The 57671-nt window shown below is 38.4% G+C and carries 51 protein-coding genes and 1 pseudogene (2 of these 52 running past the window's edge); 26 read left to right on the top strand and 26 right to left on the bottom strand.

Going from position 1 to position 57671, the window contains the following annotated elements:
* The 9 genes and pseudogenes from QMA08_RS07240 to QMA08_RS07200 all read right to left on the bottom strand — a co-directional run.
* Window positions 1-12, bottom strand: the beginning of a protein-coding gene (locus QMA08_RS07240) for a DUF3450 domain-containing protein (RefSeq protein WP_004334751.1). It extends 741 nt beyond the left edge of the window; the window shows 12 of its 753 coding nt (coding positions 1-12); it begins with the start codon at window positions 10-12; its stop codon lies off the left edge, out of view.
* Between the two features lie 250 nt (window positions 13-262).
* On the bottom strand, window positions 263-877 hold the full coding sequence (locus QMA08_RS07235) for a DsbA family protein (protein ID WP_290174049.1): 615 nt from the start codon (window positions 875-877) through the stop codon (window positions 263-265).
* A gap of 13 nt (window positions 878-890) precedes the next feature.
* Window positions 891-1973: a GGDEF domain-containing protein gene (locus QMA08_RS07230; protein WP_290174048.1), complete on the bottom strand. Its 1083-nt coding sequence runs from the start codon at window positions 1971-1973 to the stop codon at window positions 891-893.
* A gap of 5 nt (window positions 1974-1978) precedes the next feature.
* On the bottom strand, window positions 1979-3868 hold the full coding sequence (locus tag QMA08_RS07225; protein WP_149603710.1) for a methyl-accepting chemotaxis protein: 1890 nt from the start codon (window positions 3866-3868) through the stop codon (window positions 1979-1981).
* Window positions 3869-4124: 256 nt separating this feature from the next.
* Window positions 4125-5381: a sugar MFS transporter gene (locus tag QMA08_RS07220; RefSeq protein ID WP_290174047.1), complete on the bottom strand. Its 1257-nt coding sequence runs from the start codon at window positions 5379-5381 to the stop codon at window positions 4125-4127.
* An 88-nt stretch (window positions 5382-5469) separates the two neighbouring features.
* A pseudogene (locus QMA08_RS07215) lies at window positions 5470-6360 on the bottom strand (transporter substrate-binding domain-containing protein).
* A 78-nt stretch (window positions 6361-6438) separates the two neighbouring features.
* Entirely contained in the window at window positions 6439-6951 is a 513-nt protein-coding gene (locus QMA08_RS07210; RefSeq protein ID WP_024595017.1) for an RNA methyltransferase, read from the bottom strand.
* Window positions 6951-7463, bottom strand: a complete 513-nt coding sequence (locus QMA08_RS07205; RefSeq protein ID WP_004334734.1) for a YcgN family cysteine cluster protein — start codon at window positions 7461-7463, stop codon at window positions 6951-6953. The genes QMA08_RS07210 and QMA08_RS07205 overlap by 1 nt, the downstream gene beginning before the upstream one ends.
* 97 nt (window positions 7464-7560) lie before the next feature.
* Window positions 7561-9402, bottom strand: coding sequence for a DUF885 domain-containing protein (locus QMA08_RS07200; RefSeq protein ID WP_290174046.1), 1842 nt, complete (start codon window positions 9400-9402; stop codon window positions 7561-7563).
* Between the two features lie 154 nt (window positions 9403-9556).
* Here QMA08_RS07200 and QMA08_RS07195 point away from each other — a divergent pair, with 154 nt between their 5' ends.
* Complete coding sequence (locus QMA08_RS07195; RefSeq protein ID WP_290174045.1) at window positions 9557-10834, top strand: amidohydrolase family protein; 1278 nt, start codon at window positions 9557-9559, stop codon at window positions 10832-10834.
* A gap of 219 nt (window positions 10835-11053) precedes the next feature.
* Window positions 11054-13474, top strand: coding sequence for a TonB-dependent receptor (locus QMA08_RS07190; RefSeq protein WP_182716652.1), 2421 nt, complete (start codon window positions 11054-11056; stop codon window positions 13472-13474).
* 128 nt (window positions 13475-13602) lie between these two features.
* Here QMA08_RS07190 and adhP read toward each other — a convergent pair whose 3' ends face one another.
* Window positions 13603-14613, bottom strand: coding sequence for an alcohol dehydrogenase AdhP (gene adhP, locus QMA08_RS07185; protein WP_039487721.1), 1011 nt, complete (start codon window positions 14611-14613; stop codon window positions 13603-13605).
* Between the two features lie 206 nt (window positions 14614-14819).
* Between adhP and QMA08_RS07180 the strand changes: the two genes are divergently transcribed.
* Entirely contained in the window at window positions 14820-15365 is a 546-nt protein-coding gene (locus QMA08_RS07180) for a MarR family transcriptional regulator (protein WP_024596846.1), read from the top strand.
* 40 nt (window positions 15366-15405) lie between these two features.
* Here QMA08_RS07180 and QMA08_RS07175 read toward each other — a convergent pair whose 3' ends face one another.
* Both QMA08_RS07175 and QMA08_RS07170 read right to left on the bottom strand, forming a co-directional pair.
* Window positions 15406-16422: a lytic murein transglycosylase gene (locus QMA08_RS07175; protein WP_182193884.1), complete on the bottom strand. Its 1017-nt coding sequence runs from the start codon at window positions 16420-16422 to the stop codon at window positions 15406-15408.
* Entirely contained in the window at window positions 16415-16702 is a 288-nt protein-coding gene (locus QMA08_RS07170) for a YcgL domain-containing protein (RefSeq protein ID WP_008134235.1), read from the bottom strand. The genes QMA08_RS07175 and QMA08_RS07170 overlap by 8 nt, the downstream gene beginning before the upstream one ends.
* 155 nt (window positions 16703-16857) lie before the next feature.
* On the opposite strand from QMA08_RS07170, the gene minC reads away from it, so the two are divergent.
* Genes minC through minE form a run of 3 tightly spaced genes read left to right on the top strand, consistent with a single transcriptional unit; the run spans window position 16858 to window position 18642 of the window.
* The gene (gene minC, locus QMA08_RS07165) at window positions 16858-17562 is read left to right on the top strand and encodes a septum site-determining protein MinC (RefSeq protein WP_024596847.1); all 705 of its coding nucleotides are present in this window, start codon (window positions 16858-16860) and stop codon (window positions 17560-17562) included.
* Between the two features lie 5 nt (window positions 17563-17567).
* Window positions 17568-18377: a septum site-determining protein MinD gene (gene minD, locus QMA08_RS07160; protein WP_004334708.1), complete on the top strand. Its 810-nt coding sequence runs from the start codon at window positions 17568-17570 to the stop codon at window positions 18375-18377.
* Window position 18378: 1 nt separating this feature from the next.
* Window positions 18379-18642, top strand: a complete 264-nt coding sequence (gene minE, locus QMA08_RS07155; RefSeq protein WP_004334706.1) for a cell division topological specificity factor MinE — start codon at window positions 18379-18381, stop codon at window positions 18640-18642.
* Between the two features lie 323 nt (window positions 18643-18965).
* Here minE and rnd read toward each other — a convergent pair whose 3' ends face one another.
* The 3 genes from rnd to QMA08_RS07140 form a co-directional block, all read right to left on the bottom strand.
* Window positions 18966-20096 (bottom strand): ribonuclease D, encoded by a 1131-nt coding sequence (gene rnd, locus QMA08_RS07150; protein WP_165723876.1) that lies wholly within the window; start codon window positions 20094-20096, stop codon window positions 18966-18968.
* 51 nt (window positions 20097-20147) lie between these two features.
* Window positions 20148-21800 carry a long-chain-fatty-acid--CoA ligase FadD gene (gene fadD / locus QMA08_RS07145; RefSeq protein ID WP_002960239.1) on the bottom strand — a complete coding sequence of 551 codons (1653 nt, stop codon included), beginning with the start codon at window positions 21798-21800 and terminating at the stop codon, window positions 20148-20150.
* Between the two features lie 115 nt (window positions 21801-21915).
* Entirely contained in the window at window positions 21916-22767 is an 852-nt protein-coding gene (locus QMA08_RS07140; protein ID WP_290174044.1) for an alpha/beta hydrolase, read from the bottom strand.
* 411 nt (window positions 22768-23178) lie between these two features.
* Here QMA08_RS07140 and QMA08_RS07135 point away from each other — a divergent pair, with 411 nt between their 5' ends.
* The gene (locus tag QMA08_RS07135; protein WP_039487709.1) at window positions 23179-24468 is read left to right on the top strand and encodes an alkaline phosphatase; all 1290 of its coding nucleotides are present in this window, start codon (window positions 23179-23181) and stop codon (window positions 24466-24468) included.
* Between the two features lie 95 nt (window positions 24469-24563).
* On the opposite strand, the gene QMA08_RS07130 is transcribed toward QMA08_RS07135, so the two are convergent.
* The 3 genes from QMA08_RS07130 to QMA08_RS07120 form a co-directional block, all read right to left on the bottom strand.
* Entirely contained in the window at window positions 24564-24893 is a 330-nt protein-coding gene (locus QMA08_RS07130; protein WP_193226942.1) for a hypothetical protein, read from the bottom strand.
* A gap of 68 nt (window positions 24894-24961) precedes the next feature.
* Window positions 24962-25663, bottom strand: coding sequence for a tRNA (adenosine(37)-N6)-threonylcarbamoyltransferase complex dimerization subunit type 1 TsaB (gene tsaB, locus QMA08_RS07125; protein WP_290174043.1), 702 nt, complete (start codon window positions 25661-25663; stop codon window positions 24962-24964).
* Window positions 25664-25672: 9 nt separating this feature from the next.
* Entirely contained in the window at window positions 25673-27589 is a 1917-nt protein-coding gene (locus QMA08_RS07120) for an ATP-dependent DNA helicase (RefSeq protein WP_290174042.1), read from the bottom strand.
* Window positions 27590-27920: 331 nt separating this feature from the next.
* Here QMA08_RS07120 and QMA08_RS07115 point away from each other — a divergent pair, with 331 nt between their 5' ends.
* Window positions 27921-29204, top strand: coding sequence for a sodium:proton antiporter (locus QMA08_RS07115; protein ID WP_024597348.1), 1284 nt, complete (start codon window positions 27921-27923; stop codon window positions 29202-29204).
* Between the two features lie 283 nt (window positions 29205-29487).
* Window positions 29488-31344 (top strand): cytochrome c/FTR1 family iron permease, encoded by a 1857-nt coding sequence (locus tag QMA08_RS07110; RefSeq protein WP_356782708.1) that lies wholly within the window; start codon window positions 29488-29490, stop codon window positions 31342-31344.
* A gap of 342 nt (window positions 31345-31686) precedes the next feature.
* On the opposite strand, the gene QMA08_RS07105 is transcribed toward QMA08_RS07110, so the two are convergent.
* Window positions 31687-31923 carry a hypothetical protein gene (locus QMA08_RS07105; RefSeq protein ID WP_290174040.1) on the bottom strand — a complete coding sequence of 79 codons (237 nt, stop codon included), beginning with the start codon at window positions 31921-31923 and terminating at the stop codon, window positions 31687-31689.
* A 419-nt stretch (window positions 31924-32342) separates the two neighbouring features.
* On the opposite strand from QMA08_RS07105, the gene hisG reads away from it, so the two are divergent.
* The 10 genes from hisG to QMA08_RS07055 all read left to right on the top strand — a co-directional run bounded on the left by hisG (window position 32343) and on the right by QMA08_RS07055 (window position 40264).
* On the top strand, window positions 32343-33242 hold the full coding sequence (gene hisG, locus QMA08_RS07100; RefSeq protein ID WP_002960257.1) for an ATP phosphoribosyltransferase: 900 nt from the start codon (window positions 32343-32345) through the stop codon (window positions 33240-33242).
* A gap of 5 nt (window positions 33243-33247) precedes the next feature.
* Window positions 33248-34549, top strand: coding sequence for a histidinol dehydrogenase (hisD, locus tag QMA08_RS07095; RefSeq protein WP_290174039.1), 1302 nt, complete (start codon window positions 33248-33250; stop codon window positions 34547-34549).
* Window positions 34539-35648, top strand: a complete 1110-nt coding sequence (gene hisC, locus QMA08_RS07090; RefSeq protein ID WP_290174038.1) for a histidinol-phosphate transaminase — start codon at window positions 34539-34541, stop codon at window positions 35646-35648. Before hisD ends, hisC begins: the two co-directional genes overlap by 11 nt.
* Complete coding sequence (gene hisB, locus QMA08_RS07085; protein WP_008138596.1) at window positions 35645-36706, top strand: bifunctional histidinol-phosphatase/imidazoleglycerol-phosphate dehydratase HisB; 1062 nt, start codon at window positions 35645-35647, stop codon at window positions 36704-36706. Before hisC ends, hisB begins: the two co-directional genes overlap by 4 nt.
* On the top strand, window positions 36703-37293 hold the full coding sequence (hisH, locus tag QMA08_RS07080; protein ID WP_002960265.1) for an imidazole glycerol phosphate synthase subunit HisH: 591 nt from the start codon (window positions 36703-36705) through the stop codon (window positions 37291-37293). Before hisB ends, hisH begins: the two co-directional genes overlap by 4 nt.
* A gap of 33 nt (window positions 37294-37326) precedes the next feature.
* On the top strand, window positions 37327-38061 hold the full coding sequence (locus QMA08_RS07075; RefSeq protein ID WP_010552951.1) for a 1-(5-phosphoribosyl)-5-[(5-phosphoribosylamino)methylideneamino] imidazole-4-carboxamide isomerase: 735 nt from the start codon (window positions 37327-37329) through the stop codon (window positions 38059-38061).
* On the top strand, window positions 38043-38822 hold the full coding sequence (hisF, locus tag QMA08_RS07070; RefSeq protein ID WP_002960269.1) for an imidazole glycerol phosphate synthase subunit HisF: 780 nt from the start codon (window positions 38043-38045) through the stop codon (window positions 38820-38822). Before QMA08_RS07075 ends, hisF begins: the two co-directional genes overlap by 19 nt.
* On the top strand, window positions 38813-39427 hold the full coding sequence (gene hisIE / locus QMA08_RS07065) for a bifunctional phosphoribosyl-AMP cyclohydrolase/phosphoribosyl-ATP diphosphatase HisIE (RefSeq protein ID WP_007376299.1): 615 nt from the start codon (window positions 38813-38815) through the stop codon (window positions 39425-39427). The genes hisF and hisIE overlap by 10 nt, the downstream gene beginning before the upstream one ends.
* 109 nt (window positions 39428-39536) lie before the next feature.
* Window positions 39537-40076, top strand: coding sequence for a hypothetical protein (locus QMA08_RS07060; RefSeq protein WP_290174037.1), 540 nt, complete (start codon window positions 39537-39539; stop codon window positions 40074-40076).
* A gap of 2 nt (window positions 40077-40078) precedes the next feature.
* Window positions 40079-40264, top strand: coding sequence for a DUF1289 domain-containing protein (locus QMA08_RS07055; protein WP_149603692.1), 186 nt, complete (start codon window positions 40079-40081; stop codon window positions 40262-40264).
* A gap of 52 nt (window positions 40265-40316) precedes the next feature.
* Here the strand turns inward: QMA08_RS07055 and QMA08_RS07050 are convergent, their stop codons facing one another.
* From QMA08_RS07050 to QMA08_RS07040, 3 genes are all read right to left on the bottom strand, one after another.
* Window positions 40317-41930: a M56 family metallopeptidase gene (locus QMA08_RS07050; protein WP_290174036.1), complete on the bottom strand. Its 1614-nt coding sequence runs from the start codon at window positions 41928-41930 to the stop codon at window positions 40317-40319.
* An 11-nt stretch (window positions 41931-41941) separates the two neighbouring features.
* Complete coding sequence (locus QMA08_RS07045) at window positions 41942-42322, bottom strand: BlaI/MecI/CopY family transcriptional regulator (RefSeq protein WP_004586391.1); 381 nt, start codon at window positions 42320-42322, stop codon at window positions 41942-41944.
* Between the two features lie 257 nt (window positions 42323-42579).
* Window positions 42580-43851 (bottom strand): aminotransferase class I/II-fold pyridoxal phosphate-dependent enzyme, encoded by a 1272-nt coding sequence (locus tag QMA08_RS07040; protein ID WP_290174035.1) that lies wholly within the window; start codon window positions 43849-43851, stop codon window positions 42580-42582.
* Between the two features lie 859 nt (window positions 43852-44710).
* Here QMA08_RS07040 and QMA08_RS07035 point away from each other — a divergent pair.
* From QMA08_RS07035 to QMA08_RS07025, 3 genes are all read left to right on the top strand, one after another.
* A complete protein-coding gene (locus tag QMA08_RS07035; RefSeq protein ID WP_149603689.1) occupies window positions 44711-45109 on the top strand; it encodes a hypothetical protein in 399 nt (132 codons plus the stop codon).
* Between the two features lie 198 nt (window positions 45110-45307).
* Complete coding sequence (locus tag QMA08_RS07030; protein WP_290174034.1) at window positions 45308-46549, top strand: hypothetical protein; 1242 nt, start codon at window positions 45308-45310, stop codon at window positions 46547-46549.
* 434 nt (window positions 46550-46983) lie between these two features.
* Window positions 46984-47160, top strand: coding sequence for a hypothetical protein (locus tag QMA08_RS07025; protein WP_165722958.1), 177 nt, complete (start codon window positions 46984-46986; stop codon window positions 47158-47160).
* A gap of 128 nt (window positions 47161-47288) precedes the next feature.
* Here the strand turns inward: QMA08_RS07025 and QMA08_RS07020 are convergent, their stop codons facing one another.
* Window positions 47289-47501 (bottom strand): S46 family peptidase, encoded by a 213-nt coding sequence (locus tag QMA08_RS07020; RefSeq protein ID WP_290174156.1) that lies wholly within the window; start codon window positions 47499-47501, stop codon window positions 47289-47291.
* 235 nt (window positions 47502-47736) lie between these two features.
* Between QMA08_RS07020 and QMA08_RS07015 the strand changes: the two genes are divergently transcribed.
* Both QMA08_RS07015 and map read left to right on the top strand, forming a co-directional pair.
* Window positions 47737-47943 carry a ParD-like family protein gene (locus QMA08_RS07015; protein ID WP_024596935.1) on the top strand — a complete coding sequence of 69 codons (207 nt, stop codon included), beginning with the start codon at window positions 47737-47739 and terminating at the stop codon, window positions 47941-47943.
* A complete protein-coding gene (gene map / locus QMA08_RS07010) occupies window positions 47936-48712 on the top strand; it encodes a type I methionyl aminopeptidase (RefSeq protein ID WP_290174033.1) in 777 nt (258 codons plus the stop codon). Before QMA08_RS07015 ends, map begins: the two co-directional genes overlap by 8 nt.
* 109 nt (window positions 48713-48821) lie before the next feature.
* Here the strand turns inward: map and QMA08_RS07005 are convergent, their stop codons facing one another.
* The 3 genes from QMA08_RS07005 to QMA08_RS06995 all read right to left on the bottom strand — a co-directional run bounded on the left by QMA08_RS07005 (window position 48822) and on the right by QMA08_RS06995 (window position 55149).
* The gene (locus QMA08_RS07005) at window positions 48822-50993 is read right to left on the bottom strand and encodes a S46 family peptidase (protein ID WP_290174032.1); all 2172 of its coding nucleotides are present in this window, start codon (window positions 50991-50993) and stop codon (window positions 48822-48824) included.
* 98 nt (window positions 50994-51091) lie between these two features.
* On the bottom strand, window positions 51092-53182 hold the full coding sequence (locus QMA08_RS07000; protein ID WP_290174031.1) for a bifunctional diguanylate cyclase/phosphodiesterase: 2091 nt from the start codon (window positions 53180-53182) through the stop codon (window positions 51092-51094).
* Between the two features lie 179 nt (window positions 53183-53361).
* A complete protein-coding gene (locus QMA08_RS06995; RefSeq protein ID WP_290174030.1) occupies window positions 53362-55149 on the bottom strand; it encodes a PDZ domain-containing protein in 1788 nt (595 codons plus the stop codon).
* 204 nt (window positions 55150-55353) lie between these two features.
* On the opposite strand from QMA08_RS06995, the gene QMA08_RS06990 reads away from it, so the two are divergent.
* Together QMA08_RS06990 and ppnN are read left to right on the top strand one after the other, a co-directional pair.
* Window positions 55354-56889 carry a GGDEF domain-containing protein gene (locus QMA08_RS06990; RefSeq protein ID WP_290174029.1) on the top strand — a complete coding sequence of 512 codons (1536 nt, stop codon included), beginning with the start codon at window positions 55354-55356 and terminating at the stop codon, window positions 56887-56889.
* A 62-nt stretch (window positions 56890-56951) separates the two neighbouring features.
* Window positions 56952-57671, top strand: the 5' portion of a protein-coding gene (gene ppnN / locus QMA08_RS06985; RefSeq protein ID WP_290174028.1) for a nucleotide 5'-monophosphate nucleosidase PpnN. 624 nt of this gene lie beyond the right edge of the window; only the first 720 of its 1344 coding nucleotides appear in the window; it begins with the start codon at window positions 56952-56954; its stop codon lies beyond the right edge, outside the window.

Here is a 57671-nt window from a genome sequence, read left to right as displayed (position 1 = left end):
AACGCCTTTCATCGCATACACCTTTACTCGTTAGTTAGCGGATTTGCTAGTTTGTTTTTTTAGGTCATAAACTTTGTTATATAAATAATTTATGACTTAATAATTCAATGAGCAGGAGTTTATAGATGAAACATGACAAGGATGTTGCGCAAAAAAGTCGCTTTTATGACAATGGTAACAATTAAGACTTACGAGGAGGTTTTAACGCGAATAAGGGGACTTGCTGGCCAAATACCCCTATTAAGAAGATGCAAGAAGGTGGTTAATCCAAAATTGAATTAATTTGATTAAGGCAATAGTGCCAATCGGTATAATTTATTTCGATAGGGTAAGCTTTATTATCTTTAATAAGCACTAGTGAGGGAAAACCTTGAATTGGTAAAGTGCGAACAAAGGATAACTCCGCTTTGAGCTCCTCATTAAGCTCGCTTGATGTTAGCTGCTCCGAAAACTCATCTTTATTTAAGCCAATTTTTTCAGCCAAACTAATTAATGTACTTTCATCAGACGGGTTTTGTGCGTTTAGGTAATAAGCGTGTTGAATAGCAGCCACCATTTGAGCTTCTTTATCCGCTTTACGCGCTATAAGTGCAGCTCTGCATGCGGGATACGTTGAACGCCTTGGCTGGCAGTTGCGCCAAAAATCATAATTAAATTGCGTACCTAACTGCGCTGAAATTTTATGCCAAGTTCCCTCAAGCATCTCTTTCATATTTTGTGGCATTGGGTCTTGGCTATCGGGTGCTAGGCCACCTACCTGATATTCAATTGCCACTTTACCAGCAAGCTCTAATTTTAGCTTAAGCCAGGTTGGTGAGTAACCCCAACACCAACTACACATTGGGTCATGAACATATATTAATTTACTTTGAGACATATTAATCCTTCAACTAGTTTGAGACGACTCTATTGCGACCAGCAGCCTTTGCACTATAAAGAGCTTCATCAGCTTGCTTTAATGAATCATCATAATCAGTTACTTTATTTACTTGGGAAATACCAATGCTACAGGTGATTGAAATACGCTGCTTGTCATCAGTAAATATAACATGCCCTGCCACGGCTTCTCGAAATTTGTTAGCAATTACAGAGGCTGCAGAGGCAGTGAGCTGCGGTAAAATAACAACAAATTCCTCACCGCCATAACGGGCCTTTAACGCAGTTGCCAAAAATTGAGACTCAAGAAGTTTGGTAAATTCTATCAATACCGTATCACCAAAATCGTGACCATGCGTATCGTTTAAAGATTTAAAATTATCTAAATCAATTAACAATATTGAAAAAGGTAAGTACTGCTCTGGGCGTGTTTGAGCAAGCTTTAAAAAATGAGAGGTAATAAAACGCCTATTTGCTATGCCAGTAAGGGGGTCAGTATAAGCATCTTGTTTTTGCTCTAGCGTAATATCGGCAATAGCCATGTGGCTTTTATGCCTAAAATACTCACCAATAAATGAGAATAAAAACACCATAGAAAAGGACGCTATAAAACGTGTTTTTTCTACGTTGCCATAGCTAACTTGACCAAAGTCAGGGCCGTATAAAATAACAATACAAGAAAACAGTAAGGTACAGCCTAACCAAGCACCTAATCTAACCCCTAAAGATGCAAACGTTACGACAGGATAAAACATTAGCCAATATAGCGCGGTATTATCTTTACCGCCGGTATAAACAAGTGCAACAAACATCATGCACACAATGCTCATACTTATTAATGCCACAACTTGCAGATTACCCGTTTTTATAAAATAGATAGAACAGCTTATATTTGTAATGTTAACGATAATTAATGAAGCGGTTAGTAGTGGCGAATAAAGCTTATAATTAAAAAACACTAATACTGCGATCACCACAATTGAAATCCCAATCATGGTAAATAAAGAAAACGCCTTGCGTTGCATGTCTGAGCTATAAACACTGTCGATATTTATTAGACTGAGCCAATTTGGTTTATTCACATTTTTTTTAGTCATTAATTTTATACTTTAAACTTTTGAACCATATTTTCTAAAGCACTAAACTGTTGTTTTAGTTTGGTACATTCGTCAAGCGTGTCATTTAAGTTGGCCTTGCCTTGTATACAAAGCGAATTAATTGTTTGAATATCTGTATCTAATAACTTAACAACTTGGTTTTGCTCATCTGTTGCAGTGGCCACAGAGTGATTTGCATCGTTAATTTGTTGAATCGCTTGTATAACATGGCTCATTAAATTGCCAACAGCATCGGCTTGTTGCACGCTTTTTTCACTGCCTTCAAGGCTTGTTTTCATAAGCTCTACCGCAAGGTTTGAGCCTTTTTGCAACTGGCTAACCGTGTCTTCAATCTCTTGCGTTGACTGTTGAGTGCGGTGCGCTAATTGGCGAACTTCATCTGCTACAACGGCAAAACCGCGTCCCGCCTCTCCTGCTCTAGCGGCCTCAATTGCGGCATTAAGTGCCAATAAATTCGTCTGCTCACTTACACCTTTAATAACTTCAAGCACTTGGCCAATACTGGCTGTATGCGTATTTAAACTGTTTATAGTTTGCTGAGCTTTTTCCATATTACCCGAGAGCTGGTGGATAGTTGCAACACTGTGGCTTAATGCTTCTTGGTTTTGTGTTGAATGTTCATCTGCATTTTTAGCAAGCTGCGATGCACTCTCTGCATTACTTGAAATATCCATTGATGTGGCAGAAAACTGGTTGATAGCTGCTGCAACGCTATCGGTTCGTTTACTTTGATCATCATACATAGACAGCGAAGAATGTGTTTGTGATACCAAGCTCTCAATTGCTGTATCTAATTGCTTTGTAGACTCTTTTACTTGTTCTATTGAATGCTGAATTTTTTCGATGAAAATATTAAATGAATAGCTTAAATCGCCAAATTCATCATCGTTTTCAACGGTTAAACGCCTTGTTAAATCGCCCTCACCTTGTGCTATATCTTTAATAGCATCGTTTAAACGATTCATTGGCTGCATTAAATAGCGTAATAAAAGCTGCATCATAATTATAATAGTGATAATTCCTATCACCATAAAAACAGCTGCGGTTTGGCCAAAATTAGAGACACTGGCATACGCTTTATCTTTGTCTATAACAACACCTAGGTACCAATCTACGTTTTCAATACCACTAATTTTTGTAAACGAAATAAGCTTAGACTCTCCGTTTATCTCGTACTGGGTAAACTCACTTTGTAAAGGCGTATTGGTGCCAAAGATGTCAGATGCATTTTTTAAGTTTAACTGAGCATTTGGATGGCTTAACACTTGGCCTTTGTTATCGAGTAAAAAACCATAACCGAGTCCTAAAAAGTCAATATCGTTGATAATTTTTGTCACGGTCTGCATATCAATATCGGCACCTGCAACGCCGCTAAACTGACCATTTTGGAGTATGGGTACTACCGCTGAAATTGTAAGCTCGTTAGTGGTTACATCAATATAAGGAGTTGTAAAAGCGGTATTTGATTTGTTTTCGACTAATTTATACCAAGGGCGAGAAGTCGCATCAAAATCTGGAGGTAAAACGACTGATTGATCGTTTAATATAAACGTGCCGCTGGATTTACCTATATACGTATTTTTAAAGCTTCCAGCAAGCTCTGCTGTATTTAATTGTGAAAGGGTGAGTGCTTTAGAATCATTAGCTTTATGGGTTTTAGCAATTGATATTACAATCGCCAACTTTGCATTTAACCAACTCGCTATATTTTGTGAAACAGATTCGGAATTTTGTTGCAATACCAAGCTTAACTGCTGCTCGGTTTGCTTGCGCATCGCAATGTAGTTATTAAAAGTAAATAACCCTAGCACCAAAACCAAAATTAAGGAGGCTGCAATAGTCACTTTGGAAGTAAATTTCAACGAGTTAAGCATATACATCCTTTTTATTATTTATCGTTATTAGCCTTACTGTTTTAGCAAAAATTTAGCTAAATGTCCTAGTAAAAGAGACTTACAGTTAGGTTATTGATTAAAAATAAGAATAAAGGATTGTAAAACAAAAGGCTTTTGTGGGTAACTGGCTAATATTAAAATAATAAATGACTAGATTTATTGCTTGTGGAACGTTCCCATTAAATGTAGCTTTATAAGTGACTGAATACGTATTCAGTCACTCTTGTATAGTCTGTTATTTCCACTTATCTGCTAAGCGAACAACATTCAAACCGTACCATGCAATAAATACATAACATAACATTGGAACAAAAAAGCTTAGCTGTATATTTACTGTATCAGCTATAAACCCTTGCAGTAATGGTACAAGCGCACCACCAACAATTGCTAAACATAACCAGCCAGAACCTTTGCTCGTCAATGATCCTAGTCGCTCGATTGCAACTGAAAATATAGTCGGGAACATAATTGAGTTAAATAAACCAATTGCCAATACTGAGTATAAAGCTACGTCACCTTGAGTAAAAATAGTGATCAGTAATAGCGCAATAATACTAAATGCATTAAACGCTATAGCTTTAGAAGGTGCTATCTTTTGTAATAATACAGAGCCAATAAAACGCCCTACCATTGCCCCGCCCCAGTAATAACTAATAAGTGCAGCCGCAGTATGCTCTTCAAGCCCTGCTATGTGCGCCTCACCAAAGTAGTTAACTAAAAAGCTGCCAATGGCAACTTCCCCGCCTACGTAGCAAAATATAGCAAGTACACCCATAGTTAAGTGCGGTGCTTGCATTAACGAACGAGATTCAATTGCTGTATTATTTTCCTCTTTGTGGGCTTCAATTTCTGGAAGCTTTATAAAGGCAAATACAATAGCGATAAGTAATAAAGCGCCAGCAAGCATTAGATAAGGCACTTTTACAGATTCAGCAGTTGCAGCCGATGCGGCTAAACTACCTGCTGTACCGAAAAATAATAAACCACCAACATAAGGCCCAACGGTAGTACCAAGCGCATTAAGTGCTTGTGCTAAATTTAGACGAGAAGAAGCTGTTTTTTCGCTGCCAAGAGCAGCAACATAAGGATTGGCAGAAACCTGAAGTACAGTTACACCAGCAGCAAGTACAAATAAAGCGCCTAAAAATAGCCAATATTCATGTACTACAACAGCAGGGTAAAACAACATACACCCCATTGAAGCCACAATTAAACCAGTTAAAATCCCTTTTTTGTAACCAAATTGCTTAACTAAAAGCCCCGCAGGAATAGAAACAATAAAGTAAGCTCCAAAAAAGCAAAACTGTACTAGCATCGCTTCAAAAAAGCTCAAATCAAATACGCCTTTTAAGCGTGGTATTAGTACATCGTTTAAAACAGTAATAAAACCCCATAAAAAAAATAGGGTCGTCATTGCAGTCAGTGGAAACAGATAATTTTTATTTGGCTGTTCGTTGACCGCGAATGATTGGTTTGTATTTATTTCACTCACGTCGTTTTCACTCCATTAACAAGTTGAAAACGATTTTACATGTTTAAATATAAATTAGTCAGCGCACTTATGGAACGTTCCAGTAACGTTATTCACATTGCGTGTTGGTCGCACTAATAATTCGGTCTATTTCGCCACTGTTATTAAACTGATAAAGCCCTTCGTTTATATCCTCTAATACTAAAAGCCAATTATGCGCACGCTTACTAATGGCAAAATATAACGAGTTATATTGCAAAGGAATGCTTTCTTGCTCAATGGAAGAAAGCAAAGACTGTTTTTCAGGTTTAGTTAAAGAGGAGTAAGCCACAGATGATTTCAAAGCTTGAGGGTCGCCTATAACCAAATCAACACGTTTAGCAGTCAGTAGCTTAACAAGCTGTAAATCATCAACAGAGGTGATAACTTCAAACTCGCCATTGTCCATCATTGCATCAAACTCTGGCGTATTTTGATACCCTCGAACAACACCAATCTTAAGCCCTTTGAGCGAGTTCAAGTTTCCTGTGAAATGGTCTATATCGCCTTTTCTTTTTAAAAAAGCAATTTTGCCACCTTTAAACGAATTAGATAAGCCGAGTAATTCTCGACGTGTTTTACCATCAACATAATCGGAGGGGGCTGTATCTTCTATAAAGTATTCAGGCATTAGTATGTCAGCCCTGCCTAGTTCTACATTTCGTACCGCTCTTGCCCAAGGCAAAAATTCAATATATACGCTCTAGCCCTTACTATTTAACAAGGCAATTGAAAATTGATAAACCCAGCCTTTATTACATACATTATTACCAATATAGGGAGGCCAATCGAGTGTGGCTAGATGAAGTGTTTGTTTGGAATTTTTAGCTTCATAGAGCACCCCTGATTTATGGGAATGCCCAGTTAAGGTGTGTTGAGTACCATTTTGAAAATACTCAACCGATGTTTCAGCAAAACTATTACTAGTTGTTAGCAATAATATAAAATAAAAGCAGCGCATTTTAGTATCTATTTGTGATTAATAGTGTTTTTAAGTTTAGCTACTACTATCACTTTTGCACAAATAAACCTTAACTAATCAGCTTTTTTGCCACCTCATTTTATTGTTTGTATCGCGAGAGCTAATAATAGTATCGTCACTACTCTCAACGCCACCTAATTTAGCCAAGCGGTCATACAAAACTACATTACAGGTTGCCGCTAAATTCATACAGCCAATAGTTGGAATATAAACAACCTCATCGCACCACTTTAAGACGTCTTTTGATACAGAACCATCTTCGGGCCCAAATACATAAAATGCATTTTCAGGATGTTTAAACTCAGGTAAAGGTGTTGCACCTTCAATAAGCTCAATAACCACAACCGTTGCGCCTTGTGGCTTTATTGCTTCTAAATTATCTGTTTCGGTTAAAGGAATACGCTCCACTACATTTTTTGTATCTGTATGGAATTTTTTGGCATTTAAGTAGCGATTGCCTGTAAAAAAAACTTGTTTAGCGTCATAACAGCCAGCTGCTCGCAATACACCACCAACATTAGTCGGGCTTTTAGGATTGATTAAACCAATTACGGCTTGTTGTTTACTCATTAATCTACGTCCTTTGTTGGCCATTCTGCAATGTACAAATCAAAGTCGTCGAGCTTTACATCGCAATCTTTTACTGTTTTGTCTTTTACAGAAATACCTAGCTCATGCATCTTTGTTTTATCACCATTATTTAATAACGGATGCCAAGAAGCCAAACCACGACCTTCATGTAAACGACGGTAACTGCAGCTTTGTGGCATAAAAAAGATGTCTTTAAGGTTTTCTTTTGTGAGTTTTACACAAGAAGGAACAAGCGTTTGGCGGTTTTCATATTCGCTACAACCACAGGTGTTGTTATCAAGATACTGACATACAATATTAGTAAATATTAATTGCTCACCTTCGCGTAACTGATCGGTGGCGGTAAATTCGTCTTCATCTTCGCTATCAATAAACGTATTTAAACAACATTTTCCGCATCCATCACAAATGGCTTCCCATTCGTTTTGACTCATGTCGCTTAAGCTTTTTTTAAGCCAAAATTGTGTATTTGCTAATTGTTGATCAAACATAGTTTACTCGTGCCCCCTAAAGAGCGCGCATTCTACCGTATTGCTGTAAATGGCGCAAAGCCAATACCCTTTCAAAGTACTGGCTTTGCGCTACAAATTAGCTTTGAGATTTAACCCAACGCTTAATTTTTTCCTCTAGAATTGGCATTGGCAATGCGCCATCAATTAATATTTGCGTGTGAAACGCTTTAATATCAAATTTATCACCCAGTTGTTTTTTAGAAAAATCACGTAATTCTTGAATTTTAAATTGCCCTAACTTGTAAGAAAGCGCTTGGCCTGGCCATGCTATATAGCGCTCTACTTCAGCAATTACATCACTTTTAGCCATAGATGAATTTGCAAGCATGTAATCTATACCTTGTTGACGCGTCCACCCTTTTGCATGAAAACCGGTATCAAGCACTAAACGCATTGCGCGTAATTGCTCATCCGATAAACGTCCATACCACATATAAGGGTCGGTAAATAAGCCTAGCTCTTTACCTAAGCTTTCTGCGTAAAGCGCCCAACCTTCTGCAAACACGGTATAACCACCAAATTTACGAAAATCAGGTAAGCCCTCAATTTCTTGCTGAAGTGCTATTTGAAAGTGATGACCCGGGGCTGCTTCGTGAATCGATAAAGTTTCGAGTAAAAATTTAGGCTGCGCTTTTAAGTTATAAGCATTGATATAAAAAATACCAGGACGAGAGCCATCAGGCGCCGGAGATGCATAGGATGCACCTGCTGCCGACTGCGCTCTGTATGCTTCAACTGCTTTTACAACGTAAGGTGCTTTGGGGGCTATGTTAAAAAGTAGAGGCAAACGCGCATCTATTTTTTTCTTAACGTTTTCATATGCCGCAATTAACTCCTCGGGCGTGTCGTAGTAAAATTCATCTGAATCACGTAAATGATCAAAAAATTCAGATAGCTCACCTTTAAAGCCTACGGTTTCTTTTACTTTTTTCATTTCGCTTAAAATGCGCGACACTTCACTTAAACCAATGTCATGAATTTCGTCTGCAGATAAGCTAAGCGTTGTGTTTTTCTTAATTTGGTATTCGTACCACGCTTTACCGTTTGGTAAGTCACTGTAACCTACGCTTTCTCGACTATTAGGAATATACTGATTAGCTAAAAAGTCGCTCATGCTTTTATAAGCCGGTACTAAGTGCTGCATAATCAATTGACGATACTGCGCTGTAATTTTTTGCTTTTGCTGTGCGCTAAACGATTCTGGTAATTTTTTAATTGGTCCCCAAAATAATGAATCTTCGGCATTTTTAACTACATGAGCTGCAAATTGTGGCTGTAATTTTTCAGCAAGTGGTTTTGGTAACGTAATACCTAGTTTAATGCCTTGCGCCATTGAACGCTCTACACTGGCAAGCCACTTTACAAAACCTTCGCTACGCGAGATAAAAGCGGTGTAATCTTCAACGGTATTGAACGGCTGAGCACTTTGACCTGAACCAAAACCTGCAAAGGTGTTATGCGCACCCGCCATTTGATTTATTGGTAGTAAATAATCAGGAAACTGCATGCCTTCTAATTTAAGTGCAAGGTCGCGCTCTAATATTTCAAAGCTTAAAAGCGATTGCCCTGTTAACTGTGCTTTATCTATAAAGTTTAATCGCTGTTGATATTTTTTATAAAAAGCGGCTTTTTTTGCTCTATTTTCTTCTGAAATCACAGGCGTGAATTGATTGTTAAACTCATTACGACCATTGTACGTTGCGCTGATGGGGCTATATGTGAGCGATTCATCGTAATACTGTGCAACAAGCACATCGAGTTGTTGCTCTGCTGAAAGCTCTGAAACAATACCTGCCGATGCGTTAACTGTGTTTAACTGCGTACTGGTATTAGTGTGTGTACTAAGCTCAGTATTCATACAGCCACTTAAAGCAAACATAACGCCACTGGCAACTAATGCTAATTTAATTGATTTCATGATAATCCTTTTTAATATCGTTTCTTAATTATGCGCATTAAAGCGTGCTTAATAAAGAAATTACGATAGATTGCATTCATCGTATTAAATTTGCACTTTTATCTGAACTTGTTACATTTCTATTAATTAAAATATGATTTAAAAGAAAAATAAAATGAAAAAACAACTACTCAGCACCTCTATTGCCTTACTTTGCTTAACCGCTTTTAATACCCATGCAGTTACATACCTATCGGCTAAAGCCATGGTTGATGTAGAAGATGGCAAGCTAATTAAATCCCCTTTAATTACTATTGATGATGGCGTAATTACAAACATTGAACAAAATAAAAAACCAACGCTGTCTAAAGATGATAAACATATTCAACTACCTGATTTAACCCTTATGCCAGGTTTAATGGATATGCATGTGCATCTAACGAGTGACCCTACGGTGCCGCGCAGTGAACGCTTGGGTCAATCAGTTCCTAGAATGGCGATTAAAGCGGCTCATTTTGCTAAAAAAACCTTAGAAGCTGGATTTACAACAGTACGTAATGTTGGCGCAGAAGGTTACAGCGTTATAGCGGTGCGTGACGGCATAAATGCGGGTGACATAGTTGGCCCACGCATTTGGGCTGCAGGCCCATCACTCGGCATTACTGGCGGGCACTGTGATAACAACCGATTACCTCCTGAGCTTAAATATACTTCAAGTGGCGTCGCAGACGGTCCATGGGCTGCGCGTATAAAAGTACGCGAAAATATTAAATACGGGGCAAATGCTATTAAGTTTTGCGCCACAGGTGGAGTATTTTCAAAAGGGACTAAAGTAGGTGCACAGCAGTATTCTTTTGAAGAAATGAAAGCCATCGTTGATGAAACCCATATGCGAGATTTACCTGTTGCAGCTCATGCACACGGTACAAGCGGGATTAAAACAGCCATTAAAGCAGGTGTTGATAGTATTGAACACGCCAGCTTTTTAGATGACGAGGCCATAGCGCTTGCCAAAGAGCATGGTACTTGGCTTTCTATGGATATTTATAATACCGAATATACGCTCACTTATGGCGAGCAAAACGGCGTAGACGAAGAAAACCTAAATAAAGAGCGCCAAGTGTCTAAAAGGCAACGTGATAGCTTTAGCCGTGCTGTAAAAGCGGGTGTTAAAATGGTGTTCGGTACCGATGCAGCAATTTACCCGCACGGAGATAATGCAAAACAGTTTAGCCGCATGGTTGAATTTGGTATGACAGAACTACAAGCCATTCAAGCATCAACTATTAATAGCGCTAAGTTATTAAAAATGGATACTCAATTAGGACAAATTAAAGCAGGCTTTGCAGCTGATATAATTGCGGTAAAAGCAAATCCTCTTAAAAGTATTAAAACCTTAGAGGCAGTACCTTTTGTAATGAAAGCAGGTGTTGTTTATAAAAACCAGTTGTAAATACACACTATTAAGGCTGAGTTTACTCAGCCTTAATAAAACTCTCAACCATATTGAATATGCCATAAAAGGGACACCGCCCCCCTTATCAGACTCGCTTTTGTCTATTAATTATCCGAACAGTTTTATTTAATCAAATAAAATGAACTTTCTATTCACTTTAAAAACAATAACCATTATCATTCGCGCAAATTCAATAACGCGAATAGTTATCACTCTATGAAAACGTTTAAGTACTCTCTTATTACTCTTGCTTGTTTAAATGCAAATATGGCATTTGCCCAAAATACACAAGTTGATGCTGATATTGAACGCATCAGCGTATACGAAAAGCAAAACCGCGTGGTGATGAGCTCTGGTCTTGCTACTAAATCAGACATGTCTTTAATGGAAACACCTGCACCGGTTGTAATTATTGACCGAGAACTGATTGAATCTCAAGGTGTAGATAGCTTACAAGATTTAGTTAGAAACGTAAGTGGCTTAACACAAGCAGGTAATAATTACGGTATTGGTGATAACTTAGTAATTCGTGGTTTAGATGCAAACTACACCTACGATGGTATGTATGGTGGTGCAGGCCTGGGTAATACATTTAACCCAACTCGTTCACTTACAAATGTTGAATCTGTTGAGGTTTTAAAAGGCCCTGCAACAGGTTTATATGGCATTGGTAGCGCAGGTGGCGTAATAAACCTAATTGAAAAAAAACCAGAGTTTGAAGAAAAACACAAAGTATCGGCTGAGCTTGGCCAGTGGGATAGCTATTCATTATCGTTTGATAGCACTAACGCTATAACAGATGATTTAGCTTATCGTGTTATGGCTAAAACAGCGTCAAGTGACGGATTTCGCGATTTAAAAGAAGATCGCGACGAAATTTATACCTCGCTTAAATACGTGCTTAATGACAGACAAAACATCATGCTTTCTGCAGCCTATATAAAAGATGAAATAGCGGTTGATTCTATTGGTCACCCTATTCGTATTTACAATGCAGAAACTGCAAACGGTTTAAGCGCGGGTGAAGTAACCGGTGCCGATTTAGTAAACGATCCAACAGGAAGCGGCGTACAGTTAAGTGATGCACAACGCGACCAACTTGCTAATTCATTATCAGCATCTGATGGCTTAACACCTTATAGCTTTGGCACAAATGGTATTATTTCACCAATGGCTGATGCTAACGAAGGTGAAGAGCTGCGTTTTAAATTAACGCATAACTATTACATTACTGACGATTTATTTTTAAACCAGCAGCTACAGTACCGTAACTACACATCAAGTTTTGCGCGCCAAACAGGGGCATATAACTACGTCTATTCAACACGCGATGGAATTATCAATAACGACCCTCGTGCTCCATTAGTTGAAGACGGTGTACTTTACCCGTATGCTGCACGCCGCCAAGAATACCGCCAAGTAGAAGCAGATGAAAAATCATGGCAGTACTTCTTAGATTTACGTTATGACTTTATGTTAGGCGACGTAGATAACGAATTACTAGTTAACGCCAACTACGAAGATAGAGATATTCGTTTTAAACAATTCTCAATATGGGATCAAGATTACGTACTCACAAACAATGATGGTGATGTAACGTACCAAGGTTCTTTGCCGTATATTTACGATATAAGAGAACCAAATTGGCCAACCGGTAACTTTGAAGATTACGATCCGCTTAAAACAAGTGACTACAATAAAAAAGTACAAGCATGGGGCTTAGGCATTCAACATGTTGGTTACATAACTGAAGAACTTACAACGCGTATTGGTGTGGCATATAACCGAATTGAACAAACTTACGAGCACTTTGGTGTTGATGAGCGTTACAGTTCTAGCCGTGCAGAGCCAACACCTGAAGCGAGTACATCAGATTCTGGCTTAACGTATAACCTGGGGGCAACGTATCAGCCATCTGAAGATTTATCTGTATTTGTAAATCATTCAAAAGGTCGTACAGCGTATAGTGTATTAGGCTCTGTGGCAGGTAATGAAGCTGACCGAGAAGATTCAGAGTCTATAAGTAACGACCTAGGCTTTAGATTTAAAGCATTTGATGACCAACTACTCGCATCTGTTGTTATATTTGAAAGCTCTCGTACTAATTTAGAATACGCAAACCCGCTTTATGACGCATTAACATCAGGCTCAGATGTACCTGAAAGCTATTATGATGGTAAAGAGCAAACAAAAGGTGTTGAGCTTGATTTAAATGCTTACTTGAACGATAAATGGAAAGTAAACGTAAATGGTATTTATCAAGATGCACGTGACAAAAGTAATCCTAACAGCAGTAGTTACGACACACGCCAAAAAGGTGTGCCTTACGTAACAGCAAGTACGTGGGTAACCTACTACGCAGATATGTTTAATTTACCTGAAGCTGTAAATATAAGTGGTGGTATTACATTTGTAGATAACAGAAGTACTAATTCAAGTTCATTCTCGATTCCTGATGGTTATGTACCAAGTTATACGACTTACGATACAGCTGTATCGTATACAACTGATAAATGGCATATGCAGTTAAACTTAAATAATTTGTTCAACAAAAAGTATTATTCAAAAGCGATGTTTTTAGGTGGTATGCCAGGGGAAGAGCGTAATGCAAAACTAAGTTTTAGTTACACTCTTTAACTTGTTAACCTGAACTTTGGATAATAAATCTATCTCAAGCAGAGCTCAGGTTAGTTAAATACTTAAAAAGCACGGTTATCTAATTTAGAAGCCGTGCTTTTTTGTGTTTTATAAACGCTTAATCTAAATTAAATAGTAACCACTATGCGACCGTTAATTTCACCTTTGAGCATATCATCAAAAATTTCGTTAATGTCCTCTAAACGCTTTTCTTCAATAATTGCTTTTACTTTACCTTGAGCGGCAAATTCCAAGCATTCTTGCAAATCTTTACGCGTACCAACAATAGAGCCCACTACTGACACACCATTAAGGACAGTATCAAAAATAGGAAGTGGCATATCCTCTGCAGGTAATCCCACTAATACGCATTTACCGCCACGGCGTACACTTTTATAGGCTTGTTCAAACCCCGCTTTAGACACCGCAGTACACACAACACCATGCGCGCCACCTACTTGTTCAAAAATAGCTTCGCTTGGAACCACCTCTTTAAAATCGAGGGTGATATCTGCGCCTAGCTCTTTAGCAAGCGCGAGTTTTTCTTTACCTGTATCAACAGCTATTACATTAAAACCCATTGCTTTAGCATATTGCACGGCCAAGTGCCCGAGACCACCCACACCAACAATAGCAACCCACTGCCCTGGTTTAGCACCAGATACTTTTAATGCTTTATAGGTTGTAACACCTGCACAAAATAATGGAGCAGCTTCAGAAAAGCCTAATCCCTCAGGTATTTTTACAACGTAATCACCGTGAGCCAAACAATATTCTGCATAACTACCATCAATAGAATAGCCAGTATTGTGCTGCGATAAACACAGTGTTTCTTTACCATCTAGGCAAAACTCACAGTGCCCACATGCACTATAGAGCCAAGGAATACCCACTCTATCGCCAACTTCTAAGTGCTTAATGTTGCTTCCGACTTTTTCGATAACACCGACACCTTCGTGCCCTGGTACTAATGGCATTTTTGGTTTTACTGGCCAATCCCCATGACAGGCATGTAAATCTGTATGGCAAACACCACAGGCCGCTATTTTTACTAAAACATCGTTTATTCCCACCTCAGGAATTGGTAGGTCTGTTATTTCTAATTTACCTTTGTATTGAGTATTAATTGCAGCTTTCATAGTCATTCCATCGTATGTGAAAAAAAATTAAAAATAAGGATTTATTTACGTATTGTTGTATACAACATATCCCAATATAGATGTATAAATATTAATCTAAATCATATTTTAGTCATTTAAATTAACCTATAAGCCTGCTAAGAACTTGCTATCCATAATGAGCGTGCTAGCATTTACTTTCTGAAATTACTGAAAGTTACTAAGCTATGAGTTTATCCGAAAAGAATTTTGCCTTTGTAATGCATTGTGGTGAGATGGGCAGCCGCTGGGGATTCAATCGTACGATCGGACAAATGTGTGGTTTGCTGATTATTACTAAAAACCCAATGACAGCTAATGAGATTGCAGATGCACTTAGTATTTCTCGCGGTAATGTAAGTATGGGCATTAAAGAGCTGCAATCGTGGCAGTTAATTAAAGTACAGCATATTCCTGGCGATCGTAAAGAGTACTACGCCCCTGCTGGCGATATTTGGGATATGGCAAATCGCGTATTTGAAGAACGTAAAAAACGCGAAATTGAGCCCACCTTAACGCTACTACGCGATAACTTATTAGACGAAGCCAGTAACGACGATGAACTTTACGCACAAAAACAAATGGGTGAGATTCACAACCTACTTGAAACCGTCACTAAATGGTCATCAGAACTACAGCGTTTAACGCCAGAGCAACTTAATAAGCTAATGAAGCTAGGTTCTGGAATTGGTAAAGTTATTGACCTAAAAGAAAAGATATTCAAAAAAGAATAAAGCCGCAATTGCGGCTTTATTTATAGGTATATTTTAAAAATTAGATTTTTGGATAACCAATTCTATCCGACAAGTAACCTACACTAGTAGCAAAGTAATACGAGCGATTCCAATGCATAAACACTTTGTAGTTATCGTACGCTAAGTACATACGGCCATTTATATCATCAGGCATAACCAGCGCAGCACGTACGTCTACATTAGGTAAATCAGAACCATCAGCTTTACGAACACCCAGTGCTTGCCAATCAGCTAATGAGCGCTCTGAGTCGTTCCAATATTCTAACCACTGCTTGCGAGTTTTTGTACCACGCACTAAAACGTATTTACTATCAAAGTTTTCAGGTAACTGAACTTGGCGACCCCACGTAAGAGAGTCGTTCCAGCCTTCTTGCTTTAGATAATTAGCAATTGAGGCAAAAGCATCTTCTTTTGTAGTCCAAATATCTTTACGACCATCGTTATTGTAATCAACCGCATAAGCATTAAAAGAGGTAGGCATGAATTGCGTTTGCCCCATTGCGCCTGCCCAAGAGCCCTTAAATTTATCAAGCGTTATGTGGCCCGACTTTAAAATATCCAGTGCAGCCCAAAGTTGGCGCTTATAAAGTGCTTCTCGGCGTCCATCAAAAGCAAGTGTCACTAATGATGAAATAACGTTATGACCGCCTTGAATTGTACCAAAGTTACTTTCAAGCCCCCAAAGCGCGACTATAAAGCGTGCTTGTACGCCAAACTCTTTCGCTACTTTTTCAAGTACCTCTTTGTTTTCTGCGTAAAGCTTACGTGCACGGTCAATTTTCCATTGTGGTACACGTTTTGGTAAATACGTTTCAAGGGTTTCTTTTACTTCTGGCTGGTTTTTGTCAGCCGAAACCACTTTTTCTTTATACGTTGCTGTTGCAAACGCATCGTCAATAAGTTTGGCTTCGTAACCTTTTGCGATAGCTTCTTGCTTTAAACTCGCTAAATAATCTTGAAATTCAGCCTGAGTTTTTGCCATAACAGGTGAGCTTAAACATACACCACATAATATAACGATAAGTTTTTTAATCACTATCAACTCCATTGTCTTTTCGTAATTGGCTTAGCAAATTTTGCTCAGGTGGTGGAATTTGTAAGTAGTAGCCTTTATCAGGATTTGATAACGCTGCTTTTACAGTTTCTAAATCTGCCCCACCCAAATGCTCACGTTTTGCTAAATTGATGATCATCACATAAACAGGTTGACCAAACATGGTCATCAAAGGTTCCGGAACTTTACTAAAATCATCTCTTTTTTCAACAAATAAGAACGTATCCGCTTTTTTCTTACTTTTATATACTGCAGTGAGCATTATGGCCCTATAAATTCTTGCTTAACAATGCCGCACACTATAACATGAGAGTAATAATAAGTTAGAAAAATTAGATTAGAAATTTCAATAAAGGCCCTATTCAGCCTACGTTTATCTAAAATTAATTTCTAATCAGACAAATCAATTGAGCGTGTATGTCGGACCAAATTTTTGAGTTAAAAGGGAATCTTTTTACGTTATCAGTTTTGCATCTTTATAGTACTGATATAAACCTTTTAGCAGAACAACTGTATGTAAAAATAGCCCAGGCCCCTAAGTTTTTTGAGGGGGCGCCTATTGTCGTTAATTTAATAGAAATTAAAAACAGTTCACTTGATTTTGTTCACTTAAAATCATTAATCGAGCGAATGAGTTTTAATGCGGTTGGTGTGTGTAATGGCTCAGATGAGCAACATACTCAAGCAAAGGCCGCTGGCTTATCTGTTTTAAATTATTCACAAGACGTTAAGAGCGAACCTGTTAAACAAGAGCCCAATACATCGATTGTAGAAAAAACGGTGCATTTACCGGCGCAAATTATCAGCGGTACAGTTCGCTCTGGACAACAAGTTTATGCAAAAGATAGAGATTTGATAGTACTTGGCGCAGTTAGTCATGGTGCGGAAGTCATTGCCGATGGGAATGTGCATATTTATGGCACGTTACGCGGTCGCGCTATTGCAGGCGCAAAAGGTTTTAAAGAAGCACACATTTTTTGCCAAAAACTTGAAGCCGAGCTGGTTTCAATAGATGGTAACTACTGGATCAGTGATTCGCTACAAGGTGAACATTGGGGAAATGCAGTGCAAATACAACAAAAAGACGAATCATTAGAAATTTCAGCTTTGGTTAAAGGATAAATCTCATGGCAAAAGTAATTGTCGTTACCTCAGGTAAAGGCGGTGTTGGTAAAACAACATCAAGTGCTGCAATTGGCACAGGCTTAGCGTTAAAAGGCTATAAAACAGTTATTATCGACTTTGATATTGGTTTACGTAACTTAGATTTAATTATGGGTTGTGAACGCCGCGTTGTTTATGACTTTGTAAATGTAATTAATGGTGAGGCAAACCTTAACCAAGCGCTTATTAAAGATAAACGTGTAGATAAATTATTTTTACTACCTGCTTCACAAACTCGTGATAAAGATGCTTTAACACGTGAAGGTGTTGAACGCGTACTAAATGAACTAAAAGAAGACTTTGATTACATAGTATGTGATTCACCAGCAGGTATTGAAGCTGGCGCTATGATGGCGATGTACTTTGCTGATGAAGCAATTGTTACAACAAACCCAGAAGTGTCGTCAGTTCGAGATTCAGATCGTATTTTAGGTATTTTACACAGCAAATCAAAACGTGCTGAAGAAGGCCTAGAAAATATTAAAGAACACTTACTATTAACACGCTATAACCCTGGTCGTGTTGAAAAAGGTGAAATGCTATCGGTAGAAGATGTGCAAGATATTCTGTCAATCCCATTATTAGGGGTTATTCCTGAATCGCAAGCGGTATTAAGTGCTTCAAACTCAGGCCAACCTGTTATATTGGATACAGAATCTGATGCAGGCCAAGCTTATTCTGATGCAATTAACCGCTTACTAGGTGAAACCGTCGATTTTCGCTTCTTAGACGTTGAGAAAAAAGGCTTATTTAAACGGATTTTTGGAGGTTAACGTGTCTTTACTTGACTACTTCCGCTCAGAAAAGAAAAACAGTGCGTCACTAGCAAAAGAGCGATTGCAGATCATTGTCGCGCACGAGCGTTCTCAACGAGGAACACCGGATTACTTACCACAATTAAAACAAGATATTTTAGATGTGATCCGTAAATACGTGAACGTAAGTACCGATGCAGTTCAGGTTCAGTTTGATCAAAACGAAGACGATTTAGCCGTACTTGAGCTAAACGTTACACTACCTGATGAAGAAAAGAAGTAATTGAAGAAAGGGCGCTTTATAAGCGCCCTCTTTATTTTCTTTTACTTTGTAATAACTTTCTAAATATCTACGTTTTAATCCCTTGCATGCAACTAAAACTTTTTCACTATGTAACACAAAAATTATAGATAATACCAATTCGCTTAATTAAGTGATCTATTTTGAGGATGGAAAAACGTGTTGATAGCTAGGCAAAAAAATCGCTATTTAGTTGTTCTAAATGAGATTTTTTTAACACAGGTAACGACACGTTTAGCGCCGCAAAATGATTAAGTATTATTGCGGATTGGTATATGTATTACACAGTAAAAAAATATCTAGTCTTAAGTATCCCATTCTTTTAAAGCGTCTTTAACATAGGTATAACGCCAAGAGCTTAATAAATCAGGTTTTATATGACTTTGTTTTTGCTCATTAGTTAACTTCCAATTCCAACTAATCAATTGATTAATTTGCTTTTTAGAGGCCATAACGTCTTCTGGTATATTGTGCTCTTTAGCGACTTTAGTGATCTTTTGTTTAATATCTTTGGCTACTTTCTTATAAGTAGGAAAATCAATTAAGCGCTTAAGTACTTCAGGATGCTCAGCATCTGGTACTGCTTTGGCAACTTCAATACACTTGATTATATCTACACCAGAGCGATTAACTTCAATAGCTTCAACTCCTGGAATTTGACGTAGAGCATTTAAACTTGAAGGACCACGTTTGGCAATTTCAGTCATGTTATGTTCTTTTAACACAAAATTTAGCGCTAAATTTTTCTTAATGGCTTTGTTTCTGCGCCATACAGCAAGTTCTTTTAAAACCGCGAGTTCGTGCGGTTTGAGTTGCCATGCATTTTTAATATCTTTATATAAAAGCTCGTCTGGTGTTTGAAATGCACGTTTTTTAGCTATCAGCTCACTCTCGTTTATTACAATGTCAAAGAACCCAGCGGCATTAATACGCTCTATAATCAGCTCGAAACACGGCAATAAATAAAAAGTATCTGCAGCAGCATAATCTAACTGTTTTTTAGTTAACGGACGTTGCAGCCAGTTGGTGCGTGACTCACTTTTATCTATTTCAATACCTTGCAACTCTTTTACCATAAGGGCAAAGCCCATACAGTTACCTTCCCCAAGTAACTGCAACGCAAATTGTGTATCAAAAAGTGGGGATGGAACAAAGCCTGCGTATTTTTGAAAAACCTCAATATCTTCTGAAGGAGAATGCAGTACTTTTAAAACACTAGGATCTTTTAGTATTTCCCAAAAATCGAATAATGAGAGCTCAGCTAACGGATCGATAAGCGCTAAATGCTCACCATCAAAAACTTGGATAAGTGCAACTTCTGGATACAAAGTGCGACGACGCATAAACTCAGTATCAATAGCTAAAATAGGCTTATTTTTTATTTGTTCAACAAAAGTGTTCAGTTGATTTTGGGTTTCGATCAATTGGTATTGCACTTAATCTCCTACAATAAAAAAGCCGACATATGTCGGCTTTTTTATAGGTTGCTAATCTTTCAAGGCTCTTCGGAGTATTTTACCTACGTTAGTTTTAGGTAACTCATCCCTAAACTCTACCAGTTTTGGGACCTTGTAATTAGTTAAATTATCACGACAGTGACTTATTATATCTTTTTCAGTTAAAGAAGGGTCTTTTTTAACAACAAAAACTTTAACTTGTTCACCACTTACATCGTGAGGAATACCAATAGCAGCAACTTCAAGCACACCTTCGTGCATAGCCACTACCTCTTCTATCTCATTAGGGAAAACATTAAAGCCAGATACAATGATCATGTCTTTTTTGCGATCTACAATAAAGAAGAAACCTTCATCGTCATAAGTTGCAATATCACCTGTTGCAAACCAGCCATCTTTTAAACATTCAGCTGTTGCATCTGGTCGCTTGTAATAGCCCACCATAACCTGCGGGCCTTTCACACACATTTCACCCGGTTCACCTTTAGCGGCTTCTTCACCGTTATCAAGTATTAGCTTAATTTCAGTATTAGGCGCAGGTAAACCAATAGAGCCGTTGTATGCTTCTAAATCATAAGGACTAATAGTTACTAATGGAGAACATTCTGTAAGGCCATAGCCTTCCATTAATTTTGAGCCAGTCACTTTTTGCCATTTTTCAGCAACAGGACGTTGCACGGCCATACCGCCACCAAGTGACATTTTTAAATGACTGAAATCAAGCTCAGCAAAACCTGGTGTGTTTAATAAACCATTGAATAACGTATTAACACCAGTAATAGCTGTAAATTTATGCTGACCTAGCTCTTTAACAAACCCAGGCATATCTCGTGGATTTGTGATTAATATATTTAAACCACCGTACTTCATAAACGTCAGGCAGTTAGCTGTTAAAGCAAATATATGATAAAGCGGTAAAGCAGTAACAACAACTTCTGTACCACGATTTAACACTTTGTCTAAACAGCCTGAAACTTGCTCAAGGTTACCAACCATATTGCCATGGCTCAGCATTGCCCCTTTTGATACACCTGTTGTACCACCGGTGTACTGTAAAAAAGCAAGATCGGACAAGCTCATTTCAGGACGTGTATATTTAGTTTCGTCTGCAGCTAAAACGTCTGAAAAGTTAATTGTGTTTGGTAAGTTGAACTTTGGCACCATTTTTTTAATGTGCTTCACAACAAAGTTAACTATGTGCTTTTTAAGCCCACCAACCATGTCGCCTACTTGCGTTACTACAATGTGTTTAACATCAGTGTGTGCAAGTGACTTTTCAAGTGTGTCAGCAAAGTTTGCTAAAATGAAAATAGCGGTAGTGTCAGAATCCTTTAGCTGATGCTCTAATTCACGCACAGTGTAAAGTGGGTTAACATTTACAACCACACAACCTGCACGTAAAATACCTAAAATGGTGACTGGCGTTTGTAGTAAGTTAGGCATCATTACGGCAACTTTGTCGCCTTTTTTAAGACCTAAATCATTTTGAATGTAGGAAGCAACTTTTTTTGTTGCTGTATCTATTTCGCTATAAGACAGCGTTTTACCCATATTAGTAAATGCAGGTAAATCGGTGTAGTCAGTAAAACTTTTTTCGAACACTTCGAGTAACGAGTTGTAATGCTCAGGATCGATTGTTTCAGGCATACCCTCTGGGTAGCGCTTAAGCCAGATTTTTTCCACTCTTAGCCCCTGTTTATAATTATATTTTTATTAACCTTAATCTAAGTAAGGCGCTTTAACAATTGAGCAAATACTCTAATGGAGGAATAATCCCACATTTTACGTAAACTTACAATTAACATGCACCATTTTGCAGCATAAAGTCTTGAATATGCTTAAAACAAAGTTCACTACTTTGCATATGACAGTGGTGCCCACCATCTACATTAATTACCTTTAAGCTATTGTAATAACTAATATACTTTGCCAGATTTTGTTTTACAAACGAATAACCTTCGTTACCTAAAATTAATTGACACGGTGCAATTAAATCTTTTATTGCACCAATACATTGCGCCTCATCAAACCTAAAACCTGAGTGATTTTTAAGCTTTGGATCAGTTGTTAATGTATAACCATCTAAAACCGATTTTATATTTCGCTGCATTAAAAGAGCAATAAGCTCACTATTCAAATCGGTTGTTTGAGCACGTGCTTCATAAATAAGCTCTTTCGATTTATAAACTCTCTGCTTCTTATTTTTTAAACGCGCTCTATTTAATACTGCACTTTTTAGCTGTTCACATACGCCTTCGCTAGGAGTTGTAACACACCCAATCCCCTCAATAAAGGTAACAGATTTTACATAATCACCAAAGCAACTAGCAAAAAGCCCTGCAACCATGGCTCCCATCGAATGCCCAACTAAATGAACTTTTTTAACACCAAGCGCATTAATAAGTTGGTACACATCATCAATATAATCAACAAAATAATAATGTGCATCATCACTTCGCCAAGATGATAAACCATGCCCAACAAAATCAATACAGTACCAAGTGTGCTTTGGCTTAGCTTTACTTAACATTGGCATAAAACTGTGGCAGTTATCTAACCAACCATGCAACGCTATTACTATTTCATCCCCAGAACCTACTTTTAAGCCATGAATATTCAAGTTATTGGTTTCAATATTAAATGGCTGCACGGCAAGTCCTTTATTAATTTAGAGCATCATTATTTATAGCATACAAGTTGTCAGACCACTAACCGAGAAAATAGTGCCAAATTCGCTATTTAATTATCTTGATGATCTAAAGAAAGCAAAAAATATAAAATAAAATTTAAACAATATCATAAGTTTAATTACAAAAAAAATAAGCTGATCTTTTTAAATATGTTTGCTTTGTATACCTTTTAAACAATTAAAAGGTGATAACATTATATGTAGTTAAGCTATAACCAGTATAATTTAAATAAATAGAACTAACAGCGTTAACTACAATTCTATTTATATAACCCCAAATTATAAATATCTTAGATATTCATTTATTTATCATACTATCTGTATACAATATCAGCGGCTATTAAATAAGGTACACTCATAAGGTACACAACCATGAAAAAACAGATCAGCTTATTAGCGCTTTTATGCACCGCTTCTGGTGCTTACGCAGAATCAGCACCTAAAAATGTAATTTATATGATTGGTGACGGCATGGGTCCGGCTTACACCACGGCTTATCGCTATTTTAAAGATGACCCTGCAACAAAAGAAGTAGAAGGCACGGTTTTTGACACTATTTTAAAGGGTATGGCTCGTACCTACCCTGATGACCATACTTATGTGACAGACAGCGCAGCAGGTGCTACAGCACTCAGTAGCGGTCATAAAAGTTACAATGGCGCAATTGCAGTAGATACAGACAAAAAGTCAGTTAAAACCATGCTTGAAATAGCAAAAGAGCGCGGTATGACAACAGCGCTTGTAGCAACTTCACAAATTAACCACGCAACTCCAGCAAGTTTTGCGGCGCATAATGAATCACGTAATAATTATAATGACATTGCCAATGACTACATCGACAATAAAATTGCGGGTAAATTACCGGTTGATTTAATGCTTGGTGGCGGTACTAAATACTTTATTCGTGATGACCGTAATTTAGTTGATGAATTTAAAGCCGCTGGTTATCAATATGGCGACGACATTAAAAACCTAGGGCAAATTACACAAATACCTGCAATTGGTTTATACGCATCTAAAGGCTTACCTTTTGCTTTAGATGAAAACCCAACTCGTCTTACTCAATTAACGTCTAAAGCACTTGGTTTATTAGATAATCAAAACAAAGAAGGCTTTTTTGTGATGATTGAAGGCAGCCAAATTGATTGGTGTGGTCACTCTAACGATATTGCCTGTGCAATGGCTGAGATGGATGATTTTGCTAAATCAATCGAAAAAGCAAAAGCGTATGTTGATAAAAACAAAGATACTATTTTAGTCATCACTGCAGATCACTCTACAGGAGGTTTAACCCTTGGCGCACATGGTCAGTACAAATGGGAAACTGATGTAGTAAAAGGTGTTAAAGCAACTGCTGGTAAATTAACTCAACTTTTACTGGATTCTGATGATTTAGAATCAGTATGGACTGCTAACACCAATATTGAATTTACAACTGAAAACCAAATAAAACTTGAGCAAGCTAAAAAAATGGGTGAAAAAGCGCTTAATTTAGCCGTTAAGAGTATTATTAGCGATGCAAGCTTTACTGGCTGGACAACAGGCGGACATACTGCTGTAGACGTGCAGGTATTTGCTTATGGTAAAGGCAGTGAGCAATTTATTGGTTCACAAAATAATACTGATATAGCAGATAAGCTGATTGGCTTTATTAAGCAGTAAGCTTTACGTACTTTTGAACACAAAAAGCCCGAACAAATGTTCGGGCTTTTTATTAAATTTTATAGCTGTATTTATCTAAAGCGCTTAAATAAGCGTTAAGCGTATATATCAACGCCTATTAAATTTTGTACTTCTGCTCTGCGTTCTAAATTAGCAAATTCAGTATAAGTAGAAATCGCTTTGCTTACTTGAGCTGTCGGTTGGTCGTAAATTGTTTGGCTGTATTCATTGCTTTTAGCACTGCTTTTAAACAGCTGATTAGCCAGTTCAACACCCTCAACACTGTTTTTTACGTAATCGGTATTTGTTTTTTTAGCAGCCGGCTGGTCTAATAAACTCTGTGGTTTATTAGTAACAACTTTAGTAGAGCTAACCCTACCCGGAATATCCCCGGTAAAAAAACCTGAACCAATAGGCAGCGTCATTACGCATCTCCAACCTTAATATTGCATAAAATTATGATTTAAAAACAACCAATTTGCAAATAATATGATTACTCACGTCCTGGTAGCTTTTTCCACGTTACCGTATCGCGCACATATTTAGGTTGAGCGTCACTCGCTTTTACAACGTCACCCGCTAAAAACGCGGCTTCAACATGCGCTAACATATAACGTGCATCAGGCAATGTAATATCAGTATTAATTGTCACGTTTTCAAAGCCATTAAGCGCATCAGGATAGGTTCTAAAGCCCGTGCCCACTGCTACAGATGGCTCAGTGGTTGCTATATACTCATTGTTTAGTAAATCAGGTTTTATAACGCATTCTTGGTTAACTAAAAGCATTAGATTATTTTGCGCTTGGTAATGTGCAAAGTATATCTCCCCCATACGCGCATCTATACTTGGATAAACACTCAGGCTGCCGTGTTGTTCAAACGTTTGTTGAGCCATAGTAGCCAGTGTAGACACACCAACAAGCGGCAAATTAGTTGAATACGCTAAACCTTGCGCTATAGCAACACTAATACGTACACCGGTGAAACTACCTGGCCCTTGGCCAAAACCGATTACGTCTAAATCTTTTAATTTACAGTTTGCTTTAGTTAACAGTTCATCCACAAGTGGAAGTATTTTTTGGCTGTGCTGCTGCGGACACTCTTCAAAATGATGAAACGTTTGGCCCTGGTAATGTAAAACAATTGAAAGTGCTTCAGTTGAAGCATCAAGGGCAAGGATATTACTTTTGATCATTTTAGTACTCTAATTAATTTGTTTTAAAAATGTATTGGCATCTTCTAAGCTTCGCGTGCGGCGCATCGGTGGTAAGCTTTTCAAAAATACTTGGCCATATTGGCGTGTAACTAAGCGATTATCGCATATTACAAGTACGCCTTTGTCTTTACTATCTCGAATTAAACGCCCTACACCTTGCTTTAGCGCAATAACAGCCTGCGGTAATTGTATGTGTGAAAAAGGGTCTTTTCCCTGCATTTGGCAATCTTGCATTTTAGCTTGTAGCAATGGATCGTCAGGGGCTGCAAATGGCAATTTGTCTATAATAACACAGCTTAACGTGCTGCCGCGTACATCAACACCTTCCCAAAAAGAAGCCGTGCCCAGTAATACCGCATTACCATGGCGAGTAAATTTCTCTAAAATTATACGCTTAGACATTTGCCCTTGCATATAAACTGGGTAGTCTATTTGTGTAGTTAGCCCTTCGGCCACTAAGTGCATCATTCGATAGCTAGTAAATAACACAAAACAACGCCCTTGCGCTGACTTTATAAGCTCAAGTGTTAATTTTACAATCGCATGCGGCATATTATCAGCGTGCGATTCGGGTAAGTAACGCGGTAAACACAGCAGCGCCTGATTAGGGTAATCAAATGGGCTATCTACCATCATGCTTTGTTTTGGCTTTAAACCTAGGCTTGCATTAAAATGCTCTAGTTTGTTATCAACCGAAAGTGTTGCAGAAGTGAATACAAATCCTGCGCCCGTGTCTTGCATCATTTGAGCAAACTTAGCTGATACATTCAATGGCGTTATATTAATTGTTAAATAACGGCGCGTTGTTTCATACCAATAACTAAAGCCGGTTTGGGCTGTATCAAAAACCCGCTCTAACTGACCTTTAAACGCAAGTGCACGTTCAAATGGATGCTCAATTTTGTCGCTTCTATCTAGGCAAAGTTTAAGTACTTGGTAAACAAAATCTAAATCACTGATCACACGATGGAGCGCCGCGCAAATTTGTTTATCGCTTAGTTTTTCTCGCCAATCGCCACGACTGCCATCAACACCAAATTGTAATCGTAAATCAGCAACGCTTGTCTCAAGCTTGTTTAAGCTTTTACCAAGTTGCAGCATATCGGGAATTTCAGCTCTATAAATAGCACGTAAATCATTAATTAAATCTACCAACTTTTTAGTGCTTACACTTTCACCAAAATAATCACTAGCAATTTCGCTTAACTGATGGGCTTCATCAAATATATATGCGTCGGCTTTTGGCATAAGTTCAGCAAAGCCACTTTCTTTTACAGCCATATCAGCAAAAAACAAATGGTGATTAATAACAACCACATCGGCATCGGCCGCATTTAAACGTGCTTTGCGTATATAACAGCTTTGAAAATCTGGACACTCTTTACCTAAACAATTATCGGCTGTTGAATTTACATAAGGCAGTACTTTGGCATCATCTTCTATACCTATACAATCGGCCAAATCGCCCGATTGTGTTTCGCTTGCAAACTTAGCTACCATAGCTAGTTGATGCATTACGTCAGAGTCGTCAGTAGGTACATGTGCAACATGTTGATTAAGTCGGTAGGTGCATAGGTAATTGGCGCGCCCTTTTAATAAGGCGGTTTTTTTTGAAGCACTTAAAGCTTTAACTAGTTGCGGTAAATCGCGGTGATAAAGCTGCTCTTGTAGAGCTTTAGAACCTGTTGATATTATCGTGCGCCCTTTTGACTTAAGTGCAGGGGCTAAGTATGCAAATGTTTTACCCGTACCCGTGCCTGCTTCAACAACTAATTGCGAACTGTTTTTTAATGCATCCGCAACAGCTACTGCCATATCAATTTGTGGTTGGCGGGGCGTATACCCATCTAAAGATAACGCTAAAGGCCCGGTTGCACTAAACAGCTGTTTGATAATACCAATCACTTTAAAATAAATAATAGCGGGATTTTACGTAAGCAAAGCATTAAGGGCAAGTAATTACAAAACCCACTTTTACTTTACGAATTAATACGCACTTTAATAGTGAGATTAATCATTCGATTTTACAATACACCGTGTATTTATAACGTGCATTTAATTTAATAATGACAATATTTACAAAGCCTAATTTTCTATTAACTCTTACTAAAAATAATCAGTATTAAAAGCTATATTTAGGCATAAAAACTGTGACTCTGAAATATTACAGGAGTACCATACGCGGGTTTATAATCCTCTTTTTCGTGTGTCGTTAAAAAAATAGTAAGGTTAGCCAATGAATGCTTGGTATCTCATTTGTTTTCTCTCTGCCATTGCAATTTTTATTGCTTTTGCAAACCAATATATCCTCAAAATGCAAACTACAATTGCCATTACTACAGGCTCAGTTGTTATTTCTTTATTATTGATTATTGCCGTTAAATTATTAGGCGATCAAAATGCGTTAGCCATGACCCAAATTGTTTCCAGTATTAACTTTAACGAGTTATTACTCAAAGGTATGCTCGGATTTTTACTTTATGCTGGCGCATTGGAAATTAACCTTATGGCGCTTCGTAAACAGCGCTGGGAAATAACCGCACTAGTGCTATTTTCTACTATTGCTTCCACTTTTATAGTCGGTTATTTAAGTTTTTATCTATTTGCCTTATTTGGCTTTGATGTACCGTTTATATACTGTTTATTATTTGGCGCGCTTATTAGCCCAACCGACCCTATTGCTGTACTTGCTATTATTAAACAAATGCGAGCGCCAGAAGGAATCTCAGTTCAAGTAGAAGGTGAGTCGCTATTTAACGACGGTATTGGTTTAGTAATATTTACGACCATTTTTTCGGTTGCCTTTTATGGCACCGATGCACAATTTGGCGATATAGCAGAACTCTTTTTTGTAGACGCCCTAGGCGGCATTGCGTTTGGTTTGGTTATCGCTTTGGTTGGCCACTTTTTAATTATTAACAGCCGCGATGTAAACATTCGCTTATTGATAACCTTAACTATTCCTACCGCAGGTTTTGCTGCTGCAAATATTTGGGAAATATCAGGCGCACTTGCCATGGTTACGAGTGGCATATTGATGGGTAACATTACTCGTACTAAAGCAACTGAGCGCACGGGGCCTGAAGACACTCGTTACGTAAAAGATTTTTGGCATGCAACCGATAGCTTTTTAAATGCCCTACTGTTTTTAATAATAGGTATGCTAATAGTGACGATGCCAATCACGCTTGGTGAAATTGGCTTAGGCTTACTGATGGTACCTGCAGTATTACTAGCACGCTTTATTAGCGTAGGCGCACCCTTTGTTATCTTTAAACGCTTTAGAAGTTACGATAAACACAGTGTTAAAATTTTAACCTGGGGTGGGCTACGCGGTGGCCTTGCTCTGGCAATGGCGGCAGCAATACCACGCGAGCAAGTTTTTGTAGGCGGCTCTGACCTACATAACCTAATCGTTATTGTTACCTACGTTGTGGTTATATTTTCTATTATTGTACAAGGCTTAACTATTTCGCCGCTTATTCAAAGCAGCATTAAGTCAGCTGAGCAAGCAAAGTAATAAATGCTTTGTGAGCAATCAACTCAGTAACCAAGTTATTATATAAATCACTTGGTTACTGTTACTCACGTGTTACAAAAACACTTTAAAGTTCTATAAATTGTTATCCTTTTTATTTATCTTCTTTGTTTAAATTAATCCGCTTGAAATGCAAATGAAAACAATTATAATTTTGGCTTTTCCTCTGTAGGGCTTTTCAATGTCCAAAAATAATTCTCACGTGTTTTTTAATTTGGTATCTCTGGGCAAACGACAATTTCATTGTTTTTTTGTGCTTTTTATAATGGCGATGGCAAGCTTTAATGTGTCGGCCTCTCCTAATGAGCAAACAAAAATAAAACAAATTGCACAGCTTGCAGAGTATGTAGGTGTAGATTACGTGGCAGCTGTTGGAAATGGTGAAATACTAGACCCCGACGAATATCAAGAAATGACAGAGTTTTCGCACGTCATTATTGAGCAAGCTGGACAGCTATCAAGCCAAACCAATGAGTTTGATACAGTAAAGGCACAAGCTAAAGCACTGCATACAGCTATTGCTAATAAAGCGAGTGTTGCCGATGTACGTGCAGCAAGCTCAGCGCTTCGTGAGTCGCTGCTTACTTTTATGCCACAACTATCGTTACCTACATCGCTGCTTCCGGTTGAGCAAACTAAAGCGCTTTTTGCTACTAACTGCTCAATGTGTCACGGCCCTAGTGGTCAAGGCGACGGTCCGCTTGCAAAAAATTTATCGCCAGAGCCTACCAACTTTACCGATGAAGAACGCGCAACTAACCGCTCATTAATGGGGTTATTTGACGCTGTAAGTAACGGCATTGACGACACGCCTATGGTTGCTTTTACCCAATTTAATGAACAACAACGATGGTCTTTAGCTTTTTATGTAGGTAGCTTGGCATTTAAAGATGTTCAAAAACCACAAAATGTAGAACAAAACATTACCGCTTCACAGATTGTAAACCTAAACCCTGCACAATTATCGGCAGGTCAAAGTGAAGCACAAGCACATTACGTTAAATGGCTTCGTGGTAATCCAGAGCAATTATTTAGCGCTAACAAAAATCCGATAACAGTTACTCGCACGCAATTACTTGCAGCGCAAGCCGCGCATGCTAAAGGCAATTACTCACAAGCAAGTGATTTATCAATTAGCGCATACTTAGATGGCTTTGAGCTTGTTGAAAACAACTTAAATGCCTACGACGAAACACTGCGTAAAAACATCGAAGTACAACTGATGAACCTGCGCCAAACATTCAAAAACGAAAAAGATACAGCCGTCGTTGCCGAAAAAGTAAGTGCAGCACTAACACAACTCGCTAAAGCAGATAGCATGCTAAACGAAACCAAGCTAACTGATGGCGCCCTACTTTCAGCGAGTTTAATAATATTACTGCGAGAAGGCTTAGAGGCACTCTTAGTTATAATTGCCCTTATGACTGTGCTTATTAAAACGAAACGTCAAGATGCGCTTAAATACGTACATATTGGCTGGGTAACAGCACTTATTGCCGGTGGCTTAACATGGGCTGCTGCGCAAACATTAATAGAAATAAGTGGTGCAAGTCGCGAAGTTATGGAAGGTGCTGGTGCATTGTTTGCCGCTGTAATTTTACTGTATGTTGGCGTATGGATGCACAGTAAAACAAGTGCGCAACAATGGCAAAAATATATAAAAGACAATATAGATAAGCGTCTTGAGTCGGGAACACTTTGGGGATTAGCGGGGCTTTCTTTTATTGCCGTATACCGTGAAGTATTCGAAACCGTATTGTTTTATCAGTCTTTATTAACGCAAAGCTCGCCTGCTCAATATTCATCTATTGCATCGGGTTTTGCGATAGCTATAGCAATACTGGCTATTATTACGTGGGTATTAATTAAGTACTCAATTAAATTACCGGTTGCTAAGTTTTTTGCAATTACCACTTACCTATTATTTGCACTCTCGTTTGTGCTTATGGGCAAAGCCGTTATTGCATTACAAGAGGCCGATATAATAGGTATTGCTTCGCTACCAATGAGCTTTGATATAGCATGGCTTGGTATTAAGTCGACATGGCAAGGTATTGTAGCTCAGGTATGTGTGTTCGCTATATTTAGCTTTTATATATTAAAAAGTAAAAGTCAGAACTAATTAGTTCAACAGAAAAAGGGAAGTCTATTTACTAGGGCGTGTTGACCTTCCGAGGTTGAATTTGCAGCAGTATGTTTGGTTTTCAGGCAAGGCAGAGCCTATGTAGTGTGGTTATTCCCCATAAATAGGCGATAACGCAGCATAAATACCAAACATACGCTGCCCTTTGGGTTCTTTCTAGGGACGATTAACTCTTTGTTGCTCGGTTTTTACTTAGCCCACTAGGTTACAAACCTCGCGCCGCGATTAAATCGCCCCTAGATTGAACAAATTTTAATCCTCAAAGATCAACACGCCCTAGGCTTCCCTTTTATAATTCTAGCAATATACAGTAACTGTAACCTATGCCCATGTATCTAAATGGGGGTTTTCGTCATCCTCTACGTTAGACTTTTTTTTACTATTTTGATCATCAAGCATATTGAACTTTTTCTTTTTTTGTAGCTCACGCCTTTTTTTATTCTCTAGCTCAACTTTTTCAGCGGCCGATCCACTTTGCACACCCGCAATATGAAAAGCACTTTTTGACTCAACTTCTAGTCTGGTTATTCTTCCTAAATAAGGAATCATGATATCCATACACACTTCCTTAGTTTACTGTTAAATTATCTAAACGCTTGGTTTGGCTAATAAACAAACAAATATATGCAAAAATTGCACTTTCCTTCTTAATATTATCGACAGTTATAAGATATGCTTTAATTAAGCTAAAAAAAACTTGCCATAATATGGCTGTTTATGTTTTTATGAATGCGAAATTTATTTAAACAGATAACAACTGAACGTTACTATAACAACGAGCAGTTAAATAGGATAAAAAATGCGCTTAAACCTGACAACAGTACATCATCACCACCATTCATCGGAATAACCTGTCAGGTCTTTCGCTGAGAGGTTATTCCTAAAAGGAACCTCTGGCGATTCAAAAAACATTGATTCATTTTCGCCCTGAGGTTCCCCTCGGGGTTTTTAGTTTTTAAATTAAAGGAAAATGAATAATGAGTAACACAAATCGTCTACGTATCGCCATCCAAAAAGGCGGCCGCCTATCTAAAGATTGTCAAGATCTGTTAAAACAGTTAGGTGTTAAGCTTAACCTTCGTGAACAACGCTTAATTGCACACTCAACTAATATGCCAATTGACGTACTACGTGTGCGCGATGACGATATTCCTGGTTTAGTAATGGACGGTGTATGTGATTTAGGTATTGTTGGCGAAAACGTACTAGTAGAAGTTCAAGCAGAACGTGAACGCCAAGGTGTTCCAAGCGAAGTAAACAAACTTTCAAAACTAGATTTTGGTTACTGTCGTCTTGCACTTGCATGGCCACAAGAGCTAGGCGCTCGCGATAAGAGCTGGTTTGAAGGCAAACGTATTGCAACTACCTACCCAGAAATTTTAACTCAGTGGTTAAAGCGCGAAGGCATCAACGCAAGTACAGTAATGCTTACTGGCTCTGTTGAAGTAGCACCACGTGCAGGTTTATCTGATGCAATTTGTGATTTAGTATCTACTGGCGCAACACTTGAAGCTAACGGCTTAATTCAAGGTGATACAATTTTAGAATCAAACGCATGTTTAATTCAAAATAAAGATCTGCAAGACGCTGACAAACTAGCACTAATCAATAAGCTTATGCCGCGCCTACGTGGTGTTAGACAAGCTAAAGAAAGCAAATACATCATGCTACACGCACCAAAAAACAAACTTGATGAAATTTGTGAAATTTTACCTGGTTCTGGTCAACCGACTCTACTTGCCCTTGCGGGTAATGAAGAATACGTAGCACTGCACATGGTAAGCAGCGAAACATTATTTTGGGAAACAATGGAGCAGTTAAAAGCCCTAGGCGCTAACTCTATTTTAGTTATGCCAATTGAAAAAATGATGGAGTAAGTACCATGCTTCGTTGGAATGAGGAATCTTCACAAGTACAAGCAGCGGCGCTAATGCGCCCTGCAGTTTCTGTAAGCGCAAAGGTTGAAGCAATATGCAAAACTATTTTAGCTAATGTAAAAGAGCAAGGCGATGAGGCCTTACTTAGCATGGCCAAAGAGTTTGATAATAGAGCTAACCCACGTTTGCGCGTACCGCTAGATGAAATTAACGCATCTGAGCAAGCACTAAGTGCTGAGCTTAAATACGCAATTGACACCGCTTATGCAAATGTTAAACGTTTTCACGAAGCGCAGTTGCCAAAAGATATTAAATTATCAACCCAACCAGGCGTTGTATGTGAACTGAAATATCAAGCCATCGAAGCAGTCGGTATTTATGTACCCGGTGGCAGTGCACCACTGCCATCGTCGGTTATTATGCAAGGTGTATTAGCACAGTTAAGCGGCGCTAAAACCGTTGTACTAGCTACACCGGTACAAGGTGATAAAGCAATTAACCCTGCTATTTTATATGCAGCTAAGTTATGTGGCATTGCTACTTTGATAGAAAGTGGTGGCGCAGGCGCAATTGCAGCAATGGCTTATGGCACCGAATCGGTTCCTAAAGTAAACAAAATTTTTGGCCCAGGTAATAGCTTCGTAACAATGGCGAAACAGCTCGTTGCGCAAACTATCCCAGGTATGGCAATTGACATGCCAGCAGGTCCTTCTGAAGTATTAGTTATTGCAGATGAACGTGCAAACCCAGAATTTATAGCCGCCGATTTACTCTCACAAGCAGAGCACGGCGCAGACTCGCAAGTTATTTTATTATGTAACAGCGAAAGTATTATAGAACAAACTCAGCAGGCACTTACACGCCAGTTAGCTAATTTGAGCCGTAAAGAAACAGCCGAGCAAGCGCTCGCTAATTCTTCACTTATTTTAGTTGATTCAGTTGAGCAAGCATTTGACGTATCGGCGCAATACGGCCCAGAGCACTTAATTTTACAACTAGGCGATGCAACACCTTATCTAGATAAAGTTAAAAATGCAGGCTCAGTATTTGTAGGTGACTACACACCGGAATCTGCAGGCGATTACGCATCGGGTACTAACCACGTGTTACCAACATATGGTTACAGTGCAACTTACTCGAGTTTAAACTTGCTTGATTTTTTCCGTACATACACAGTGCAAACAATTACTAAAAGTGGTTTAACGCAGCTTTCAAAAGCAATTTTACCACTTGCAGATGCAGAAGGCCTTGATGCCCACGCTAATGCGGTTTCAATTCGTTTAGAGGCAATTAAAAATGAGCAATGAGAGCGCACAAGCGTCTAGCTTATTACCTAAGAATATTGCAGCCCTTGCTGCATACAGCTCTGCAAAAAGTGAAAAGCTAACCGGTACTACGTGGCTAAATGCTAACGAAAGCCCGTATGCTAAAAATCTTGAACTTAGTATTGAGGATTTAAATCGCTACCCCGACCCACAACCGCAACTGGTTATTGACCGTTACGCCGCTTATACAGAACTTGAAAGCGAAAATGTATTAATGACGCGCGGCGCAGATGAAGGCATTGAGCTTTTAGTGCGCACATACTGTGAGCCAGCAAAAGATAGTATTGCGCTATTTTTACCAACCTACGGTATGTACAAAGTTACCGCCGATACACACAATGTTAGTATTAACGCGCTTACCCAAGAATTATTATTAAATGGCAGTGCTGACGAAATAGTTGCAGCTGTTGGCAGCTCAAAACTGGTATTTATTTGTAACCCAAATAATCCAACGGGTAGCCTAACACCACTTGATAAAGTAAAAGCGATTGCAACAGCACTTATGGGTAAAGCACTGGTTATTGTTGACGAAGCCTATATAGAGTTTTGCCCAGAGCAAAGTGCCACAAAACTTATTAATGAGTTTAGTAATGTAGTGGTTGTGCGCACGCTTTCTAAAGCCTTTGCGCTAGCGGGGCTCAGAACGGGCTTTACGCTTGCACAAGTGAGCGTACTAGCGCCAATTCGTAAAGTCATTGCGCCGTATCCGGTATCTGGCGTAGTAGCAAGTATTGCAGCGCAAGCAATTGCACCCGATGCAATTACATCAATGCGCCGCCAAGTTACTATTTTAAATAGCTTAAAAGCTAAGTTGGTAGATTGGCTAAACGCCTCCCCTGCTGCATTAAAAATTCTCACTGGTGAAGGTAACTTTGTTACTTTAAAATTAGCCGATAAAAACTACTTTAAAATTGCACTTGAGCAAGGTTTAGTTATGCGCGCTTTTACACTATACGGTGAAGACGACTGGCTACGAATTTCAATTGGCAGTGAACAAGAACTTGAACAAGTAAAAATTTGGTTAGATGGCTTACAAACGCCGGCTACCGCAGCATCTTTAGCAGGAAACGAAGTATCATGAGTAACCCCTATTTATTTATAGACCGCGACGGCACTATTATTGAAGAGCCAATTACCGACAAACAGGTAGATAGCCTTGAAAAGCTAGCATTTTTACCTGGTGTTATTCCTGCGTTATTACAATTACAAGCCGCAGGTTACCGTTTAGTAATGGTGTCTAACCAAGATGGTTTAGGCACAGATAGCTTTCCTACTGCTGATTTTGACATAGCACAAGACAAAATGATGGACATAATGCAAAGCCAAGGCATTAGCTTTGACGAAGTATTAATTTGCCCACACTTTGATGAGCAAAACTGTGATTGCCGTAAACCTAAAACGGGCTTACTTACCGAGCTTATGCGCTCTGGCAAAGTAGACTTAGCGCGCTCTTTTGTTATTGGCGATCGCCAGACCGATATTGGCCTTGCTCAAAACTTATGTTGTGAAGGTATTTTATACGACGGCGATTGGAGTGCGATAGTGACAAAATTGACTACCGCAAACCGCGAAGGTCGTGTTACACGCAACACTAAAGAAACCCAAATTGATGTAGCCATAAACTTAGATCAAACTAAAAATGGCAGCATAGACACCGGTCTTGGCTTTTTTGATCACATGCTTGATCAAATTCGCACGCACGCAAACATTGGTTTAAACATTAAAGCCAAAGGCGATTTACACATAGATGAGCACCACCTTGTTGAAGACATTGGTATTGCTCTTGGTGTTGCACTTAAACAAGCGCTTGGCACTAAATCGCAAATTGCACGCTATGGTTTTGCGCTTCCTATGGACGAGTGTAAAGCCGAAGCACAAATTGATTTATCGGGCCGTGCATCATTTGTATTAAACGCTAACTTTAGCCGCGAAAAAGCAGGCGACTTAGACGTGCAAATGGTTGAGCACTTTTTCAAAAGCTTAAGTGATAACGCCGCTATTAGCCTTATTTTATCGGTAAGCGACGGTAACTGTCATCACCAAGTAGAAGGCTTATTTAAAGCGTTTTCACGTGCTCTTCGTATGGCAGTTGCACAAGACACGACCCAACAAACAGCCAGCTCTAAGGGATGTTTATGATTGCCATAATTAATACCGGTTGTGCCAATATAAATTCAGTACGCTTTGCGTTTGAACGCTTAGGCCAAACGCCAACAGTTATTACTTCACCAGAGCAATTAGCGGGTTTTGAGCGCGCTATATTGCCAGGTGTAGGTCACGCGTCGGTTGCTATGAAACGCCTAGTAGATAACGGCTGGCAACAAGCTATAAATGAATACCAGCGCCCGCTTATGGGTATTTGTTTAGGTATGCAGTTACTGTGCGAAAGCACCGAAGAAGGTAACGTACAGTGCCTAGGTAAAATACCAGGGCAAGTAAAAGCGCTTGATGTAGGCAATTTAACGTCGCCGCATATGGGTTGGAATAACTTAAGCGTTAACAAAGAGCATGCATTAACTAAAGGGCTAACGCTTGATGAGCAAGTGTATTTTGTTCACAGCTTTGCGCACACCGTAAACGACGCCACACTAGTGAGCGGCGAATATGGTCAAACCTTTTCAGCCATCGTTGCTAAAGACAATTACGCAGGCATGCAATTTCACCCAGAGCGCAGCGCAAAAGTTGGCGCACGTTTATTACAAAATTTTGTTGATTGGCAGTTATAAGCTGCCCATTAACTAACAAAAAAGAGATTATTTGTGATTATTCCAGCATTAGACGTATTACAAAATCAAATTGTGCGCTTGTACCAAGGTAAATACGACACAGCACAGTTTTACCCTTTCGAACTTGGCGCGCGTTTAAAAGAATACGCCGACAGTGGCGCAGGTAAACTACACCTTGTAGATTTAGAAGGTGCACGCGATCCAAGTAAAAAACAGTGGAAACATATTCAAGCTGCAACCAAAGCACTTAACGTACCGTACCAAGTGGGCGGTGGTATTCGCTCGGAGCAAGATGTAAGTGATTGGCTAAAAGCCGGTGCAAACCAAGTTGTTATTGGTTCAATGGCAGTAGAAAAACGCGAACAAGTAAAAGCCTGGATTGAGCAATTTGGCGCAGAGCATTTTGTAATTGCCCTTGATGTAAATAAAACAGCCACGGGCTGGGCGCCAGCAACACACGGTTGGTTAAGTGAATCTGAGTTTGGTTTACTTGAGCTGGTTGATTTTTACGTGGGCTTAGGTGTTATCGACTTTTTATGTACGGACATCAGTAAAGATGGCACCATGACGGGCCCATCGTTTGAATTATATGAAGATTTAACTCGCCATAACAGCACAATTAAAGTGCAAGCCTCAGGGGGCGTAAGCTCACTAGATGACATTAAAAAGCTTAAAGAGCTGGGTGTGGGCGGCGTTATTTTAGGTAAATCATTGCTTGATGGCGCATTTAGCGTTGAGGAGGCACTGGCATGTTATCAAAACGCATAATCCCATGTTTAGACGTTAAAGACGGCCAAGTAGTTAAAGGCGTTAAGTTTAAAGGCCATGAAATAGTTGGCGATATTTTAACAATGGCTAAAGCCTACAGCGAAGCTGGCGCCGATGAACTGGTTTTTTACGAAATCAGTGCAAGCGTTGAAAAACGCCTACTCGATGTGAATTGGGTAGAGAGCATTGCACGTAATATCGATATTCCATTTTGTGTAGCGGGCGGTATTAAATCAGTGGCTGATGCAGCGCGTGTACTTGAGCGCGGCGCTGACAAAATAAGTATTAACAGCCCTGCTATTGCGCGTCCTGAACTTATTAAAGAATTACACGATGAGTTTGGTAAGCAATGTGTTGTAGTCGGCATTGACAGCTTTTTTGATGAAATTACCGGCGAGTATTTAGTGTATCAATTAACCGGCGATCCTAATGCATCAAGCCGTACGCGCTATAAAACACAAGAATGGGTTAAACGCGTACAAGACTTAGGCGCAGGCGAAATTGTATTAAACTGTATGAACCAAGATGGCGTTCGTAACGGTTACGACAACGAGCAACTAAGTAAAATTCGCGAGCTGTGTGACATTCCTTTAATCGCCTCTGGCGGTGCGGGTAGTATGCAAGATTTTGTTGATGTATTTAAACAAAGCAAAGTAGATGGTGCATTAGCCGCCAGCGTTTTTCATAAAAATGTGATTAACATTGGCGAACTAAAACAATTTTTAACAGATAACCAAGTGGCAGCAAGATTATGCAAGTAACACAACAAAACCAAGCTCAGGTCGATTTCGCTAAAAGTGACATGATCCCTGCTATTATTCAAGATGCCCGCTCTGGTGTTATTTTAATGCAAGGCTTTATGAACAGCGAAGCACTCGCTGTTACGCTTGATACCAATAAGGTAACGTTTTACTCGCGTTCAAAATCGCGTTTATGGACTAAAGGCGAGTCATCAGAAAACTACTTAAACGTAGTATCTGTGCATACCGATTGTGACTACGACTCAATTTTAGTACTTGCCAACCCAGAAGGCCCAACGTGTCACTTAGGCACACAAAGCTGTTTTGGTGATGAAGCAAAACCAAGTTTAAGCTTTTTAGCACAGTTAGAAGATGTGATTGTTGCGCGTAAAAACGACGACCCTGAAAAAAGCTACACAGCGTCATTATTTGCAAAAGACTTAAGCCGTAGCTGTCAAAAAGTAGGTGAAGAAGGCGTAGAAGTTGCCCTTGCCGCTATGAAACACGATAACGATGAGCTAACAAACGAATCTGCTGATTTAATTTATCACCTGACAGTATTACTACAACGCCAAGGCTTAGCCCTTGAAGATGTAGTTAAATGCTTGCAAGGTCGCCATAAATAGCATTAGTTGTGACTAACAAAGAGGGCTCATATTTATATGGGCCTTTTTATTTTTACAGTAAATCACGTGTGATATAGTGCGTGGCTAAATTAATCGGTTACTGTGAAACATGAAAAACTATATTATTCCTTCTATTGTCGCGTTTATTTTAGCGGGCTGTACCAGCAAAACTAATCAGACTACAACTACAACAACCACTACTACTACAACGAATCAGTCTGTAAAAACCACAGTAACACCCAACGAATGCAGCACCATAAATAACCTTATAAGCAGTTACGAGTCTGGTTTTAATTCAATTAAAACAGATAAAATAAATAACCAGTTTACTAATCAATGGCGTACGAATACTCATATGATTGGAGCAAACTGTACGGTTACTTTAAATAAGTCAGAGCAAGCAAGCTACCAATGCCAAACACCTGTTAAAACACAAACGCAAACAATAAAGTCTCATCAAAAACTGGCTAAGCAATTGCGCCAATGCTTAACCGAAACAGGTTGGTTGGAAAGCCAAAAAGAAACAGCAAGTTCAATTTACAGCACCTTTGTACTTGATACTAAAACCCCTGTCATTACACTTGCTACTAATCAAGAAGGTAACGGGTTTTCTTCTCGCTTTGAAATTGCACCACCATTAGGACTTTAATAATGCGCCAATTAAATCAAAACAAAAAACCATCTAAATTTAAAACTGATTGCCTAGGAATATGCGAAAGGCGCAGCGGTTACTGCACCGGGTGTGGGCGTACCAACGAAGAAATTTTTGATTGGATAATATTATCTGAAGATGAAAAAAAAGCGATTTTAGAAACACCACGAGCAGATTTAAAGTAGTAACTAATTGTTAAATAGAGGCTCAAAAACTGAGCCTCATTACAGCGTGTATTTATAGTAATCTCAACAATTGCGAACCAGGTAGGCCGCTTTGTGGTAATAACGCGGGGGTAACTGCAAATGCTTCTGGGATTTTACTTTTGATTTCATCCATCTTTTTACGGTTATTTTGTTTATCATAAACATAATATTTAAGGATATTGCCGTATACATCGTCTTTTGCATCAACCTGCTCTAAGGTTTTTAATGCTTTATCGTAATCATCAAGGTAAATGTATGCCAGTGCTAAGTTATCAGCAGAGCCAACATGCAGCTTACCTTCAAGCTGTTTTGATAAATCTTCAAGCTCTGCAACAGCAAGCTCATAACGCCCTAGCTGTATATAGGCCGTTGCTAGTGAATTTTTTAAGAAGTAAGGTGGGTTACTGCCCGGCTCGTACCATTTTTCGTAAGCACTCAATATGTCTTCATATTGCTCAAGTTTAGAGTAAACGTGATTTAGCAGCCTAAAGCTTTGTAGCTTGATTTCAGCTTCTTCAAACCCCGTAAGTTTGTCTCTATTCAAGTGCCAATCTTGAATGCCTTGCGCAGCTTGGTTTAACAGTTCAGGGGTATCACTTTTTGCCCCAGCAGCACTTTTTAGAAGCTGTGCAAGTTGTTGTTTATATTCTTCACTTTTAACAGGAGCCTGAGACGTATTATTACTTGGCTGCTTGTTATCTGAACTACCATCTACAATTTGCGCTGCAGCTAAAGCACTAAAAGACATTGCCGCCGCAACCATAACCAAATATTTACTTTTCATTGTTTTTTCCTTGTTTAACATTTTGATCCTCTGAATATTAAAGCTCTTTGAATGAGCAATATTCAAAAGTGGGGGGGTAAAAAAGTTAGGCGAGCTTTTAGCATTTTGCTCTTGTAGCAATAAACTTGCTAAATCCAATTGGTATTTACCTTTTAGCTTTTGCATACACAACTCATCACAGCTAAGTTCGAGTTGCTCTTTTGCTAAACCAGTTAACTTTAGGCAAATAGGATTCCACCAAAAAACGCTTTCTATAAAACAAATAAGCCACGTCCAATAAATATCGCCTTGTTGTAAATGAGTTACTTCGTGTTGAATGACTGAATCTAATTCTTCACGATTTACCATCGTCGACTCTAGCCAAATAACAGGCTTTATTAACCCGGTAGCAAAAGCAGGTTCTGTATGGGTTGTTAGTCTAATTGGATACTGATTGTTAATGTGTTTAAGTTCAGGACTTGGCTTTGAGTTAATGTATAAGTTTTTTATAAGCTTTACATAAAGGCTCATGCGTAATGAAAACAATCCAAAACCAGCTAATACTAAAACCATAAAAACATTATTAAGTGATGGTAAAAAGTCCCATATACTCATATCGGTTTGTAACTCGCCTTTTGTTACTTGTTCAGCGCTTGGTATTAATGCTTTAACATCGGGAATCAATTGCGCCACGTTGAATGTGTAACGATTTTCCCCTTCAAATAACGATAACTGGGAAAAGTACTGCCAAGGGACAAACCAACATACCAAGGCAGTCATTAAAATGTAAAAGTTTAATCGTGCTGGGGCATTTTTTAGTCCTTTTACTGTAAGCAAAATACATAAGCTAATAAGTGTGCAAGTTAGTAAATAATCCGTCATTACCCTCTCCTTTAATCTAACTTCTTATTTTTTAAAAGCGTTTGTAAATATTCTATATCTTCATCATTTAGCTTTTCTTCTTTGATAAAGTGGGCGATTAAACTACGAGAATTACCTTTAAAAAATCGTTGCATAAAACTAGGCATAGCTTGCCCCGATAATGTGTCTTGAGTCACGATTGTTCTAAAAACAATAGCTCGCCCTTCATGTCCACAGCGCTCAATCGCCCCTTTGTGTTCTAACCTATCTACAATAGTTTTAACTGTTGTATAGGCTACTTTTTTATCTTTTTGCTTATCAGCTAAAAGCACTTTATGTAGTTGACTCGCAGTACAGGGTTCTTCCTGCCAGAGCAGCTGCATAATATCCATTTCAAAATCACTAAGTTTCATTGTCGCTCCTATTACTACACTTGTAGTGGTACTGTTACAAATGTAGTAGTAAGTAATCTTAGTGTCAATACAAAATTGACATTTGAATGAAAAACAAACGATAGAAATATAAAATTCTTAGGGAGGTTTTATAAAAAAGGTATATAAAATAAGGGGGTATACTTGTTAATTGGTTTTAGAAAAGCATAAAAAACGATAGTTTATTTTCAACTAACGCTTTTTATGCTTTAAAGTTTTTATGAAAGGTAGTGAGGTAACTATGCTTTATCGAGCGCTTGGCTTACATCGGCAATTATGTCAGCAATGTTTTCAATACCAACCGATAAACGGATTAAATCGCGACTTACACCCGCATTAGCAAGCTCTTCATCATTTAATTGGCGGTGTGTGGTTGACGCAGGATGGCACGCAAGCGACTTGGCATCGCCAATATTAACTAAGCGTAAAATCATGTTTAGCGCATCAATAAAACGAGTACCCGCTTCTAGGCCACCAGCAATACCAAAACTTAAAATACCGGATGCTTTACCACTGGTGATTTTTTGGCTCATTTCGTTATACGGGCTTGATTTTAATCCTGCGTAATTAACCCAAAGTACTTTTGGATGATTTTCTAAATACTCAGCCAAGTGCTGTGCATTTTCGCAGTGGCGATCCATTCTTAAGCCTAAGGTTTCAAGGCCGATTAAAATGTCAGATGCGTTTTTAGGGGCAAGCGCTGCGCCAGTATTTCTAAGTGGTACTACTCTGCAGCGACCAATAAATGCAGCTTCAGCAAAAGCTTCGGTATAAACCACATTGTGATACGACGGATCGGGCTCGTTCATCATTGCAAAACGTGTAGCATTCGCTTTCCAATCAAATTTTCCTGAGTCGACAATCATGCCGCCAATAGCAGTACCGTGCCCGTTTATATACTTTGTAAGTGAGTGAACCACTATATCTGCGCCCAGCTCAAATGGGCGGCATAAATACGGCGTAGCCACGGTATTATCAACAATAAGCGGCACACCTTTGCTATGTGCAATACGTGCTAAACGTTCAATATCAACAATATTACCTGCCGGATTACCAATAGATTCACAAAAAACAGCGCGAGTGTTGTCGTCAATTGCATTCTCGAACGCGGTAAAGTCATCGGCTTTAATCATGCGTGCTTCAATACCTTGCCTAGGTAAGGTATGTGCAAATAAGTTATACGTACCACCATATACTTGGCTGGTGCTTACAATGTTAGTACCGACTTCACACAAGCATTGAATAGCATACGTAATAGCGGCCATCCCAGAGGCCACGGCTAGCCCACCAATACCCCCTTCCATTGCAGCAATACGTTGTTCAAGTACGGCATTAGTTGGGTTCATTATGCGGGTGTAAATATTTCCAGGTACTTTTAAATCGAATAAATCAGCGCCATGCTGCGTATTATCAAATGTATAAGAAGAAGTGTGATAGATAGGCACAGCTGCCGACTTGGTCGTTGCCTCAGATTCGTAACCGTGGTGCAGTGCTAATGACTCTAATTTCATAATTATTTCCTTCAATTAATTTACCACTAAGCTAGCACTTCTTGGTTATAAAATGCACATGAAATATATTAAAGGGTGTTGAGCTGAGGTGATTTGATTTGATTTAAGTTAAAGGCGGCGGTTAATGGGCATTCAAATGATATTTAACAACTAATCAGTCCTATTATTCACAATATAATAATCCACCAAGCATAATATTTATAATTGGTAATAATATATACAATTTGCTATTAATAGAAGCTCATAAAATAAGGATAATCCAGCGTGAAAAAGAAAAGTATCCTTCAATAAACCTGCAATGTAATAAAAGGAGTTATTAGTATGTCAAATGTGTTCAAGTTAAAATCAAACAAAAATATTGCCATAAAAATGAGTTGTGGCGTGACATTAATTTGCGCTACATACATATCATTTCATAACATATTTGTAGGGCTAGGTTTAGCTGTCATCTCTATTCTAATAACTTACTCTGTATTAAGTAAGAAAGGCAGTTGGTTCTCTTAGTTATAACTTGAAACTATTGGCGTAACGTTATTCATACAAGAGAGCAGACGCCATAAGCTTCTAGCACTCTTTCTAAGTTTAGCTAAGAGCGAATAGCAGATCGTTGAGGTTGGCTAAAAATCGTAGTTACTTGATTGGTCAAACTGCTCTTTGCGCGTATATTCATGAAAATAAGCGACGCGCGCATATTGTTCTATTAAACTTTACTTTAAAGCTTTAAAAAACTTAGTGGTAGTAATGCTTTAGGTTATTTGTTAAAACTAAATAAAGTAGATAAATGAGCGTTAAGTCGGCAGAAATATGCGCGATGAGCGCACTATTAAATTTTTATATACCTAGGGATAGCCCGAGTTAAATGGATGCATTGAGCAAGCTTCAAGAAAAAAACAAAATCCACTCTAAGCATCAGCGTAATGCTAGATGGAGCACTGTTTGGGCGTTTTGTCTATTGAGTCCTTTGCTATTTAGCTATGGCTATGAGTTTTATTTTTCAGTGATACAAAACATTAAAATTGAGACTCTTCACCCATCTATAGCCTTATTTGGTTCGCTAGGTTTTGGTTTGCCTTTAGCGGCTATGGGTGACTTAATGCTTTTTAAGCGTGTTAGTAAATTATTCCTACTAACTATCGCAGAAGCTTGGTTTATCTGGCTTTGGGTTGTTACTCCATTATCGTGGCTAGCTTTTTTACCATTGATTCCTGCATTTGTTATATTGCAAGTGCAACTGCCTAAAATAAAAGCAGGCAAGTAAAAGGTATATAACAAGAGTCTAAGGCTACGACAGTCCGCTTATGGCACTTTCCTGAAGCCTGCTGTGAGCGAACAACGGACGTTGAAGTTTTTGAATTCCTCTTCTTTTTTTTCATAACTAGAAACTTGCCTCTATAGTCATGGAAACGACCCGTTGGGTCGATATTAAATTGTTATAAATTTATCGGAGTTAGCCACTGTGGCATCAAGAAACTTAAAATTTGCTGTTTCCAATGGGAGAGGGATTGAGAAAGTCATCTATTTTGAAGGCTTAGAGCATGAGATGATTATTCACCCTACAATTCATGGGGAACCTATTTTAACAAGCCAAGCTTTTTATTACCTAAAGAACCTTGATTCAGTCGCACTTCTTAAGTTCGACATATCAGCTCCTCAGTTGTCGGATGATCAAGTAGAGTACCTCATAGATAACTACTTATTCGAGTATAGTACTATCAACCTAACCTCTCGTATGACCACGAAGATAAGTGAGGTGGTGTTTTGGAAAGATGATTATAACGAGATATATCATCACTATGACCAAGCCAACACTGGCGCCCTTATTTTAGATGAAGGGAATGATCCAACGGTAAAAAGTGTTGAACCTATCGACGAAAATGTTGGGTTGAGCGATTGGTGTATACCTAAGAACTATACTGCCCCAATTATCGAAAGCTACGTTGACCAGATGCATGAGTTATTGTTTAAAAAAGTCATGATCCAAGTAATGCCAAATGAGCATCGAGATGGCTACTTTGGCAAGAAGCGTATATTTGAGTTAGGTGAAGGACTACTAGATTTGCACCAAGCCGAACGCCTTGATTGGCTGAGAAATCTTGACAAAAATGCTGACTATCACACTTTATCTAGCTCTTATGGTAGCGAGCTAGATGTGGATTTACCTATAGAAAAAGTAACTTGTACCAAGCTGTATAATCCGCTGCTTCTATCGTATTACTTTTCGGGTTTGAATGATAAAAAACCATTGGGTAGTTTTGTTGGCTATTACAATGTTCTTGAATACTATTTTGAAGAAGCGCCGACATTACTTAACATCAATGCTCGAGTTGAAAGAGATCAACTTAAAGCCGTAGTTCAGTACCTTGTTTGTGAAGCTGATATAAAAGCATATATAGCAAATTTACCCCAAGCTGAAGTCGCTGAGTTATCGAAAGATATTACAACGTCTTCAAGTGTTGTGATTGATGCTTTAAAAGTGAATAGCAGCAATTTAACCGCTGAACTGACTAGGTGGCTCTACGAATTGCGCTGTGCGATAGTCCACTCCAAAAAAACTCGGAGAGGGAAAAATGTCGCAATCTTTGAACCTTACTCAAAAGAAGCGAATCGGGTCAAAATAGCTTTACCAATTGTTAGATGGTTAGCTATTCATTGCATAAGAAAGGATTACACGTTGGGCAATGGTAGACAAAATTTATAACAAAGCATTTAAGAGTGATTCGCAACGCTTGGCAGTTTCGCTTCGCTCAAGTATAGCCAAGCGCCGCTCACATCTTAATGCGGCGTTACCAACGACGGCTTTTGGCACTTAGCAGTCATAAATATACGAATCAAACACCAACAAAAAAGGTAAGAAAATGAGGTCGTCTTTGCTAATTTCTATTTATATGACAGCAAGTGGTACTTTGCTTAAGCGTGCTGTGAGCGAGAATTAGTCATTGAGTGAGTAATTAATTAATGACTACTTCCCCCCCTTTTTTATATGTTCAAATAACCCATCATAAGCATAATATATATAGCTAGCAATAACTTATGCTTTTTGCTATTAATAGAAGCTAATAAAATAAGGACGTTTTTGCTTAAAAATAGAGAAAGAGTCCTCTGATAAAGCATTTATATTTAAAGGAGTGTTACATGGAGTATAAGTTTATTGCAGTTTCTCAAATCTGGGCTACAGGTGGTATGTTAAATAGAGCAAACGCTAAAGCAAACGAGTTGGCAAGAGATGGGTGGGTGTTATCAAAAATGGAAAAAGGCTTTAGTGGTTTTTTATTTGCAACTTTATATCTAGCCTTTGAGCGTAAAATTTAAATATAACAAGCGACTAAGATTAGGACTATCCGATCATGACACTTAGCAGTCATATATAAGCGAATCAAATACCAACAAAAAAGGCGCTTCCTTTACGGTAAGCGCCCTTCTCTAATCTCACTAATTACTTATTTTACGATTGTCATTTCGTCTAACAAGTTTTGTGCATTATCTACTTTATCCATTACCCACAACATATAGCGCGAATCAACGTGGATTGAGCGATTAAGCTCAGGGTTGTAATCCCAGTCACCAATAATACTTTCGTAAACACCGTCAAACAGTAAGCCTACAAGATCTGCTTTACCGTTAAGTCTTGGCGAACCTGAGTTACCACCTATTTGGTCATCATTTAAAAAAAGCTAACAGCCATTATTTGAGCGAAGTAAACTCCTGCCTACAGGCATACTATAATCATTAAATTTATTAACCTAAAAATACAGTTTAAAAGTGCTAGCCATATAATTAAATATAAACACAAAGGGCAGTGAGCAAAAACATACTGTAAAACGTCTATGTTGACATCACAACCCTCAATGTATACGATTCGCATACATATCATATACGGTATATATAATGGGAATAGTAAAAATATCAGACGGGTTGCATGAAGAAATTAGAAAATCGAGTAATATCATGTCTAGATCTATCAATTCACAGGCAGAGTTTTGGATTAAAATAGGCATGCTTGCTGAGCTAAATCCGACACTCACCTACCATGAAATAATTAAAAAACAACTTATAAAAGAAAAGCTTACTATTCAGGATCTTTTGCATGAATAAAGCAATAGTAAAAACGGATGCAGAAATTGAGCTCATGAGAGAGTCAGGAAAGCTCTTAGCTCAAGTATTTAAAATGCTTGATGATTTTATTTGCGAAGGCATGACTACGTTAGATATAGACACTAAAGTAGAAAGCTATATAACCAACGTGTTACATGCTCGTCCTGCTAGTAAAGGCCAATATGGCTATCGGTATTCATTAAACTCATCAGTTAATGACGTAGTGTGCCATGGTGTACCCAATAATATTTATAAATTAAAAAACAAAGATATTTTAAATATTGATATTACCTTAGAGAAAAATGGTTATATCAGTGATTCAAGTAAAATGTATACTTTTACAGCGACAAGCTCAGAAGCCAAACGTTTGGTTAAAGCGACTTATGATGCAATGTGGGCAGGTATTAAGGTGGTAAAACCAAAAGCAACGCTTGGTGATATTGGCTATGCTATTCAAAAGCACGCTGAGTCTTCTGGTTATAGTGTAGTACGTGAATATTGCGGTCATGGTATTGGTAAAGAAATGCATGAAGAGCCGCAAGTTTTGCACTATGGTAAACCGCATACAGGGTTAGTGCTTGAAGCAGGTATGACCTTTACTATAGAGCCTATGATCAACCAAGGTTCCAAGAAGGTAAAAACTAAAAAAGATGGATGGACAGTCGTAACAAAAGACAAGAAACTTTCTGCTCAATGGGAACATACCGTTCTAGTAACAGAAACGGGCTTCGAAGTTTTAACACTTCGCGATGAAGAGAAGAGTGCTTAGCAAAACTAAGTTAGGTTATGCTACTGACGCATACAAACCGTAATCCATTATGATTAATAAAAAGGCGCTTCCTTTACGGTAAGCGCCCTTCTCTTATCTAGCTAATTACTTATTTTACGATTGTCATTTCGTCTAACAAGTTTTGTGCATTATCTACTTTATCCATTACCCACAACATATAGCGCGAATCAACGTGGATTGAGCGATTAAGCTCAGGGTTGTAATCCCAGTCACCAATAATACTTTCGTAAACACCGTCGAACAGTAAGCCTACAAGCTCTGCTTTACCGTTAAGTGTTGGCGAACCTGAGTTACCACCGGTAGTGTCTACATTTGATAAAAAGTTAACGGGTACTGTATTCATGCCGCCCGTGTAATCACCGTAAAGCTTGGCTTTAATTTGCTCTTGTAGCTTTTTGGGTGCATTAAATGGTTCAACATCGGTGTTTTTAGCGAGTAATCCTTCAAGCGATGTAAACGGTGTTGCTACCAAGCCATCTTGAGGTGAGTAGCCGCCTACGGTGCCATAGGTTACTCGTAGTGTGCTGTTGGCATCGGCGTATACAGGTTTGTTTTTAGCTTTGTTAAACGCAATGATTGCGCTCATTAGCTCTGGGCGAGCTGCTTGTAATTTACCTGCAAGTGCTTTTGATTTATCTTCCTGTGCTTTCATTACTTTAAATATTGCTTTAGCGTACTGCACAAATGGGTCTTGGCTTTGATTTAGCTGGCTAAACGATTGCTCAAACAATGAATTGCGAACAGTGGCATTATCAAGTCTTGACTGTTCATACATGCTATCAAGTAACGCGCTTTGGGTTGCTTTATCAAACCCATTTTGTACTTTAAATACGTTATCAACCTCGCTAAAGCGCTCTTCTTTTGGAAGTGCTGCATACAGCTCTAAAAAGTGCAGTAAAATAGCTTTATCTACTTTGCTATCATAACGGCGCGTCATGCGCTCAAGCCCTGCTTTAATGCGAGGTAAGTCACGTTCTTGATAACCAGATTCACGTTCGCTATTTGGCTTTTGTTTTTCGTAAGCTAGGCGGTATAAACGTCGTGCTGTACTGATCATCTGTGAGCGATGTACATAACCTAACATTCGGTCGCGTTCACTGTGCTCTTGTGATTGTGCAATTAGCTCAGATAGCTCACCTAATACGCTTCCGTATTGCTCTTTACGCTCACCATCGCTATTGATCCATTGTGTTAGGTCTTGCTCAAACTGTTTTTTGCGCTCAAGCATAGTGCCTTTTTTGAAGCTTTCGATCATCGAACCATAGTTTTTAATATAGTTGTTATAACCTGCAATGGTGCTTTCGTAAGCAATACGCGCTTTACTGCCGTCTTCTGAGTTTTCTTCAATAAGCGACACGTATTTTGAGTTATGAACGCGTGCTTTAGGGTAGCTGTCGTTAAATACGTTATCTACCTCTGTTGCTATACGGTAGCGATTAGTACGCCCTGGGTAGCCTGTAACCATTACAAAGTCGCCTTCTTGCACGCCTTTGGCACTTACTTTTAGGTAAGAGTCAGGTACGTAAGGTACGTTGTCTTCGCTGTATTCTGCTGGTTTTCCATCTTTGCCTACATAAGCACGGTAAAAACCAAAGTCGCCTGTGTGGCGCGGCCACATCCAGTTATCTATATCGCCACCGTATTTACCTACGCCCATAGCTGGTGCGTAAGATAAACGTACGTCTTTAATTTCAAGTGACTTAATTAGGTAAAACTCTAAACCACCATGAAACGAATACACGTTACAACGGTAGCTTTCGTCGGCTTCACACTGGGCTACTAGCGCTTTTTCGTTTTTTACTATTGCGTCGTAGCGTGCTTTACCGCTTAGTTCTTCAATACCTTTACTAACTTTGTCAGTCACATTAGTAACTGTTTCTGTGACGTATACGCGTGAACCCGGCGCTGCTGGTAAGTCCTCAGCAGGGCTTTTAGCTAAAAAGCCATTTTCTAAAATGTTGTTTTCAGGTGTTGAATTGTATTGTACCGAGCCATAAACACAGTGATGGTTTGACACAACTAAACCCTTAGGCGATACAAACGATGCTGTACAGCCACCTAGGCTAATTACCGCATTCATTGGGAATTCGGTTAATTTAGAAATAGATTCAACATCAATTTCAAGCCCTTTAGCTTTTAAAATTGATTCTAACTCTGGAAGTTGGTGTGGTTGCCACATGCCTTCGTCGGCTATGGCACTACTTGCAAGTGATAAAGAAAATGTGGCTGCTAATGTAGCTACAAGAGGTTTTAAACGCATTATAGAATCCTTTTTATTTGTTTCTATAACAGGTTACTCGTCAGTAGCTAATGAGGTCAATAGCCGTGCAATGATTTGTTACAATCAAGTGTTTAATCTTACTTTTTATCAAAATTCATCGAAAAATCAAGAAACTGTTTTGCTGGTATTGGCTTACTAAAGTAAAAACCTTGCATAAAATCACAGCCTAATTTGTTCAATAAAGTAAGCTGCTCTTTTGTTTCTACGCCTTCGGCTACCACTGTCAGCCCTAAACTGTGCGACATGGCAATAATTGCCTTTACGAGATTACAATCTTCATTGTTTAGTACAATACCGTCAATAAAACTTCTATCTATTTTGAGTACATTAAAAGGGTATTCTCTCAAATAACTTAACGATGAATAACCTGTACCAAAGTCATCCATTGATAAGTTAATGCCTAATGCTGTTATTTCAGTCAGTATATCAACAACATTAGTGTGGCAACTCATCAGCACTCCCTCAGTTATTTCAAGCTCTAAATTTTCGGGATTTACGTTTGCTTCACTCAATGAGTTTTGAATAAAACTGAGCAACCCTACGTCTCTAAATTGGCGAGGAGATAAGTTAACAGCCATGGTGTATTGCTGTGTGCGTTTACAAGTACTTTGCCATGTGTTTAAAAAATCTAATGCTTGGCTAATTACAAACTTGCCAATGGGTACAATTAATCCTGTATTTTCGGCAATAGGTATAAACTCATCGGGTGTTACATTACCTAGCACAGAGTTATGCCAGCGTAATAACGCTTCTGCACCAATGATGTGTTTATTTTTGGCGTCAAATTGGGGCTGGTAGAATAACTCGAATTCATTACGTTCAAGGGCGCCACGCATCTGCTCTTCTATTACTAGTCGGCGCTGAATAATTACATTCATCTTTTTAGTAAAAAATGAATAAGTATTACGACCATATGATTTTGCTTGATACATTGCAGTGTCAGCATTTCGTAATAAATCAGCAACGGTTGTACCATTTTCTGGGTATATGGCTACACCAATACTCGCTGTTAGTATGTGTTCCCGGCCCTCTATTTTAAAAGGGGCTCTAAAGTTATTGACCAGTTTTTCAGTAATTTTTAGCGCTGCATGGTGATCAGTTATACCTCGCAGTAATACGATAAACTCATCTCCACCTAGGCGCCCTACCGTGTCGTCTTTTCGCAATGCCTCTTGTAGCCTTTGCGCTGATTCAATTAAAAGTTTGTCTCCTGTTTCATGGCCTAACGAATCATTTATTTTTTTAAAGTCATCTAAATCCAAAAACAGTACCGCTGCTTTTTCGTTATTTCTTTGTGCTTCAATAAGTAATTGCGACAAACGATCAAGTGCTAAAAAACGATTTGGGAGTAAAGTTAGACTATCGTAATACGCTTGATGTCTAATTAGTTCATCTGATTTATGCTGTTCGGTAATATCTCGAATAATAACCATTAACTGGTTATGTTCTGTTATTTTATTTATTCTTGCTTCAAAAAAAACGAGCCCATGGGGCAAAGCTAGCTCGTATTTAAAGCTCATCATCTGCTCTTTTTCTAATACAAGGCTGATATAGGTTTCAAATTTTTCGGCTACATCGCGCGGGAGTACATCACCCATTTTTTTACCAATAAATTGCTTGGGCTTGGTGTAGAGATCTGTTTCATTACTGGCATGATACTCAATAATAGTTCCATCATTTTCCATCAAGAAAAATAAGTCAGGAATTGCCTCAAAAATAGTTTTTAGCATATCCTCATTAAATGATGCATCTGCTTGTGCCTTTTTAACCTCAGATAAGTCAATATCAATGCAATACATTTGTTTTGTATTATATTGATTTGTAAACATAACATGGCTAGAAAAAACAGATACACTTTCGCCATCTTTACCTTTTAGGGTAATTTCGGATGCTGGAATTTCTATGTCTTTTTCTACCCAATCACTGTGTGCGTCAATTACAAATTCACACATTGATTCTGGAATTATAAGGTCTTCTATTTTTTGCCCTATAGCTTCTTCTTTTGTGTATCCGTATAGTCGCACACTGCCTTCATTCCAATAAATAACACGACGCTCATTGTCATAACCTTGAACAGAAATTACATTTACCGCATCAAATAACTGGTGCAAATAGTCGTTAATTACAAATTGGTTGGTTAAGTCTGAAGCAACGTCGTCTAATTTCATTTTGAGGCTATATCCATAAGTAATTTTATTTAGTAATAAAAAACACCAAATAATAATTAAATTTAATATTAATATTAAATTTCCATGTACATTATATACGCCATTATACAAAACAAAAAAAGAGCCGAAGCTCTTTTTTAATAATTGTTAACTGTATTTAAACGCTATAAAAACTGAATTTATTTTTTTGTCACATCATTTGGATGTTCCACGCCAATCCATGCTTTGAAAAGCGCTTTTTGCTGTGGCGTTGCCTCTTTATCAGCAACTACTTTTTTAGGCTTATCGAAATCTTCTGATAATACTAATGTTAAGCTTTCAAGAGCATCGCGACGAAGATAGTCAACGGTTACTTTGTCGCCTGCCTTAAACGTTTCTAGGCTGGTTTTTAAATCTTTACCTACGTGATGTTTGTTTATAGCGACAATTTTATCATCGGTAGTTAAACCCGCTTTCCACGCACTGCCACCACGGCGTACATAACTTAACGTCAGTAATTCACCTGTATTTTTGGCGGTAGCATCAATACTTGCAAGTGCTTTTGCTTTTTCAGGACGCTCAAACTTTAAACCTACTTTAGTAAGTAAATCGTCAAAGTTAATACTTGCAGGCGACTCTACATTTTCTTGCCACCAGCTTGAATAATCACGTCCTGTTAAATCTTTTAAGATATTAAGTACATCTGTATCTGTAAAACCAGCGGGCATTTTATGATTGTTATAAAGTGCTTTGTGCACGTCGCGATAGCTTATTTTACCTTGGCTTTTTTCAAGTAGGTCGATATCTAAAGCTAAAGAGAGTAACGAGCCCTCAGAATAAATATTGGTGCTGTAGTTACGTGCATGATCACCACCTTGATTAATCCATTTATCAAAGCTTGTTTCGCTTGCGCTTTGCACTTCACGGCCCGGTGTTTGCAAATGACGATTAATTGTTTTACTCATCACTTTAAAAAATTCATCTGTTGTTTGAATGCCTGAGCGCACTAATAAATGATCTTCAAAGTAACTTGTTGAACCTTCTGCAATCCACAGCAGTTTTGAATAGTTCATATTAGTGTAATCGTATGGCACTAAACCTTGAGGGCGATATGCTTTAACATTCCATGTATGAACAAACTCATGCGCAGCGGTGCTAATAAAACCTAAGTAATCTTCGCGGCTACCAAATCGGTCACGTGGTCGTTGAATAATTGTTGAGTTTAAATGCTCTGTTGCACCACCAGCTCCTGATGTTGCATGCACCATAAATACATAACGCTCATAGGGATAGCCATCCCAAATTACATTACCCGTGGCAACTAATTTTTTAAGATCGGTAAGCATTAGCTCTACATCGTAGTTACCATCGCCCCATATAACTAACTCGTATTCACGGCCATCTACTTCAAATGTGTGTAGTTGGTTAATACCCGTTTCGATTGGTGAATCAACAAGTACGTCGTAATCGGCTGCTTTAAATGAATTTTTGCCTTTTAAATTATTCATACCCGATACAGAACGCCACTTTTTAGGCACGTCTAAATTAACGGTTACAGGCTCTTGGCGAAATGATTCACTAAACATAAAAAAGCCTGACGCATCTATAAATGCATGGCTGTCGTCAATGTGGCGAGCACGTTTACCAAGCTCATTTGCATACACCTGGTAGTCAACATTTACTTCTGTAGGTTCATTAAGATGTACACGCCATGTACTGTGATCTATTTTTTCCCATTTTAGTTCTTTGCCATCTTCATCTTTGGCTTTGAAGTAGCGAATGCCATTTGCAAGATTTAACATTTCGTAGCGACCCGTGCGCCACGCAGGAAGTTTTATATCAAGGTGTGCTTGCGCTGTTTTTGGAAACTCAACACTTACATCACCTAAATGATGCTGTGGTTGCGAGATTTCTAAAGAATAATTTACATCGGCAAATACAGGTGCAGAACATGCAGCTAAAATTGAAAGGGCTAATAACTTTTTCATAGAGACTCTTAGTGGAAACTTAATTGCTTACAAGACTAACAAGCCCCTATTTAAAAGTGAATTAAATACGATAAATGACCCTATATACGAGTTTATAAGTAGTAGCTTATTAAAATTTCTAAGTTTTTTACTAGATAACTACACATAATAAAAATTTGTTGTAAACTGAAGATAATGAAATTAATTTGATGGCGGTATGCTTAGGTGTCACAAAGATCTAACGCAACAGATAAAAAGCTAAAACAAGCAATTGATGCGCGTATGGCTGTTGAGAGTGCTCGTAAACATCAAGTAGATGTTCTATGTGACTTTACAGCTAAACTATCGTTGAGCTGTAAAGGACTAGATATCGAGTTAGATAATCGCCTCGCCAAATTTAGAAGTGCGCTTAATAAAGGCATGAGTTTTGAAAACCTTGCTCCCCTTATTAGTGAAACTTTAGTCCTACTTAAAAACCAAGAATCGATTCAACAAGCTCAGCAACGTAATTTATTCAACAGTGTGCAAAGTGCCGGTAAACAATTACAAAAAACCAAAGGTTTACCTGACGATACTCGTAGAACTCTAAGAAATTTACTCGATCACGAGATTAATAACGTTCATTCAACTCATGGTTACATTCCGCTACTTGATCAACTTATTAGCTTTTATCATGAAGCGTTGCTTACCAAACAAGACCCTCAAGTTGATCAGCAGCGCCCTGTAAAACAGGCGCGTGCAAAAAAACTGCTTGAGCTCGCTAATGAACTTATACTTGAAGAAGAAGCTACGCTACAAATTAATAATATAAAAAATAATATTACAGAAAGTGACTCAATCGATTCATTACTCGATGTTGCAATTAGTATTATTGATGTAGTGGTAAAAAATATAAGTAAAGAGCGTAAATCCGCGCAAAGCTTTTTAGTTTCATTAAATCAAACCCTCGAAGATCTTCATAACTCTATCGTCTCAACTAGCAAGCACTCTGAGTCTATGGAAGTTGAGTTTGACTCACTTAATAAAAGCATTGAACTAAAAATAAAAAATCTTAATGAGCAAACGCAAAAAGCTACATCAATCTCATCTTTAAAAGAACTCGTAGATAACGAATTAAAATCAATAAGCGAAGATTTTATAGCAAAAGAAAAGTTAGAACGAAAAGACAGAGAAATGCTTAGCGCTAGTTTTAATGAAATAAATACTCGAATTGTTACTTTAGAAGATAAGTTAACAACGTATAAAAAACGCTTAAACGAACAGCGCTTTAAAAGCTTACTAGATGGACTTACAAAACTGCCTAACCGGGCTGCATTTGACGAACGTTACAATCACGAAATGCATTTGTTTAATGTGCAGCCATCAGATGTTACGCTTGCAGTTATTGATGTTGACCACTTTAAATCTATCAATGATAGATTTGGCCACACCGCAGGTGATATTACCTTACAAGTTATATCAAAAGCGTTGCAAAAATCAGTAAGAAAGTCTGATTTTATAGCGCGTTATGGCGGTGAAGAATTTGTGCTATTAATGCCAGGTGTGTCGCTAGAAAACGCAACTTTACCCCTGGATAAAGTAAGAAAGGTAATTAAAAATATACCTTTTAAATTTAGAGAAAAACAAATTGAGATCACTATTTCGGTAGGTGCAACTCAATTTAAAAAAGGCGATACCCTATTAAAGGCATTTGATAGAGCTGATGATGCACTTTACGAAGCCAAAAATTCAGGGCGAGATAGACTTTGTACCAGTAAATAATGTCATAGCTATTATAACTTTTATGACAAGTAGTTTTACGATTTAGTAGTAGGAGCACGTCTATGTTAATACAGTTAAACCCAACTGGGGTTTTAGATTTACTGTCGCAATTAGAAGTTGATTTATTAGAGCAATCGTCTGCTAGTGAGCGTTATAAATTATTTAGAAACTGCGTACTTGCAGTCCTCAATGTAGGTAGCCATACCGACGACAGTAACGATATATACGACAAATACAAAGATTTTGATATTCGTTTAGTAAGCCGCGAACGAGGTATTAAAATTGAGCTTGAAAACCCACCCGAAACCGCATTTGTTGATGGCGAAATAATTACCGGTATTCACGAACATATATTTTCTGTTATTCGTGATATTTTATTTATTTGTCAAAAATACGAAAAAGATTTAAAAGAGCAAAAAGCCATAACCCATATGGTGTTCGATATGCTCAGAAATGCAGGTGCGCTGCGTGTTAAAAGCGAGCCTAACATGGTTGTTTGCTGGGGCGGACATTCAATAAACGAGGTTGAATATAAGTACACAAAACAAGTAGGTTACGAACTTGGTTTACGTGGATTAAATATTTGTACCGGTTGTGGTCCTGGTGCCATGAAAGGCCCAATGAAAGGCGCAACTATTGGCCACGCAAAGCAACGTAACACCGATAATCGCTACTTAGGTTTAACAGAGCCAAGCATTATTGCTGCCGAGCCACCAAATCCTATTGTAAACGAACTCGTTATTTTACCTGATATTGAAAAACGCCTTGAAGCTTTTATTAGA

The sequence above is a fragment of the Pseudoalteromonas sp. APC 3355 genome (genome assembly GCF_030407615.1).
Lineage (GTDB): Bacteria > Pseudomonadota > Gammaproteobacteria > Enterobacterales > Alteromonadaceae > Pseudoalteromonas > Pseudoalteromonas distincta.
The sequence above is the reverse complement of the archived record's forward strand: the minus strand, read 5'-3'. Positions and strand labels throughout refer to the sequence as shown.

What these genes read in the sequence shown, in the direction of transcription:
- hisF (WP_002960269.1), top strand. Translation starts at nt 38,043, where the DNA reads ATGTTATCAAAACGCATAATCCCATGTTTAGACGTTAAAGACGGCCAA.
- QMA08_RS07195 (WP_290174045.1), top strand. Translation starts at nt 9,557, where the DNA reads ATGAAAAAACAACTACTCAGCACCTCTATTGCCTTACTTTGCTTAACC.
- QMA08_RS07035 (WP_149603689.1), top strand. Translation starts at nt 44,711, where the DNA reads ATGGATGCATTGAGCAAGCTTCAAGAAAAAAACAAAATCCACTCTAAG.
- QMA08_RS07225 (WP_149603710.1), bottom strand. Translation starts at nt 3,868, where the DNA reads ATGCTTAACTCGTTGAAATTTACTTCCAAAGTGACTATTGCAGCCTCC.
- QMA08_RS07000 (WP_290174031.1), bottom strand. Translation starts at nt 53,182, where the DNA reads ATGAAATTAGACGACGTTGCTTCAGACTTAACCAACCAATTTGTAATT.
- hisG (WP_002960257.1), top strand. Translation starts at nt 32,343, where the DNA reads ATGAGTAACACAAATCGTCTACGTATCGCCATCCAAAAAGGCGGCCGC.
- QMA08_RS07205 (WP_004334734.1), bottom strand. Translation starts at nt 7,463, where the DNA reads ATGTTTGATCAACAATTAGCAAATACACAATTTTGGCTTAAAAAAAGC.
- hisIE (WP_007376299.1), top strand. Translation starts at nt 38,813, where the DNA reads ATGCAAGTAACACAACAAAACCAAGCTCAGGTCGATTTCGCTAAAAGT.
- QMA08_RS06995 (WP_290174030.1), bottom strand. Translation starts at nt 55,149, where the DNA reads ATGAAAAAGTTATTAGCCCTTTCAATTTTAGCTGCATGTTCTGCACCT.
- QMA08_RS07135 (WP_039487709.1), top strand. Translation starts at nt 23,179, where the DNA reads ATGAAAAAACAGATCAGCTTATTAGCGCTTTTATGCACCGCTTCTGGT.
- QMA08_RS07115 (WP_024597348.1), top strand. Translation starts at nt 27,921, where the DNA reads ATGAATGCTTGGTATCTCATTTGTTTTCTCTCTGCCATTGCAATTTTT.
- minC (WP_024596847.1), top strand. Translation starts at nt 16,858, where the DNA reads ATGTCGGACCAAATTTTTGAGTTAAAAGGGAATCTTTTTACGTTATCA.
- QMA08_RS07050 (WP_290174036.1), bottom strand. Translation starts at nt 41,930, where the DNA reads ATGACGGATTATTTACTAACTTGCACACTTATTAGCTTATGTATTTTG.
- QMA08_RS07130 (WP_193226942.1), bottom strand. Translation starts at nt 24,893, where the DNA reads ATGACGCTGCCTATTGGTTCAGGTTTTTTTACCGGGGATATTCCGGGT.
- QMA08_RS07105 (WP_290174040.1), bottom strand. Translation starts at nt 31,923, where the DNA reads ATGGATATCATGATTCCTTATTTAGGAAGAATAACCAGACTAGAAGTT.
- minD (WP_004334708.1), top strand. Translation starts at nt 17,568, where the DNA reads ATGGCAAAAGTAATTGTCGTTACCTCAGGTAAAGGCGGTGTTGGTAAA.
- hisC (WP_290174038.1), top strand. Translation starts at nt 34,539, where the DNA reads ATGAGCAATGAGAGCGCACAAGCGTCTAGCTTATTACCTAAGAATATT.
- QMA08_RS07045 (WP_004586391.1), bottom strand. Translation starts at nt 42,322, where the DNA reads ATGAAACTTAGTGATTTTGAAATGGATATTATGCAGCTGCTCTGGCAG.
- QMA08_RS07055 (WP_149603692.1), top strand. Translation starts at nt 40,079, where the DNA reads ATGCGCCAATTAAATCAAAACAAAAAACCATCTAAATTTAAAACTGAT.
- QMA08_RS07015 (WP_024596935.1), top strand. Translation starts at nt 47,737, where the DNA reads ATGGGAATAGTAAAAATATCAGACGGGTTGCATGAAGAAATTAGAAAA.
- QMA08_RS07060 (WP_290174037.1), top strand. Translation starts at nt 39,537, where the DNA reads ATGAAAAACTATATTATTCCTTCTATTGTCGCGTTTATTTTAGCGGGC.
- adhP (WP_039487721.1), bottom strand. Translation starts at nt 14,613, where the DNA reads ATGAAAGCTGCAATTAATACTCAATACAAAGGTAAATTAGAAATAACA.
- map (WP_290174033.1), top strand. Translation starts at nt 47,936, where the DNA reads ATGAATAAAGCAATAGTAAAAACGGATGCAGAAATTGAGCTCATGAGA.
- QMA08_RS07110 (WP_356782708.1), top strand. Translation starts at nt 29,488, where the DNA reads ATGGCGATGGCAAGCTTTAATGTGTCGGCCTCTCCTAATGAGCAAACA.
- QMA08_RS07040 (WP_290174035.1), bottom strand. Translation starts at nt 43,851, where the DNA reads ATGAAATTAGAGTCATTAGCACTGCACCACGGTTACGAATCTGAGGCA.
- hisD (WP_290174039.1), top strand. Translation starts at nt 33,248, where the DNA reads ATGCTTCGTTGGAATGAGGAATCTTCACAAGTACAAGCAGCGGCGCTA.
- QMA08_RS07200 (WP_290174046.1), bottom strand. Translation starts at nt 9,402, where the DNA reads ATGAAATCAATTAAATTAGCATTAGTTGCCAGTGGCGTTATGTTTGCT.
- QMA08_RS07180 (WP_024596846.1), top strand. Translation starts at nt 14,820, where the DNA reads ATGAGTTTATCCGAAAAGAATTTTGCCTTTGTAATGCATTGTGGTGAG.
- QMA08_RS07235 (WP_290174049.1), bottom strand. Translation starts at nt 877, where the DNA reads ATGTCTCAAAGTAAATTAATATATGTTCATGACCCAATGTGTAGTTGG.
- QMA08_RS07230 (WP_290174048.1), bottom strand. Translation starts at nt 1,973, where the DNA reads ATGACTAAAAAAAATGTGAATAAACCAAATTGGCTCAGTCTAATAAAT.
- QMA08_RS07210 (WP_024595017.1), bottom strand. Translation starts at nt 6,951, where the DNA reads ATGAGTAAACAACAAGCCGTAATTGGTTTAATCAATCCTAAAAGCCCG.
- QMA08_RS07025 (WP_165722958.1), top strand. Translation starts at nt 46,984, where the DNA reads ATGGAGTATAAGTTTATTGCAGTTTCTCAAATCTGGGCTACAGGTGGT.
- hisH (WP_002960265.1), top strand. Translation starts at nt 36,703, where the DNA reads ATGATTGCCATAATTAATACCGGTTGTGCCAATATAAATTCAGTACGC.
- QMA08_RS07190 (WP_182716652.1), top strand. Translation starts at nt 11,054, where the DNA reads ATGAAAACGTTTAAGTACTCTCTTATTACTCTTGCTTGTTTAAATGCA.
- tsaB (WP_290174043.1), bottom strand. Translation starts at nt 25,663, where the DNA reads ATGATCAAAAGTAATATCCTTGCCCTTGATGCTTCAACTGAAGCACTT.
- QMA08_RS07005 (WP_290174032.1), bottom strand. Translation starts at nt 50,993, where the DNA reads ATGCGTTTAAAACCTCTTGTAGCTACATTAGCAGCCACATTTTCTTTA.
- hisB (WP_008138596.1), top strand. Translation starts at nt 35,645, where the DNA reads ATGAGTAACCCCTATTTATTTATAGACCGCGACGGCACTATTATTGAA.
- QMA08_RS07170 (WP_008134235.1), bottom strand. Translation starts at nt 16,702, where the DNA reads ATGCTCACTGCAGTATATAAAAGTAAGAAAAAAGCGGATACGTTCTTA.